Below are 51,091 nucleotides of genomic sequence, written 5' to 3' on the forward strand. Positions count from 1 at the left end.
TAAATCACCTCCCACCGGAGGCATATCGAAAACAGTTGGAAAACTCTAATTTAAAGTGTCTCAATTAATGGGGAGTGGACAATAGTGACAGTGCAGAGCCAGCTTTGGATGGGGAACAAAAAGGATATTGTTTTTATTATAGGCAATGTTCAGGTAAAAAAGAGCGAGATACTTACAGAGAGGCGGCGCGAGATAAACGTTTGAATTTATCTATTCCCAATGATTGTGAAGAGCGAAATTATGGTCAAGAATTGACTACGGCATGGGCAATGATGTTTGAAATATTACCTGAGCCCGCAAAAAATAAGATTATTAAATGGATTAATCAAAAAAATGGCCATCATATTATCGAAAACTTTGCTAACTATTTACGCCAAGGTTATATCTTTGCAAGCCCTGTCATGATAGAAATTTATTGTTGGTATACAGAATTTAATTTATCAACATATACTAAAAATAAGAATAGATCTTTAACTGATGTAAAAGAACGCTACTCTCAATTTACTCAATGGGTTAAAAAAAAATTACCTTATTCTTTAATGTATCGTTATTTTATTTCTGCGATAGAAACATTTGAAATATTGTGTGAAAAAATCGTAGGAAACGCATTGACTGATTTTGAATATAGTTGGCGTGAATTAACCAGTTTGAATAGTCCCGCATGGTACGCTAGTGGTGAAACAACAAATCGTGAACGTCTAATAACTGGATTTAATTCTCCCTTCTATCCTAATGTGTTAGCAGCAACTTCTGTTTTTAAAGAAGGTGTGAATTTACATCTCCAATGTCATCAAGTTCATCATTATGGAATTGCTTGGACTCCTGGCGATAATGAACAGCGTAATGGTCGTATTGATCGTTTATTTGGCAAAATAAATACATTATTACAAGAGAAGGATGATGCTGAAATGATAATAAATTATCCATATCTTGAAGGAACATTTGATGAAGATCAGCTAGCTTCTTTTATTTATCATAAATATAGTGCTGAAGACCAATTAGATAGTTGTGATACGGTATATTTTAATCAAGAGATTGATCCTACAAAAGAGTTCGATGACTGGCAATCAAAACTTCGTCAACCGAATAAAGAGAGTGAAACAGAAGATCCGTACCCTGCATTATTCGAATAATATAATTTTTTAAATAAATAGATTGCTAAAAATATTGCACCTATGTTTATATCTTATATTAGGTGCAATATTTATTATTAATTTTAACCCGTTTTATAGGAGGTTAGGATTTATTTTAAATTAATCATATCTATTTGGTGATAAGTTCAAAATTATCGCCGCTAAAACAGAGTGTGGCATCGCCGCGAATAACTCGGTGATGGGCTATATGGCGCTGGCTATTTAATGAAGCGTGTTGTTTCATCCTATAAGCCTCTAAATGCCATGCAATAAGTTGCTTAGCGAGCTTTTTATTCGCGTGCTGGCTACGTTCTGATTGCACTTTTACACTAATGCCTGTGGCAATATGTGTTGCTCTGACCGCAGATTCTGTTTTGTTAACATGCTGACCACCAGGACCATTTGAGCGCATGGTTTCAAACGTAATTTCTTTGTCATTAATTTCATCAGGCTGTTCAAAACAAGCAACACCAATAAACCAGTTTTTACGTTTATGTCGTGGTCGTAATGTGCTTGCACATTGCCATTGTACAGAGCCTGCCCACTGTTGGGCGATCGCTTGTGCATCAGTACCTTCAAGAGACACTAACGCTGATTTTAAGCCATGACGTGAAGGCTCTTTTTCAAGCACCGTGACGTTCACTTGCTGCTTTGCGGTTGATTTCAAAAAATAATTTAACGCTTTTTCAACCGCTAAACAGCACTCTTCAGGGCCTTGTGCGGAGGTGAATTGTAATAACATTACGCCATCTCTCCACTTGTTTTATAGGTGATCACCGGTTTTAAACGCGCGATAACTTCGATTAATCCAATACTCACCATACTTTCAATCACCGTTTCAATTGATTTATAAGATTGCGGTGCTTCTTCATAGATCAGCTGTTTATTAGCGCAAATAATACGGCTACCTAATGCTGTTCGTGAAAGTTGTAAAGGTGTAAAACGGTGTGATAATCGGCCTTTACACTCTGTACGCATCCATTTTCTGCCTGCACCATGAGGTAATGAATGAAGGCTTAATTCAGACACAATGGGTTTTACAATATAGCTATAATCACCGCGTGATCCCGGAATAACCACCCTATCGTGATGTGCGGGGGTTGCGCCTTTACGATGTAACCAACCTTGTTGACCATGTAATTCACAAGATTCTACAAGATTATGATTTACATCAGAAATAACTTCACCTTGAGTACGAATTTGGCACATCATTCTTTCACCAATAAGGCGACGATTAATCTTTGCATAATCAAGTGCATTATTGTGAGCTTGCAAATATTCATTTGCATCTTTGGTGTTAGCAATGAGTCCTTTGTGACCAAATTGTTCTGTGTGGGCACGTAAGATAGATTGTCCTAAACCTCTTGATCCACTGTGAACTAATAGCAATAACTGTTTTTTATTGATACCACTTGCAGCGAAAAGCGTTTCATTAAGCACTTGGTCAATTTGTTGGAATTCAGCAAAGTGATTCCCCCCACCAATAGAGCCTAAAGAGCCCGCAAAAGGGTGGTTTTGCATTTCAGTTGGTAGATGTGCTTCTAGCCATTCTGGAGGTGCGAAATCACTCATTTCACTCAACTGCTTCTCTGCTTTATCTAAGTTGAGTTTGCTGTTTTTAAATTCAGTTTGAAAGAGTGTCATGCCACAGCCAATATCATTTCCGACTAAGGCAGGGTAAAAACGATTAACAGAAAAAAAGGCTGCACCAATAGGATAACCGCGGCCTGGATGTAGGTCTGGCATACCTGCAACATAAGCCATATCAGGAAGTTGAGCCGTTGTTTCTAGTTGTTGGATTGCTTTGCTTTCAATCCAAGTATTATCCGATGCGATATAACAAACGCTATCAGATAAATAATGAACACACTTGTCCATATACCAATCCATATAATGTAAAGGATAAAAAATAAATTGATTGGCGGACAGCAAAAAGAAGGAAAAAAGGATTACTTCTGAGATTGTCCGCAAAGAGTATTCATATTTGTTGTTGTCATGGGATACCTCCTTGCAGTTAAGTGAAATGGATAAGAAATAATAAATCGCGGGCATAGTAACCACTTTTTTTTGCATTAGCAATCAAAAAGTGGTGTGACTTTCTTTATTTTTTTAATAAAAGAATAAATATAAATTATTTAATTTAAGGTTAACCTTTCTTTATTATTCATTTCAGTTAGCACTCTAATTTTTAATTAATAAATCACTTTCACAGAGCTTTTTCGGCAATAATCTTCATAATCATCTGTTAATTTTCTATCTGTGATAACAACATCAAATTGCGCTAAATCGCCCATATTGCCTGTCGCTGTTTCATCAAAATAGTGGTATTTCGTTAATAAGATTTTACGAATAGATTTATCCATCGCTTTTTTCTTCATGTACAGATCATCAATGTTATAACAGGTAACGCCAAAATCGAGATGAACACCTTCGGCAGAAATAAAGGCTTTTTTAGGATTAATGCTATCAAGATAAGAAGGTTGGGTAGGATTGTAGAATGAATCACTTTTAGGACGATATTCGCCTCCGCAGAGTAATACGGTGGCGTTTCTTTTCTGGCTTAATGCCAAAAATACGCGATGAGAATAACAAATCCCAGTGAAATGCAGGTTATCGGGAATAAGCTCAATCAGTGTGGGAATAAACTGTCCATTATCGAAAAAAAGAACATCGCCATCAGATACCATGCCAGCAGCAAGATTAGGGATATGAAGTTCTTCAGTTTGATCCGGCGTAATAATATCAGAGGATGTTGAGATTAATCCTGAATGGGGCTGGGCTAATGCAACAATGTAGCCGCCTAATAATGACATTGGGAACGGATTTTCAGCGTCAGAGCTGAGATCTCGCCTAATGGTCATTTCAGAAACTTCAAGGATCCTCGCGGCGTCTTTAAGATGTATGCGACCTGAGCGTTTTATACATTCACTGAGGCGGCGCAAACGTTCGTGCTGTTTGGTCTCTATCACCGAAGGATCCTTGTGTTATCGAATAGCGTACTCCAAGAAAATATACGCTAAATAATTAGTAGTTTGATTCAGGTGCATCTGAATCTGTTACGATAGCGACACTTGCGCTAGCGCCGATACGTGTTGCACCTGCTTTGATCATGTTTAATGCTGTTTGGCGATCGCGAACACCACCTGATGCTTTCACACCGACTTCATCACCCACTGTTTTACGCATTAAAGCAACATGATGTTCTGTTGCGCCCATTGTACTGTATCCTGTTGATGTTTTCACAAAATCAACGCGGATCTCACGACACATTTCACAAACTAAACGTACTTCGTCGTCAGTTAATAAGCAAGTTTCTAAAATAACTTTCAGAGTTGTATTACCACAGGCGGCTTTTACTGCTTCAATATCTTGTTTGACAAAGTCTAAACGACCGCTTTTTAACATACCGATATTGATAACCATATCGACTTCTTGTGCACCTTGACGAATAGCTTCAGCCGCTTCAAATGCTTTTGTTGCTGTTAAACCAGCGCCAAATGGGAAGTCGATAACACAACATACTTTTACATCACTTCCTTCAAGGCAAGTTCTTGCTAAAGGGATGTAAGAAGTGTTAATACAAACAGAGAAGAAACCATGTTCAGCCGCTTCAGCACACAATTTCTTGATTTGTGCTTCAGTTGTATCTGCTGCAAGAAGGGTATGATCGATATAATTAGCTAATGGACGCATAGTATATTCCTTAATAAGAAGATTGTTATTTATCACTCATGTTAGTTTGGCAACATATTAGTGCTGTTTTAGCGAGATAACAATCACAAATGATATTTAAATAACATTATACTGTTATACATCTATCAAAATGTCACTATTTTCACATTTATAAATTTCACATAAGAGTAAGAGGCGCTATGGATATCGCAGTGATTGGTTCAAATATGGTGGATTTGATCACCTATATAGATAGGATGCCAAAAGAGGGGGAAACTCTTGAGGCGCCGGCATTTAAGATTGGTTGTGGTGGTAAAGGGGCAAATCAAGCGGTTGCCGCGGCTAAATTAAACTCAAAAGTGATGATGTTAACAAAGGTGGGTGATGATATTTTCGCGGATAATACCATCATGAATTTAGAGTCTTATGGTATTAATACGCGCTATGTTGAAAAAGTGCCCGGTACAACAAGTGGTGTTGCACCTATTTTTGTGACTTCCAAATCATCAAATAGCATTTTAATTGTTAAAGGTGCTAATCAACATTTATCGCCAGAAGATATTGATAGAGCGGCAGATAGCCTGAAAAAATGCAAAATAATCGTACTGCAATTAGAAATTCCCCTTGAAACGGTCTATCACGCTATTGAGTTCGGTAACAAATACCATATTCCTGTGTTATTTAACCCCGCTCCTGCTTCAAAAGCATTAGATCTCGATATTGCCGCTCGTTGTGATTTTTTTGTTCCAAATGAAACAGAACTTGAAATTTTAACTAGCATGCCAATCACCACAATGGATGAAATTCGTGAAGCCGCTTGTTCTTTACTGCAAAAAGGCTTTAAGAATGTCATCGTGACATTAGGTGAAAAAGGCGCATTATGGATGAATGGCGAAATTGAAAAATATATTCCTGCTATTGAAGTTGATGCAATAGATACCAGTGGGGCGGGAGATGCCTTTATTGGTTGTTTCTCACATTATTATGTTCACACCCATAATATTGAGAAAGCGTTAAATAAAGCCGTGATGTTTTCTGGTTTAAGTGTTACAGGCAAAGGCACACAATCTTCTTATCCAAGCATTGAAGAGTTTGGGCAGTTTTTAGCGCAAGCAAAGTAGTACACTTCTGCACTATCACATCTTTGTATTCCACTTGCTTTCTTTATTTAAAGAGCAAGTGGAATTCTTTTAAAATCAATAAATTATTTTATTTTTCATAGTTATTGTTGGATTTCTTATAGAGAAAAAATTTAACTTAATGTGACTGATTTCACAGAATGGTGATAATCATTGTTGAAATGTAATTTCATTAGATGTAATTTTAATTGAAATTTAGTTTCATTAAGGTTGTTGTGATGAAAGAAGATGCATTAAGCGAATGTCTTAAAAATGAAAGCAATCAAGAAACAACACAGTTTTCTGAATTAAGTGCTTTAGAGTTGGTTACGCTTATCAATAGTGCGGATATGACTGTTGCCAATGCAGTTAAAAAAGAATTACCCGCCATCGCTAAAGCGGTAGAAAGAATTACTGAGCGTTTGCAAAAAGGTGGACGTATTTTTTATGTTGGTGCCGGAACAAGTGGTCGATTAGCGGTATTAGACAGTGCGGAATGCCCACCTACTTTTGGTGTGTCTCCGACATTAGTGCAGGCGATCATTGCAGGCGGTCATGATGCAATGCTAAAAGCGGTTGAAAATATTGAAGATAGCCAAGAGGCGGCAATTGAAGAGCTCCAACGTCGTCATGTCAGTGAAAAAGATGTCGTTATTGGCATTGCAGCAAGTGGTCGTACTCCTTTCACGGTCGCGGCTTTGCAATATGGCAAAAAGCTAAAAGCATTGACTGTATCTATCACGACGCGTGGTAAAAGTATGATGAGTGAAATTGCTGACTTATCTATTGCACCAGATGTGGGCGCAGAGGTGTTAACAGGCTCCACAAGAATGAAAAGTGGTACGGCTCAAAAAATGATTTTGGGGATGTTAAGCACGAGCGTAATGACTAAGCTAGGAAAAGTGCATAAAAACCTGATGGTGGATGTGATTGCGAGTAATGAGAAATTGCAACGTCGTGCTGAAGGTATTGTCAGCGAAGTGTGTGGAATATCACATGAAAGAGCCAGAACACTGTTACAAATGGTTAACTATCATCCTAGAAAAGCCATTTTAATGTATGAACTTCACCTTAGTGTGGAGAAAGTTGATCAAATTACACAGCAATACCCTTATCGTTCCCTACAACAGCAACTAGCCCTATTTAACTAATAACAATATGAATAAACACTCTGAACTTTAGCAGGCACACATATGGCTAATAAAATAGAACATCTCGACACGTTAGCAATAGAAATAGAAAAACACGCGGGTGGGTTTCAAAATGTGGCAACTCTAACGCATTGTATGACGCGTATTCGACTGATTTTAAAAGACAGTTCGCTATTTGATGCAGACGCTTTAAAACAAGTCGAAGGCGTTAAAGGTGTTGTATTTAATGGCGAACAGCATCAAGTGATTGTCGGAATGGGAACTGCGGCAAAAGTGTATTCCATTATGAATAAGCGTATGCAAAACAGTTCGGCAAGTAGTGAAGAGGAGCCTGCGTCAACACCAGTGAAAAAAGGCTTCTCAATTCGTCGTATGCTAAATACATTAGCGGCTATTTTTGTTCCGACCATTCCGGCTTTAATTGGTTGCGGTTTGATTATGGGGTTAATTAATATTATCCGTTTAGTCGCACCGAGCCTAGTTGAGCAATTCCCCGAGCTATTTAAATTATTCAAATTAATGGGGAGTACAGTATTTGCTTATCTCTCTATTATGATTGGGATAAATACCGCGAAAGAATTAGGCGCGTCAACGTCGATTGGTGCAGTAATGGCAGGGTTATTAGCCATGCCTGGGCTTGCTGATATCACCTTATTTGGTGAGAAATTACAACCAAACAGTGGTGGGATCTTTGCTGTATTAATGGTGGTCGTATTCTCTTCAAAATTAGAGTTATGGTTTCGTCGTATCGTTAAAGAAAGCCTCGATCTTATCTTAACGCCGTTTGTGACGATTTTAGTCTCTTCTCTTGTGGCGATTATGATATTCCAACCTATCGGCCATTATCTTAATCAGTTATTAGCACAAGGCGTATCATTATCACTTTTAAATCAAGGTGGTGGTGCGGTTGTAACGGGTGCGGCGTTAGGGGGAAGTTTCTTATTTTTACTCTTAACGGGATTGCATCAAGGGCTAATTCCTATTCATACCGAAATTTTAAATACTTTTGGTTTAAATTACCTGTTCCCTATTTTAGCCATGGGTGGAATGGGGCAAGTAGGCTCTTGTTTCTGGGTTTATCTGCGTACTAAAAATCAACGTTTAAAGAAAACATTAATGGGTGCATTGCCTGTCGGTATTTTCGGTGTCGGTGAGCCTTTATTATTTGGTGTTTCCCTTCCATTAGGAAAACCTTTTATTGCAGGATGTATTGGTGGTGCGGCAGGTGGTGCATTAATGGCATATTTCCAAGTTGGGATCATTATTCCATTTGGTACAGCTGGGTTATCATTAATTCCATTAGTCGGTGATGGGCAAATTATTAAGTTCCTGATCGCGGTATTAGGTGCATGGATTGTCGGTTTTATTGCCAGTATGCTAATGGGATTTACCGATCCAGAGAAATAAGTCAGAAATAAAAAGGATAACAGAATGTCGACACTGACCAAAAAGCTTGAAAGTTTGCTAATACAAGGCAAAGGTACAGAACAACGTATTGCTCATTATCTCTTAGAGAATAGTGAGAATATTGCCAGTATGAATGCGGCTGATCTGGCGCTTAAAGCGGGTGTAAGTAGTGCTTCTGTTATCCGTTTCTCTCGTCAAATGGGATATCGAGGTTATCCCGAATTTAAAATTGATTACCTTTCAGAAGAAAAGCAACAAAAAAGCAGTGGCGATATTCTCTATGGTGATCTCGCGAAAACAGACCCGACAGAATTAATTATTTCTAAAACAGGCCATCTGTTTACTAGCGCTATTTTGGATTCGTTAGCGTTGTTAGATCCTAATACCATTGATGTGTTAGCTGAAAAAATGGTATCAGCAAAACGCATTGTATTGTTTGGTATTGGTGCATCTGCCGTAGTGGCGAGCGATATTTTTCATAAATTAATTCGTGTAAATAAAAACACATTATTTAGTCCAGATCTTCATGCTCAATTGGCTTATTCTGCCAATTTATCGGTGGATGATTTGGCTATTGCCGTGACTGCACGAGGTAATACTGCTGATATTAATCGGATGTTGAAATCAGCAAAAAATGAAGGTTGTTTAACTGTGGCATTAACGCGTTTTGGACAAGATGAAGCCACTCGATTATCAGATCATACATTGCCTTATTTTTATGACGAACAACACTCTCAATTAGGGGTGATCACGCCACAAGTTTTACAAATGGTGGCTTTTGATGTGCTGTTTTTTAAATATATGACATTAGCGAGTGAGTCAGCAGAAAAAGCATTATTAAAAGGGCGAGAAGCTGTTATGCAAGGAAATCAATAATGTTACTTATCACCACATTAGCGGTAGGTGCGGCTATTGGTTTAATTATAAGTACGACAGGTGTGGGTGGCGGTGTTATTGTTTTGCCTGTATTGACCTATTTCTTTGGTATGAATGCGTTAATGGCGGTGGCAACAGCCAATTTATTATCTATGTTGATGAAGGTCACTTCGTCTTATATGCATTTTCGCCTTGGAAATATTCCCTTTAAAAGAGCAATGATTGTATTAGGAATAATGCTGCCAAGTACCTTTTTAGCTAGTGTTTTGGTTAATTATTTAGGTTCGTTAGCGCAGTACCAGCAACAAGTCGAATGGGGAATTAATGCGCTTGTTGTCAGTGCTATTGTTTTTTCTCTATTTCTCTTTGTACAGAGAATGTTTTTCTCATTACCTCCCCTTGTGGTTGAAAATACAGCGTTAGCGCCTTTAAATATAAAAGCGTTATTACTTCCTGCGATTGCAGCCGGAGTTGTTTTAGGGGCAACGGGGGTAGGCGGTGGTGTGGTTGTATTACCATTGTTGCTACGTTATGCGAACCTTTCTATTAAGCAAGCTATTGGTACTTCTATATTTACCACAACATTATTATCGGGATCTTCTGCACTGGCCTATATGCAAGATGGGCATACGGATATTCATTTGGCACTTTTGTTATTTTTAGGCTCGCTAATCTCTATTCCGTTGTCTAAGTGGTTGTTGATCAGAATGCCTGACAGGATGTTTCAGTATGCGACGTTGATTTTAATTATTTGTAGTGCTGTGATGATGCTGGCTAAATTATTTTAATGTTAAAAGATATCAGTAATGTTAACACTAAAAAATGGAATAAATAATAACTAAATAAATTCTTATTATTTTAGTCGCTATATTTTATATTATCTTATTAATTTGCTTGAATTAGTTTTTTAATATAAGCCTAATTATCCCTATAGTATATGCGTGTTAATGAAATGTTTTATTTGTTTTTATTTCTACTTGTATATGGTTTTATTCATAAATAGATAATTGAGATGATAATCACATTAATATTAATTCCTATATGTTTCACTGTAACCCTCATTTAATACCTATAAGTGAAGGTACTAATATTATGGAAAATAATAATAGGAAAACACCTCATATTAGACGTATTGCCCACATTATGATGTATAAACAACGTCAGTGCTTCCACTTCTCCGTTTTTAACGGATAAATTCCTCTATACCTTTTCAAAATATAAAGAATATTTCCTAATAGCTTAAGTTATTAGGTGGTGTTTATTTATTTTTAAAAATTAAACATTTTCGACTCTATTATTTATCAAGATAATTAGGAGATAAGATTATTATGTCTATTAATATTAAAGGTAGAAGCTTTTTAAAATTACTCGATTTTTCATCTGCTGAAATTCAATATTTATTAAAGCTTTCTAAACATTTTAAATCATTAAAAATGGCTGGTATTCCTCATCGCTCTTTGGAGGGTAAAAATATTGTTTTATTATTTGAAAAAACCTCAACACGTACACGCTGCGCCTTTGAAGTTGCGGGTTACGATTTAGGAATGGGTGTGACTTATCTTGATCCGGGCTCATCACAAATGGGGAAAAAAGAGTCTATTGAAGATACTGCGCGCGTGTTAGGGCGTTTCTATGATGGTATTGAATATCGAGGTTTTGATCAGTCATTAGTTGAAGAATTGGCGGCGAAATCAGGAGTACCAGTATGGAATGGCCTTACCGATAAATTCCATCCCACTCAGATGTTGGCGGATATGCTAACCGTTGAAGAAAACTTTGGTCATTTAAAAGGGCTCAAGCTGACTTTCTTTGGTGATGCTCGTAATAACGTTGCTAACTCTTTAATGGTGGTTTGTGCCAAATTAGGCTTACATTTTACGGCATGTGGCCCAGCATCTTTAATGCCAGAAGAGCAACTTGTGAAGGAGTGTCGCGCAATTGCGGCTGAAAATGAAGGTTCTATCACATTAACAGAAGATATCGAGAAAGGGGCAAAAGACGCTGATGTTCTCTATACCGATATTTGGGTTTCAATGGGTGAGCCAGATAGTGTTTGGGACGAACGCATTCGCTTACTGAAAGCTTATCAAGTCAATGGTTCTATGATGAAAATGGCAAATCCTCATGCAATTTTCTTACACTGTTTACCTTCATTCCATGACCGCTTAACAATCATTGGCGAAGATATTTATCAAAAATTTGGCTTGAGTGAAATGGAAGTGGCAGACGATGTTTTTGAGTCTCGCCAATCAAAAGTTTTCGATCAAGCTGAAAATCGTATGCACACTATTAAAGCCGTTATGTTCGCGACTTTAAGCTAAAGCAAGGAGTTAACAATGCCTAAGAAGGTATTTATTGCTTTAGGGGGAAATGCATTGGGCAGTACGCCGCTAGAGCAAAAGCAGATAGTACGAAAAACCGCAAAGCCCATTGTGGATTTGGTTGAGAAGGGCTATCAAGTCATTATTGGTCATGGAAATGGTCCACAAGTTGGGATGATCAATTTAGCTATGGATTATGCATCACAACAGAATATCGGCACGCCTTATATGCCATTTGCTGAATGTGGTGCCATGAGCCAAGGTTATATTGGTTATCATCTACAACAGGCTATTAATGACGAATTATGTGCGAGAAATCTGAATAAAAATCATGGTTGTGCAACCATTGTGACTCAAGTTGTTGTTGATAAAAACGATCCGGCTTTTTTATCACCGACAAAACCGATTGGCGCTTTTTATACTCAACAGCAAGCTGAGGCGATTCAAAAAGAGCACGGTTTTCACTTTATGGAAGATGCAGGGCGTGGATATCGCCGAGTGATCCCATCACCTAAACCGTTAGAAATTGTAGAGTCACCAATTATTAAACAATTGGTTGAACGTAATATTGTGGTGATTACTGTGGGTGGCGGTGGTATTCCCGTTATTCGAAAAGGGGATTTATTAGAAGGTATTGATGCTGTTATTGATAAAGATAACTCTAGCTCAAAATTAGCCGTAGAATTAAAAGCAGATATTTTATTAATATTAACAGCCGTTGATAAAGTCGCAATTAATTTTAATAAACCAGATCAAATGAATTTAGATAAATTAACACTCTCTCAAGCTCAGGAATATATTTCTCAAGGGCAATTTGCTAAAGGAAGTATGTTACCTAAAGTTGAGGCTTGCCTTAATTTTTTAAAAGAAAGTGATAAAGGTGTACAAGCGATTATTACTTCTTTAGAGAATGCATTATCTGCTTTAGAAGGAAAAACAGGGACAACAATTATTTCTGATTAATATCATACTTATCATCATTTTAAATTTAATTCTAATAATAGACTCTGCCAGATAGATATTATTTCTACTGGCAGAGTAGCCTCTTATTTAAGTCGAGGACGCTTATGAAACTTAAAAAGTTTGCGTTTCCGACCGCATTTACTATTTTATTTGCAATTACAGTAATTGTGGTTGGCTTAACGTGGATTATTCCGGCAGGCGAATATCAACGATTAAGTTATAACTCAGCGGAGCCATCATTAGTGGTTGCGAAAATAGATGGTTCTCATGAAGTATTACCTGCAACTCAAGCGACATTAAATGATTTAAATGTCTCTATTGAGATTAATAAATTCACAGATGGGACAATTAAAAAACCGATAGCAATACCTGGAACTTATGAACGCGTAGCACAGCAACCTAAAGGGATAATGGATATTACCGAAAGTATGGTGAAAGGGACGATAGAGGGGGCTGATGTTATTGTTTTCATTCTTGTCTTGGGGGGACTGATTGGGGTTGTTAATAAAACCGGTGCATTCAATGCAGGTTTAACAGCTCTGGCGAATCGAACCAAAGGTAAAGAGTTTCTAGTGGTGTTTGGTGTCACAATCATATTATCCATAGGTGGGACAAGCTGTGGGATTGAAGAAGAAGCCGTCGCCTTCTACCCCATATTAGTACCCATATTCTTAATCTTGGGTTATGACGCTATTGTGTGTGTCGGCGCTATTTTCCTTGCCTCTTCAATGGGGGCAGGGTTCTCAACTGTAAATCCTTTCTCCGTTGTTATCGCATCAAATGCTTCAGGGATCAGCTTTATTGAAGGGATCGGCTTTCGTACTATTGGGTTGGTGATTGGTACGATAGGTGTTTTGGTTTATTTATATTGGTATTGCAAGAAGATCAAAAAAGATCCAACTTTCTCTTATAACTATGAAAATGCCGAAAGTTTTAAACAGCGCTTTTTAAGTCATTACGATCCTAATGAGATATTAGAATTTTCGTGGCGTCGTAAGGTGATCCTCTGCTTATTTGTTGCTGCTTTTCCTATTATGGTTTGGGGTGTTATGGAGATGGGCTGGTGGTTTCCACAAATGGCCGCTCTTTTCCTTGCTATCGCCATCATCATAATTTTCCTCTCTGGATTAAAAGAGAAAACAGCCATTGATGGATTTATTCACGGGGCATCTGAGTTAGTCGGCGTTTCATTAATTATTGGTTTAGCGCGAGGGGTTAACCTTGTGATGGAGCAAGGTAAAATTGCTGATACCATTCTTGAGTTTATGTCTCATATGGTTGCAGGAATGCCACCGAGCCTATTCTTATTAGCACAACTCGTCGTCTTTATCTGTTTAGGTTTTATTGTTCCCTCTTCTTCAGGGCTTGCGGTTTTAGCGATGCCAATTATGGCGCCATTAGCTGATGCAGTCGGTGTTCCTCGTTATATGGTGGTTTCAGCATATAACTGGGGACAATATATTATGTTGTTCTTAGCGCCTACCGGACTGGTGTTAGCGACATTACAAATGCTAGATATCTCCTATAACAAATGGCTTAAATTTATCATGCCAATGGTGATATTTATGTTTGTACTTTCGGCAACATTATTATTGGTTCAAGTTGCTTTTTTATAAAATTGAGTCGATGTGTTTACGTTGGGAAACGAACTTTTGGTTATTCTGTAATGTGGAGTTAATCTAGATTTTTATGCTGCAATCAGGGGTGTTTTTTGATTTTCACTAGAAGTGATCTAGCTCTCGTTTTTAGTGGTGATAAAAAATAAACCGAAAATAAAGGTTGTTAATTTGTAGAAGTTATGTTTTTTTAAATACAGATAACACGTAAACACATCATTAAATTAATTGATAGGTAACCCATGATCATCACCAATCTACTACAAAGTCTACGACTAACAGCGCACATCGTGGCTGTGGTTGTCGTGCGTGTGGTGGTCGTCGGCAAAGCGCCGTAACGGGTCCGAATCAACACAGTTTCGAAACCCCGCCGGCGAACTAACCGGGCGGGGTTTTTCTTTTCTACCGCCCATAAAGTCCGGCTTAGAACAAAGGACAGAGAAAAATGGGTGATCAACAAGAAAACGGCACAACAAGTAGAACCTTTACTGGTGCGCAATTAATCGTTTATTTACTGGAACGGCAAGGCATTACGACAGTTGCAGGGATCCCTGGTGGTGCAGCGCTTCCGTTATATGATGCTTTAAGCCAAAGTAAATCTATTCGACATATCTTAACTCGCCATGAACAAGGTGCTGGTTTTATCGCTCAAGGTATTGCCCGTGCAAATGGTAAACCTGCTGTTTGTATCGCTTCAAGTGGACCGGGTGCAACAAACTTGGTGACAGCGATTGCCGATGCTAAATTAGATTCCATTCCTTTGGTGTGTATTACTGGTCAGGTGTCTTCAGCGATGATTGGCACCGATGCTTTCCAAGAGGTTGATACTTATGGCATGTCTATTCCTATCACGAAACATAATTATTTAGTACGTGATATTGCTGATTTACCCGAAATCATTTGTGATGCATTTCGTTTAGCGATGTCAGGAAGACCTGGCCCTGTTTGGGTTGACGTACCAAAAGATATTCAGCAAGCCACTATTACATTAGACGCGTTACCGCCTATTCCACAAAAAGATCCTGTTCCCGCCTTTAATACTGATTTAGTGATACAAGCGGCACAAATGATCAACCAAGCTAAAAATCCGGTTTTATATTTAGGTGGGGGGATCATTAGCGCTGAAGCCTGTAAAGAAGCGATTGAATTAGCAGAGAAAAATAATCTACCCACAACAATGACCTTAATGGGATTAGGATTAATGCCACCTTCACATCCTTTGTATTTGGGAATGCTGGGGATGCATGCGACTCGTAGTACCAATTTTATTTTAGAAGAAGCAGATCTGTTGATTGTATTAGGTGCGCGCTTTGACGATCGTGCAATTGGCAAAGCAGAGAAGTTTTGTCCTAATGCTAAAATTATTCATGTGGATATCGATCGCGCTGAAATTAGCAAGATCAAACGCCCTGATATCGCGATCCACGCTGATGCAAAATCAGTGTTATCACTGTTATTGCCATTGATTAATACAAACAAACGTAATGAATGGATAGAGCGTGTTACAACACTGAAACAAGAATATCCATTGGAGATGAAAAACGCTGAAAATATGCTGAGTGGCTACGGTATTGTATTGGCAGCCGCAAACTGTGTTGATGATGATGCCATTATTACGACGGATGTAGGACAACATCAGATGTGGGTAGCACAAGCGTATCCGTTAAATCGACCTCGACAATGGTTAACTTCAGGTGGATTAGGCACGATGGGCTTTGGTTTACCCGCAGCGATTGGTGCCGCATTAGCAGAGCCGCATAAGAAAATCCTCTGCTTCTCGGGGGATGGCAGCATTATGATGAATATTCAAGAATTTGCTACGGCGGCTGAGCACCAATTAGATATCAAAATTATTTTGATAAATAATCAGGCATTGGGGTTAGTTCACCAACAACAAACGCTGTTTTTTGAAGAGCGTATTTATGCTGCTGCTTACCCTTATCAAACAGATTTTATTCGTATTGCACAAGGCTTTGGTTTAGATACCTGTGATTTAAATCAGGAAGCGGATCCTGCAAGTGCCTTAAAAGCAGCAATTGAAAAACCAGGTCCATGTTTAATTCATGTCATGATTGATATTCATGAAAAAGTATTTCCAATGGTACCGCCAGGGGCGGCAAATATTGAGATGATAGGAGCTTAATTTATGTCACAACAATCACAACCTATCGCACTGGAATTAATTGTTCGTAACCATCCCGGTGTTATGACCCACATTTGTGGGCTATTTGCTCGCCGTGCATTTAACGTCGATGGTATTTTGTGTTTACCGATGAAAAATAGCGATAAAAGCCGTATTTGGCTATTAGTGCAAAAAGATGATCGCCTAATGCAGATGGTGAGTCAGGTCGAAAAGCTTGAAGACGTAAAAGAAGTGAGATTTAGCGACGATTTACGTGTTTTTGAACAAATGGAAAGTTATTTAAATTAATTAATACAAATTGACTCTCTCTTTAAGAATTAAGAGAGAGTCAATCTAGCGCTTAAGGGCGATGATGGTAATGCTGTTGATTTGGGCTAGACATAATCACAGACGCACGTAAATGTCCTTCCACACAAATATAAGAGTGGGGCGCATTACCATGAAAAGCGTAAAAATCACCTGTTTCTAATAAAACCGTTTCATCATTATCAAAACGCATCATTAATTTACCAGAATAGACCATGATGTGTTCTTGAGTACCATCAGCGTGAGCTGGGCTATTAATAATTGCGCCATGCTTCATTTCGATATGCCAAATTTCAGTAATATTGCCGATGCCAATTCGAAATTTAAACTCTTGGGCATAATCACCAACGATAGGTTTATGTCGTTCTAAACGAGGGTACTCCTCACGAGTAAAACTAAATAAATCGCCCAAAGGAAAGCCAAGCGCTATTGCGATAGCCTCTAAGGTATCGATTCTAGGATTAGAATCACCCGATTCTAATTTTGACAATGCAGCCTTGGATATTCCCGATTTTCTTGATAACTCATTAAGTGACAAGTTTCGAGACTGTCTTAATTGTTTGACTTTATTACCAAGGTATTCATTCGTTTTTTTAGGAGGTTGTGGGTTCATTGCCAATTCAAAATATCGTTAGTTTAAAAGTGTTATTCCGATTAGATAATAACACTAATTAACCGTATTCGGAAAAATGAGATCCTGTTTCTGCTGTATTTTGTGAATAGCCTTACGGTAGCTGTTCGATTTTTAATAATTACGCTAATATCTTTCCTTAAATGATAATTATTCAAGGTTTATTATGATGGACTTGCTCAGTTGGTCTGATCTTTTTATTTGCCTGCTTACCTTATTCTTTGCTTATGTTGTTTTCGGTATGGCTGGGTTTGGCTCTGCGTTAATTGCAGGCCCTGTATTAGCACTTTATTTACCTCTTTCAATGATAGTGCCTTTATTGGCATTAATCGATTTAAGTGCCGCCATCGTGAATGTTTTAAGAGATGGAAAACAGGCTGATTTTAAAGAGATCCGCTATCTTATTCCGCTTATCATTATTGGTAGTCTTGTCGGTGCGACGATTTTATTAACTACACGACCTGATTTGCTTTCTCTTCTTTTAGGTCTCTTTGCCGCTGGTTATGCAATTTATGCCCTATTTTGGAAAAAACAAGAAAGCCAATTTTCTCAACGCTTGGTTTACCCTTTTGGGTTAATTGGTGGTGTGTTTAGTGCATTGTTTGGCAGTGGTGGTTTTTTATATGCGATCTATTTATCAGGTAGAATTGCAGATAAAAACAAGTTTCGCATTACACAAACGACATTGATTGGCTTTAGCACACTAACACGAGTGGTGATTTTCTTATTCGCTGGTATTTATTGGCAATTGGATATTCTTAAGTTAGCCGCTATTTTCTTGCCGGCTATGTTTGCTGGTGTATGGTTAGGGCGCAATTTAACATTACGGATGTCAAAAGCTCGATTTATGAGTGTGATTTATACCATTGTACTGGCATCAGGTACTGTGCTTATCTATCGTTATTTTTCTTAAGCGTTGTAGGATAAATAACGATGAAGTGAGAATATTGCGAAAGGCAAAGATCTTCGTCAGTCAAACGGAGATCTTTCTCTGGTTAATGTTACTTTTTAAGCATGTTTATCTATTTCTTATCCCCTATAATACAACAATATTTTATTTAACCACCTTCCTTTTATTACTGAGGTTTCTGTTATTCGCAGAAACAAAATAACATGTCACATCAAAATTATCGCCAATCTGAAGTTTTTGCGATAACAACTATCACGGTAAGTATTGGCGTTATCGGGATTGTTATCGGATTAACTATTCCTATGGTGGCACTGCGCCTTAATTTAGTGGGTATTAGTGAATCTATCATTGGGCTTATTTCCGCTGCACCTGCTATTGGAATGTTAATTATTTCGCCCTTTGCTCGGCGTATTGTGCAATGGATTGGTAAACGCTTTGCCATGCTATTAGCCACTATTGTTTCTGCAATAAGTTTACTACCCTTAATGGGAAGTTTACCTCTAGAGTTGCTATTTCCTTTACGATTAATTACGGGTATTGCCAGTGGTGTGATGATTTGTTTAGGAGAAACGTGGATTAATGAGCTTTCACCCGATAATAAACGTGGGCGAATTTTAGCGGTATATACTACGGTATTTACTATTAGCCAGTTATTAGGGCCTTCAATTATTGCGCTTTATGGGGTTGCAGATAAGACACCTATTTTAATTAGTGTCTTTATTCATATTATCTCTATTGTCCTGTTTTTAATGATGGATCAGAAAACAGGAGATAAACTACCGAAAGATACGCAAGAGCCTAATTTTTCTATTATCCGCTTTGTTAAAGTTGCCCCCGCAATCTGTGGTGGTATTGTTTTCTTTGCTTTTTTTGATGGTGCCGTGCTTTCTATGTTCCCTATTTATGGCCTAAGTATGGGACACACTGAAGCGATTGCCGCAATGATGATAAGCGCTATTTTAGCGGGTGATGCCATTATGCAAATGCCATTTGGCTGGCTTGCTGATCATATGAACAGAACGCGGTTATATCGAATTTGTGGTGTAGTGACTTTACTTGCAAGCTTATTATTACCGCTCACGATGTCTCACGCATTTTTGATTTGGCCTTTATTGCTGGTACTGGGGGCAACAGCCGGTGCGATATACACTATTGCATTGGTACAAATAGGGCAATATTTCTCAGGCAATGATTTGATGGTCGCTAATGCATCAGCTGCGATGTTATGGGGAATGGGTAATTTAGCAGGGCCTTTGTTGGCTGGCGCGATGTCAGAAATTTCTTCATCTTCACTGCCATTCTTATTGGTTGCTATGACAGGTTTATTCTTAGTTTCAACAATGGAACGTTGGAACCTAGGCGTTGAAGCACTCAATAGTAGATCTTCTTAATATTATCATGTCGTGTAACCTAAATTTAATAAAAACAATTAATTAAGTTATTTTTCTACTATGAGATAAACATGATATAGGATGATTATACAAAAGTAGAATAAAGAGGAAAGTCGGTAGCTACTTTCCTCTTTTTCTTTTTTTCTAACTTTAAATTATCTTTTTATGACATTTTTATTAAAAATGTATTTTTTCGCTTGATTCTTACCCTAAAAGCACCAGATAATCGTTTGCGTCAAATTCTCTCACTCAATCCACACGAAAAGCCAAACGTTTGCTTTTGACTCCCTCTTAAATTTTTTATCAATAAGAGGTCATTCCAATTGATACGTAATCGTTTTCGTTTTTTGGAGAGTGAACCGTTTTTATGTCAGAGGAATGTAATGTCTGCTAATCAATCAGCAAGCACAGGTAAACTGGATAGCTATTTTAAACTTACAGCACGCGGCACAACTGTTCGCAAAGAAATGATCGCGGGTTTGACGACATTTCTGGCGATGGTGTATTCCGTGATTGTTGTTCCTAGCATGTTAGGACAAGCCGGTTTTCCACATACAGCGGTTTTTATTGCCACCTGTTTAGTCGCGGGATTGGGCTCTCTTCTAATGGGATTGTGGGCAAATCTTCCGATGGCAATTGGTTGTGCTATTTCATTAACCGCATTTACCGCTTTTAGCTTGGTCTTAGGACAAAATATCTCTGTGCCCGTTGCATTAGGTGCGGTGTTTTTAATGGGGTGTTTATTTACCGTTTTCTCATTAACAGGCATTCGCACTTGGATCTTAAAAAATATTCCAATCGGTATCGCACATGGTGCAGGAATAGGGATAGGACTTTTTCTACTTTTAATCGCAGCAAACAGTGTTGGACTAGTGGTTAAAAACCCGTTTGATGGTTTACCCGTCGCAATGGGGAAATTTACATCATTCTCTGTTCTGATGTCACTTGCAGGATTAGCCGCTATTTTCGGATTAGAAAAACGTAAAGTACCGGGTGGCGTGCTATTAGTGATTGTGGCTATTTCGATTATTGGTCTTATTTTTGATCCTAATGTGAAATATCAAGGCATCTTTAAAATGCCTCAATTAGGTGAAGATGGACTTTCTTTATTGTTTGCGATGGATATTAAAGGTGCCTTGCAGCCTTTAGTATTACCAAGTGTTCTTGCATTAGTGATGACGGCTATTTTTGATGCGACAGGGACTATTCGAGCTGTTGCAGGTCAAGCAAACTTATTAGATAAACGCGGGCAAATTATTAATGGCGGAAAAGCGCTGACTTCTGACTCTGTCAGTAGTATTTTTGCAGGTGTTATTGGTGCAGCACCTGCTGCGGTTTATGTTGAATCAGCCGCAGGAACAGCTGCTGGTGGTAAAACAGGATTAACTGCAACAGTGGTTGGTATTTTATTTTTACTGATCCTTTTCTTATCGCCTCTTTCTTATTTAGTGCCTGCTTACGCAACTGCACCTGCACTGATGTATGTTGGGTTATTGATGTTAGGTAATGTCACTAAGCTAGATTTCAGTGATTTTGTTGATGCGATGTCTGGTATGGTGTGTGCCGTATTTATCGTTCTAACCTGTAATATTGTAACGGGCATTATGTTAGGTTTTGGGTGTTTAGTCATTGGACGCATTTTTGCTGGTGAGTGGCGTAAACTCAATATTGGCACCGTATTAATTACTATTGCTCTAGTGGCATTTTATGCGGGTGAGTGGGCAATTTAATTTAAATAATCGGTTTTAAAGACAAAAGGCGGAATATATTTTTATTCCGTCTTTTTGCTATTTATTTATCTACTTTTATTCGCTATTGTCGAAATTAAGCCTAGTTGTTAAATTTTTGGTAGAATATATGCAAGAAATAAAAGTACGCCATGGTGAACCTGACGACGCATCAGCAATTCAACAGTTATATACACACCCTGATTTATATATTTGCACTTGCCAATTTCCTTACCCTTCAGTCACGATGTGGAAAAAACGATTACTTGAATTTGCAGAGCAAAATATTCCTCATTTTGTTGCCACAATAGATAACCAAGTTGCTGGGCACTTAGCGTTGATAATCGACTCACATCCTCGTCGTCGCCATATTGTCAGCTTTGGTATTGGTGTTGGTGCTGAATATTCAGGAAAAGGTGTCGGTAAATTACTGATTAATACAGCAATTGATTATGCTTTCAATTGGTTAGCCGCCACCCGATTAGAATTAGAAGTGTATTCAGACAACGAAAGGGGCTTGCATCTGTATAAGAAATTAGGTTTTGAGGTTGAAGGTGTACGTCGTAAAGCTGCTTTTAGAGAGGGTAAATATTGTGATGTTGTCATGATGTCGATGTTAAGAACAATTGAATAATCATTAGCATTACAAGCTAGCTCTCAAATTTAATTGCTATTGTCATTTATTTCTTATTTTTTATTTGATGACTTAACGTTTTACGTTTTTATACGGTCTATTACATTGCTTAGACTGAAAAAGAGAAATAAAAACGTATGCTTTCTATAATTAATGCCGTTAATAAATAGAGAGCAATAAATTGCGTACAATGTGCGGTGTTAGATACGATTAGTCTTAATTTTTAAATATTCTCACAGAGTCTGTGTGGGATCTGTTTAAAATAAGCATAGATTCATAGATAAAGAAAGATATGATGCGTGAATTTTACATAATATGTTTCTTTATTCTTCGGTTGGTTTCCCTTTTATAAGGGAAAGATGGCAGGTTTTCAGGATAAAAATAGGCATGTAAGGGTAACATGGAAATTTTCTTTACTATTTTAATTTTAATACTGGTGGTTTCAGTTTCGGGAGTTATCACAAAATTAATTCCCTTTCGTGTTCCGTTACCATTAATACAGATTGTGATAGGGGCTTTATTGGCATGGCCTCAGTTTGGTTTACATGTCACTTTTGATCCTGAATTATTCCTCGTTCTATTGATCCCACCTTTGCTTTTTGTTGATGGTTGGAAAACACCGACACGAGAATTTATCCAAAATGGGCGTGAGATTTTTATTCTTGTGCTTGTTTTAGTTATGGTGACAGTTGTTGGTATCGGTTATCTGATTTACTGGATGATGCCAAGTATCCCTCTTATTTCGGCATTTGCATTGGCGGCCGTACTTTCGCCAACGGATGCGGTCGCACTCTCTTCTATTGTCGGTAAAGGACGAATACCTAAGCGAATAATGGGCATCTTAGAAGGTGAAGCATTAATGAATGATGCTTCGGGTCTGGTTGCCTTGAAATTTGCAGTTGCGGTGGCAATGGGAACAATGGTGTTTACTGTTGGCGGTGCAACCCTTGAATTTTTTAAAGTCGCTGTTGGGGGATTACTGGCTGGTATCGGTGTCACCTTAGTTTACAGTAAATCTTTACGATTAATGAGTCGTTGGAGCGGAGACGATCCGGCTACACAAATCGTCTTTATGTTATTGCTACCTTTTGCCTCTTATCTTATTGCAGAACATATTGGTTTTTCAGGTATTTTAGCGGCTGTTGCTGCCGGTATGACTATCAGTAAATCAGGCGTGATTAGAAATGCACCTCTTGCGATGCGCTTACGTGCTGATAGCGTATGGTCAATGCTTGAATTTGTCTTTAACGGCCTTGTCTTTATCATGCTTGGCTTACAGCTTCCTATTATCTGGACAAGCTCTGTTATTCAAGCCGATCTTGACCCAGAAGTTGAAGTTTGGATGCTGTTCGCTGCCGTTTTCGTTATCTATTTTGCATTGCTGATCCTGCGATTTACATGGTTATGGCTAATGAAGAAAATCAGCCTGATCTTTATGAAAAAACATCCCCTTGATTTCGCTAATTACACAACGCGTGAGTTGTGGTTATCGTCATTTGCAGGTGTTCGTGGTGCGATTACGTTAGCAGGTGCGCTTTCTATTCCACTCTTTTTAACCGATGGCAGTACTTTCCCTGGGCGTTATCAAATTATCTTTATTGCTGCGGGTGTTATTTTACTGTCGATTTTAGTCGGTATTATCTCGCTTCCTTTCTTGTTAAAAGGCGTGAAAGCAACTGACAAAGAAGCAGATAAAAATGAAGTTCGCTATGCACGTAAAGTGATGGCTGAAGTGGCAATGGTTAGCCTGAATAAAATGGAAGAGCGCTTAGCGGCAAGTACTGAAGAGCAGTTGGATGCAGAAGAAATTAATGAAGTTGCTTCTCGTGTAACGGGTTATTTAAGACGCCGTACTGCGGATCAAGATGAAATGATCCATAACGCGTTAGAAGAAGATCTCGAAAGACGTTTTCGTTTAACAGCATTACGTGCTGAACGTGGGGAGCTTTACCATTTAAGAGCAACGCGAAAAATCAGTAATGAAACACTCCAACTATTGCTACATGAGTTGGATTTAATGGAAGCGTTATTAGTAGAGAAAGATAGCTAATTATGTGGTTGCTTGTTATTACAACATTGTTATGGGCTGCTTCTTTTAGCCTGATCGGCGAGTATCTCGCGGGTCAGGTTGATAGCTGGCTCTCTGTTCTGATCCGCGTTTCTTTGGCGGCGTTGGTCTTTTTACCTTTCTTACGTTGGAAGGGGATCCGCTTTAAGGTGATCCTGCTTTATATGCTAGTGGGGGCTTGCCAACTCGGTATTATGTATCTGTTTGTCTTCCACGCTTATAACTATTTGACCGTTGCAGAATTTTTACTTTTTACCGTATTAACACCGCTTTATGTCACGCTAATTTATGATTTATTAGAACGTCAGAAATTACGTTGGGGCTATGCATTCAGCTCATTATTAGCGGTATTAGGTGCGGCAATTATTCGTTATGACCATTTAAGTGATGATTTTTGGTATGGATTGTTATTAGTGCAACTGGCTAATATTTTCTTTGCTATTGGTCAGGTGGGTTATAAACGACTAATGGAAGTACATCCGATTCCACAACATCATGCATTTTCTTGGTTTTATCTTGGTGCTGTTGCCGTTTCACTGGTGGGGGCATTGTGTTTTGCCGATTGGCAGAAAATGCCAACAACATCACTACAATGGGGTGTTTTACTCTGGTTAGGCATTGGCGCTTCTGGAATAGGGTATTTCATGTGGAACTATGGTGCCACACAAGTTGATGCTGGAACCTTAGCGATTATGAATAACATGATGGTTCCAGCAGGATTATTAGTGAATTTTTCTATCTGGCAGCAACATCCAAATTGGCCAAGTTTTATCATAGGCGCGAGCCTGATTGTTGCATCACTTTGGATCCATCGACGCTGGATACGCCGACCTGTTTTACAAAAGGAAGATTGTTAACAGCGTGCTGGCCTGATAAGCGAATAAACTCTCGAATTGCCGGTTGATGTTGCTCGCCACTACGGTTAGCGGCATATAACCGGCTCCATAATCCCTCGCCTAATGTTTTTGTAACAACTAATCCTTGTTTTTCAAAATTCTCAACAGCCCAATGAGGTAATGCAGCGATTCCCATGCCGGCAGCAACCATTTGAATTAACAACAACGTATTATCGACATGTTTAAAATGTGGCGTGATCCCCGCTGGTTGTAAAAAATGGCGCCACACATCAAAACGTTCTCTTTGTACGGGATAAATAAATAAGGTTTCTGCAATTAAGTCTTGTGGCTGAATATGTAAGCGATTAGCAAGAGGGTGATCGGGCGATAAAACTAATTTCACTTCATAGTCAAATAATGGCGTGTAGTGTAAACGAGGATCGTCCAAAATATCGGATGTTAACACGACATCTAATTCTCGTTGTAATAATGCTGGCTGTGGATCAAAGGTAACACCCGAATGAAAATCAACAGTGACTTCAGGCCATGTTTGACGATATTGCTGTAATGCAGGGGTTAACCATTGAATACAACTATGGCATTCAATCGCGATATTCAAATTCACACTACCGGGCTCATTACACGCTTCAATGGCTCTACGAACGATAGGCAATACTTCTTCTGCTAATTTAACGAGCACTTCCCCCTGTGAAGTAAAGCGCAGTGGCTGGCTTTTACGTACAAAAATTCGATAACCAAGGCGATGTTCTAATTCACTAAATTGATGTGAAAGAGCCGATTGTGTTTGATGCAATTGATTTGCTGCGTTAGCAAGAGAGCCTGTGTGCTTCAAGGCTAAGATCGTTTTTAAATGTTTTATTTCTATCATGATAAACCTTCAAGTTGTTGATGAAAAATTTGCGCTTGTGATTTATACACTACCTGTAGATTATGGATGTGTAAACATCTAGACGGCTAAAAATAGGATTTTAATTATGACAATTCGCAATCACACACTCGGTTTCCCTCGTATTGGCTTAGATAGAGAGCTAAAAAAGGCACAAGAAAACTATTGGGCAGGTAAGATTTCACAGGAAGAATTGGTTGCAGTGGGTAAAGAGCTTCGTGCTCGCCATTGGCAACAACAAGCGGATGCAGGTGTTGAATTATTACCGGTTGGTGATTTTGCTTGGTATGACCAAGTGTTAGGGACAAGTCTACTGTTAGGTAATGTGCCACCGCGTCACCGTAATGAAGATGGCTCACTCGACCTTGATACTCTATTCAGAGTTGCTCGTGGTAGAGCGCTAACAGGTAAACCTGCGGCTGCATCTGAAATGACGAAATGGTTTAATACTAACTATCACTATATCGTGCCTGAATTTCAGCAAGGTCAGTCATTTACCTTTGCATGGAAAGAGTTACTAGAAGAAGTCGATGAAGCATTAGCGTTAGGTCATAAAATAAAACCTGTTTTACTCGGCCCAGTGACTTATTTGTGGCTAGGTAAAGTAAAAGGCCCTGAATTTGATAGATTAACGCTTTTAAAAGACATTTTACCTATCTATCAACAAGTTATTTCTGCATTAAAAGAGAAAGGTATTGAATGGGTGCAAATTGATGAGCCTGCTTTGGTACTGGATTTACCTGTTGAATGGCAAAATGCGTATCAAACAGCTTATCAAGCATTAACAGGACACGTTAAATTACTGCTGACGACCTATTTTGATGGTATTTCTCATCATCTTGATATTATTAAAAATTTACCTGTTAATGGGCTTCATGTTGATATTTCAGCAGGGCAAGATGATTTGCAGCACTTACACCAAGCATTACCTAAAGATTGGGTGCTGTCATTAGGTGCGATTAATGGTCGAAATGTGTGGAAAGCAGATTTAAGTACACGTTATCAGCAAGTAATTTCATTAAAAGGGACACGTCCATTGTGGATTGGTACTTCATGTTCATTACTGCATAGTCCAATTGATTTAAATGCAGAAACGAAACTTGATGATGAAGTCAAAAGCTGGTTTGCTTTTGCTGTTCAGAAATGTGAAGAAGTCGCTTTGTTAGCTAAGGCATTGAATGCGCCAGAAGGCGAGTATGATGAACAACTGGCACAATACAGTACGCCAATTCGTCAACGTCAGCACTCAACTCGTGTACATAATGCAACAGTTGAAGCGCGTTTACAGGCAATTGAAGCGCAAGACAGCGAAAGAAATTCACCTTATACCCAACGCGCAGAAGTACAACGTACTCGGTTTAATTTGCCATTATGGCCAACCACCACGATTGGCTCATTCCCACAAACAACAGAAATTCGTACTGTCCGTTTAGATTTTAAGAAAGGGCGTATCGATACGGCAGCTTATCGCACAAATATCAGCGAACATATTAAGCAAGCAATATCGGAACAAGAAAACCTTGGCCTTGATGTATTAGTTCATGGCGAAGCAGAGCGTAACGACATGGTGGAGTATTTTGGTGAACACTTTGATGGTTATGTGTTTACGCAAAATGGCTGGGTGCAAAGCTATGGTTCACGTTGTGTAAAACCACCGGTGATTATTGGTGATATTAGTCGACCAGCGCCCATTACTGTGGATTGGGCAACTTACGCGCAGTCGCTAACGGAAAAGCCAGTCAAAGGTATGTTAACAGGCCCTGTGACAATTTTATGTTGGTCGTTCCCTCGTGAAGATGTGACGCGTGAAACCATTGCAAAACAGATCGCACTAGCTTTGCGTGATGAGGTTGATGATTTACAAAAAGCGGGTATTGGTATTATTCAAATTGATGAACCCGCATTACGTGAAGGTTTGCCACTGCGTCGCGATGAATGGCAAGCGTATCTTGATTGGGCCGTTGATGCCTTTAAATTAAGTGCCGCCATTGCTGATGATGAAACACAAATCCACACGCATATGTGTTATTGCGAATTTAATGACATCATGGATTCAATTGCAGCACTAGATGCAGATGTAATTACAATCGAAACCTCACGTTCAGATATGGAATTGCTAGAAGCCTTTGAGCACTTTGATTATCCAAATGAAATTGGACCAGGTGTTTATGACATTCACTCACCTAATGTGCCAAATGTAGAATGGATCGTCGGTTTATTAAGAAAAGCACAATCTCGAATTCCCGCAGAGCGTTTATGGGTTAATCCAGATTGTGGATTAAAAACACGGGGTTGGCCTGAAACGCGAGCAGCATTAGCAAATATGGTTGAGGCTGCTAAATATTTACGTCAGAACGCGTAATAAAATAATTAATTGTTTATTAGCCTGTTATTTTTGAACTGTCACTTTAGATAAGTCGCATAGTCAAAATAGCAGGCTAACTTTATATAAAATTTAAAAAAGGTATTCATTAAAACCTAGAGTAAATCTTATTATTGATATTCAGTAGAGTTGCTATACTGCAAAATTCTCTAATTTTATGGATATAATTATTGTGCAAACTAGCATTAAACTTTCGGATAAAGTATTAGATGCTTTTCCAACTCGACCTTTGAAATTAGTTCCGCTAAGAGGCGACGGTGGATTATTTCGCACCTTATTCTTAGTTATTTTCATGTTAGCAATGACAGTATTTAGTGCTTATCAAATTCCTAATATTCTTTATGATTATAAAATCAGTGAGAATGCAGTACCTGTTGATGCTACGGTAAATGGCTCTTGTCGTTCTCAACTCGTTGTTCTGACTAACTGTAGTGTTGATTTACATTATAAAGGCAATGAAGTTTCGCGTAATTTTACTTTTTTAGATTTAGGCCCCAAAGATGTGTTAGTTGAACCCGTTGCTGATGCAAATGATCTCAGTAAAATGACCGTTGATGTGGCGATAGATAATATTTGGCTTCGTTTAATTAGCACTATTGTTTTTGTCGGCTTATTCGGTTTTAGTGTGATCTTTTTTATTTATCGTCAGATATTAACGAGTAAAGTGAGAAAAGCATTATTATCAGTGGGAACTCAACCTCTTAAGTTAATTGCCATTCCTGCAAAAATGGTTGTGAGTAATAAGCAATTTATTGCGACTTATCATCTTAATTTAGAGGGTAAAGATATTCGTATTGCTTATTCAGGTAATAAGAAAACACCGCCTATTGTGATTGAGCAAAATGGAAATACCTACGTATTAGCCGTTTATTCACCACAACAAAATATCCCTTATGCTTTGGATGTACCTTTAGAGCGTATTCAAGCAACACCTGAAGAGAAACAACGTTTTCATGAAGCGTTGATTGAAGAAGGTTTGCTGTAATCAATTTTGATTATTAAGCGGGTGATGCGTTTTCCCTTATGGGATGTAAGGGAAAATGCATTAAAACAGTCTGTTTATTTAGCCACCGAAAATCTTCGCTTTTAAAATATCCATCCCCGCACTAACTAAATCTAAGTCTTTAGGTACAACACCATCCGGCGTGACTTTATCAATTAATTTAGGTAAATATTGTGCTGCCATTTCAGACGCTTCTGTTGCACTTAAATTAACTTTTGACGCAAGTTCGTTAATAACAGGTGATGAAAAAACCGCGACGATTTGTTCAGCACTGATTGGTAAATTTGTATTTGTACTTATCCAAGATTGAATAAGCTCACTTAAACCCGCGGTATCAAATTGCTTTACTAAGCCTTCAATGCCACCTTGAGACCCAATCCAATCAAGGACAGTTTTATATTGATTGATTTTTTCGCCACCTAGTAGGCTTGCAATTTGGTTAAATAAGCTCATGTTTACTCCGGTGACGATGTGTTTGTCACATTTGATGTTTATTTTAAGGGCGGGTAGTTTACTCGCTATGTTCGTTGTACTTCAAGCTACTCGTCATACTTCAAGCCACAGCGTTGTTGACTGCGTTCATTCGCACTAGTCACATACTGATGTATGCTCCTAGCGACTCATTCACTTGTCGCCTAGCTGTGACTTGAATTATTTAGAGTACTTACTCGTTGAATTTTAAGCCGTAACGTTGTTGACTGCGTACATTCGCACTAGTCACATACTGATGTATGCGCCTAGCGACTCATTTACTTGTCGCCTAGCTGTGACTTGAATTATTTAGAGTACTTACTCGTTGAATTTTAAGCCGTAACGTTGTTGACTGCGTACATTCGCACTAGTCACATACTGATGTATGCGCCTAGCGACTCATTTACTTGTCGCCTAGCTGTGACTTGAATTATTTAGAGTACTTACTCGTTGAATTTTAAGCCGTAGCGTTGTTGACTGCGTACATTCGCACTAGTCACATACTGATGTATGCGCCTAGCGACTCATTTACTTGTCGCCTAGCTGTGACTTGAATTATTTAGAGTACTTACTCGTTGAATTTTAAGCCGTAGCGTTGTTGACTGCGTACATTCGCACTAGTCACATACTGATGTATGCGCCTAGCGACTCATTTACTTGTCGCCTAGCGGTGATTTGAGTTATTTAGAGTGTATATATTGGGGGATTTATATTCGATAATGTATTTATCGCATCTATACTGATGAGAGAAGTGTTTATTTTAGTTAATGATTGATACTGGCGAATACTGATAATGTGTTCGTGGATAATGTCTTTTATACGTCTTTTTTGTGATGATAATCACAATTTTATGAAATTGTTACTTTGTTTGATGTCCTGTAAGTGACGTTTATCACTAAAAAGGTCTGGAAAACTGATACAGTAACTTTTAATTTAATGATCATTGGTTTTGTCCCATTGAGGAGTCCGATATGTCTGATGTATTTCACTTAGGTTTAACCAAAAATGACCTACAGGGTGCCACTTTAGCAATTGTTCCAGGTGATCCTAAGCGTGTTGAAAAAATTGCAAAATTAATGGATAACCCAGTTCATCTGGCTTCTTTACGTGAATACACGTCATGGCGTGGCGAGATTGATGGCAAAGCTGTTATTGTTTGCTCAACAGGTATCGGTGGCCCATCTACCTCTATTGCGGTTGAAGAATTAGCACAGTTAGGTATCCGTACTTTCTTGCGTATTGGTACAACGGGTGCAATTCAAGAGCATATCAATGTAGGTGATATTCTTGTGACTACTGCTGCGGTTCGTTTAGATGGCGCAAGCTTACATTTCGCACCAATGGAATTCCCAGCTGTTTCTGATTTTGAATGTATGAACGCACTGTACAAAGCCGCTAAAGACAATGGCTCAACTGTACACGTAGGTGTTACTGCATCTTCAGATACATTCTATCCAGGACAAGAACGTTACGACACCTATACAGGTCGCGTTGTTCGCCGTTTCAAAGGCTCTATGAAAGAGTGGCAAGAAATGGGCGTCATGAACTATGAAATGGAATCTGCAACATTACTGACAATGTGTGCAAGCCAAGGTTTACGTGCCGGTATGGTTGCGGGTGTTATCGTAAACCGTACTCAACAAGAAATTCCAGATGCAGAATTACTGAAGAAAACTGAAAATAATGCGCTAGGTATCGTTATCGAAGCTGCTCGTATTTTAATGAAATAAGTTTTTTTTAATCAAATAGGAAAGCCCTTAATACCTTGGTATTAAGGGCTTTTTTTGTATGGTAATTCATCACGTTAATGTGTCAACAGACGCTGATTTCTGTTAAGGTCTTTGAGGTCTTAACAATACAACAATGAGAAGAGGCATTATGACTGATATCTTACAAACACATCCTTCGGTGTTGCCTTTAGTCGGCGGAATTAATTTTCGTGATTTAGGGGGTAAAAAATTGAGTAACGGTGGTGTTATTAGACCCGGAATGCTCTTTCGCTCTGGCTCACTGGACAGATTAACCAATACAGATCAATCTCTGCTCATTGATAAAAATCTTTTTCAAATCATTGATTATCGTGATAGTGGAGAGATTGTTGATAAACCAGATCGTGTATGGGAAGGTGCGCAATATTATCACGCCCCTGCAAACCCGCTATCCAAAGAAGTCTCTGCAAACCTCGAAAAGCTGACACCGGAAATACTTGAGCAGTTTGATGCTAAAGCTTTTATGTTTCAGTTATATCAATTATTACCTATTAATAACCCTGCCTATAAACAATTAGCTATGTTGTTAAAGCAACCCGAAAAAGGGGGGGTTGTGCAACATTGTGCGGTAGGTAAAGACAGAACCGGTGTTGGCTCCGCTTTAGTACTATTTGCTCTTGGTGCGTCTTTAGATGTGGTGATGGAAGATTACCTTCTTACCAATGAAACATTAGCGCCTTATCGTGCTTATCTTTTAGAAGAACATGCCAAAACAATGAGTGATAACATTGTTGATAAATTTGCCTATGTTTATTCAGTACAAGAAGAGTTTCTGCAAACGGCATTGGCCAGTATTAATCAGCATTACGGTAATGTGGATACTTGGCTAGAGAAAGATATCGGTTTAGATGCTTCTAGCCGAGATACCTTACAAAATTATTTTCTCGAATAATAAAGTGATTTATATTCGGTTAATCAAAATATTTTATTTAACTTAGGTTAACCGAATTTAAGGCCTCTATTTTGACCGTACAAGACATTATTCATACCATCACTCTCTTTGTAAAAGAGCACGAAATTTGGGCTATTCCAATTGTGTTTTTGCTTGCTTTTGGTGAATCACTCGCGTTTATTTCTTTGCTTATTCCTGCCACGGTTATTTTATTGGGATTAGGTGCCTTAATTGGTGAAAGTGGCTTATTTTTCTGGCCTATATGGCTTGCTGCCGCGTTAGGCGCTTTCTTTGGTGATTGGGTATCGTACTGGGTAGGATTTCACTATAAAGAGGGCGTGAGAAACTTGTGGCCCATTTCACGTTCACCACAAACATTGGTTAGAGGTCATCAATTTTTTAATCGTTGGGGAATCTGGGGTGTGTTTATTGGGCGATTTTTTGGACCTTTTCGTGCAATTGTTCCATTAGTTGCGGGTATTTGTGCGATGCCACAACGTTATTTTCAAATTGCTAATTTAACATCAGCCATGATTTGGGCATTCGGTATTTTGGCGCCCGGTGCTTTTGGTTTGCAATGGCTTGCGAAATGGATGGGATAATTGCGTGTTTTATCGCAAATCAAGTCACGATGTAAATTGTTGCTAGACAATATTACCTATGCGTTTTAACGTAGCCCGCTGGAAAGTAAAAAGGTCACTTTAGTGGATATTCAGTTGTTATATGGGATCATTGGTTTATTAGGTGGTGTACTTGTTGGCGGCGTGCTGGTTTGGTGGTCTATCCAACAACGTTTATCCGACAAAGAAGCCATGCTACGTGAAAATCATACACAGCTTGCTATCGCCCAAGAAAAAGCGGTGATTATCCCCTCATTGCAACAACATATAGAACAGCTAGAACAAGAATTACGTGCTCAGAGAGAAATTATTACTTCTCAAGAAGCAGAATTAAGAGAAGTGACAACGCGTTGGGAAGAAAGCCGAATATCCGCAGAAGAAAAGCAGCGATTATTAATGAATAGTGAGCAACGGCTTGCAACACAGTTTGAGAATTTAGCTAATCGTATTTTCGAACAGAGTGGGCGTAAAGCAGAGGAGCTAAATCGCCAAGGATTAACACATTTACTTTCACCATTTCGTGAACAGCTCGAAAGCTTTCGGCGACAAGTTCAAGAGGGTTTTGGGCAAGAAGCCAGAGAGCGACATACTTTGGTTCATGAAATTCGCCAGCTCCAACAATTGAATGTAAAAATGGCACAAGAAGCCGTTAACTTAACGCATGCCTTAAAAGGGGATAATAAAGTTCAAGGTAACTGGGGCGAAACGGTATTAGCACGTATATTAGAGTCTTCAGGATTACGTGAAGGCCATGAGTTTGAAACACAGGTAAGTATTCGACATGAAAATGGCAGTCGCTATCAACCTGATGTGATTGTGCATCTACCTCATGGTAGAGATGTTATTATCGACGCTAAAATGTCGCTGGTGGCATATGAAAAGTATTTTAGTAGTAATAATGATAATGAACGTAAACAAGCGCTTTATGCGCATGTGAACTCAATTAAAGCGCATATTAAAGGATTGAGTGTAAAAGATTATCATAAACTACCGGGTGTAACGTCTTTAGACTATGTTTTAATGTTTATACCTATTGAGCCCGCTTATCTTGTTGCAATTGGTCATTCTCCAGACTTGCTAGAAGAAGCATTGAAAAACAATATTATGTTAGTTGGGCCATCTACTTTACTTGTTGCTTTACGTACAATAGCTGCATTGTGGCGTTATGAATATCAGAGCCAAAACGCACAAGAAATTGCAGACAGAGCGGCTAAAATGTATGACAAATTAAGACTTTTCGTTGATGATATGCAAGGGCTAGGAAACAGTATTCAAAAAGCGCAGTCTGGCTATCTATTAGCGATGAAAAAACTCTCTGAAGGTCGTGGAAATCTTATTAGTCAAGCGGAAAGCTTTAAATCCTTAGGGGTTGAGATAAAAAAAACGATTGATAATGATCTCATTGAAAAATCAGCATCTGATTGATTTGATAAAATAAAGAGATAAAAATTTCTGGAAACGACCAGTACTGAATTTACTAAATTTTGATTAATTGGCGGGCAAATAATATGACTCAACAAACTAAGGAAACAACAGATTTTGGTTTCCAAACCGTTGACAAAGATGATAAACAAACCATGGTTGCAAGGGTTTTTCACTCTGTCGCGTCTAAGTATGATTTAATGAATGACTTGATGTCTTTCGGTATTCACCGCATTTGGAAGCGTTATACCATAGAAGCAAGTGGTGTAAGACGTAACCAACGTGTTCTTGATCTTGCCGGTGGTACGGGTGATTTAACAGCTAAATTCTCTCGTCTTGTGGGCGAAAATGGGGAAGTTGTTTTAGCGGATATCAATGACTCAATGTTGAAAATGGGGCGTGAAAAGCTACGCGATCACGGTATTGTGGGTAATGTTAACTATGTACAAGCGAATGCGGAAGAGTTACCGTTCCCTGATAACCATTTTGATTGCATCACTATCTCCTTTGGCTTACGTAATGTGACCGATAAAGCAAAAGCGCTACGTTCAATGTTCCGTGTATTAAAGCCAGGCGGACGTCTGCTGGTGCTGGAATTCTCTAAACCCGTTCTTGATCCTTTAAGCAAGATTTATGATGCTTACTCTTTCCATATCCTACCGAAAATTGGTCAAGTGATTGTGAATGATGCTGAAAGTTACCGTTATTTAACGGAGTCAATTCGCATGCATCCAGACCAAGAAACACTAAAAGGTATGATGGAAGAAGCGGGATTTGATCAAGTTACCTATACCAATATGACTGGAGGTATAGTTGCCTTACACAAAGGATTTAAATTCTGAGATGGAAAAAGCCACTTTTTCTCATGATATTGCTTCTCAAGTACTGTATCCGCTACTAACAGCATCAATGGAAACAGCACTTAATCACGTTTTATATCAGGAAAATGTGCTTAAACCTGCCCGCAATCGCCTTGCGGGCAAAGTGTTGGCGCTTTCTATCAATGAGTTTCCTCGTTCCATCTACTTAGTCTTTAGCGAACAACAAGTTGATGTATTAAGTCAGTGGGATGATGAAACTGATTGCTTGATAAAAACAAAACTATTAACTCTGATTAAGCTTCGTGACCGTCAAAAAATGTCAGAACTTATCAACCGTGGCGATATCACTATTGATGGTGATATGCAGGTTGTTCAAAATTGGTCTGCATTATTAGATATGGCGCAGTGGGATCCCGCGCAATATTTAGCACCTTATATTGGTGATATTGCGGCACAAAGCCTGACTGTTGTTGCAGGAAAGGGCGTTCAGTTATTTTCTTCACTCTTGAGTCACCAAAAAGATTATTTACGTGATGCGTTAATTGAAGAGTGGAAAACCGCACCTAGTGCATTAGAAACAGTCCATTTTTATGATGAAATAGAAGAAGTTGCACAGCAAACAGCCGAACTGGAAAAACGGTTAGGCACATTGGAGAAAAAATAATGCTCCTTAGTGAGTTAAAGCGCCTCTATCATATTATTCAGGTATTTTTATCTTATGGGCTTGATGAGTTAATTCCTAAACACCGAATTACTTTACCTGCAAGATTAGGATGCCGAGCACTATTTTGGATCAAAAATAAACATCCAGAAAAACCATTAGGTGAACGCTTACGACTCGCATTGCAAACATTAGGCCCTGTTTGGATTAAATTAGGCCAAATGTTATCAACTCGACGTGATCTTTTCCCTCCTCAAATCGCTGATCAGCTTGCTTTATTGCAAGACAAAGTTGCTCCTTTTGATGGTAAGAAAGCACGACAATATATTGAAAACTCATTTGGTGGCCCTATCGACCAATGGTTTGATGATTTTGATGAAACGCCACTGGCTTCCGCTTCTATTGCGCAGGTTCACACTGCAAAATTAAAAGAAAACGGTAAAGAAGTGGTACTAAAGGTGATTCGTCCCGATATCCAACCCGTGATCAAAGCGGATATCCGTTTGATGTATCGCTTGGCAAATCTATTACCATTTTTACCTGATGGTCGCCGTTTACGACCCAAAGAGGTGATCCGCGAATACGAAAAAACATTACTTGATGAGCTAAATTTACTGCGTGAAGCTGCAAATGCTATTCAGCTACGTCGTAATTTTGAAAATAGCTCTATGTTGTATATTCCTGAAGTGTATTCAGATTACTGCCATGAAAACGTGATGGTCATGGAGCGTATTTATGGTATTCCCGTTTCTGACATTGAAGCGTTGAATGCACAAAAGACGAATATGAAGCTTCTTGCAGAGCGTGGTGTTAAAGTCTTTTTTACTCAAGTATTTAGAGACAGTTTTTTCCATGCTGACATGCATCCAGGTAATGTGTTTATTAGCTATGATCACCCTGAAAATCCATATTATATCGGTATTGATTGCGGTATCGTTGGCTCATTAAATAAAGAAGATAAACGCTATTTAGCTGAAAACTTCTTAGCTTTCTTTAACCGTGATTATCGAAAAGTTGCAGAATTACATGTTGATTCAGGCTGGGTGCCAGCAGATACCAATGTGGAAGATTTTGAATTTGCGATCCGTACTGTGTGTGAACCGATTTTTGAAAAGCCACTTTCTGAGATCTCATTTGGACATGTGTTACTTAATCTTTTCAATACAGCACGTCGTTTCAATATGGAAGTACAACCGCAGCTAGTGTTACTTCAAAAAACATTACTTTATGTGGAAGGGCTTGGGCGCCAGTTATATCCACAATTGGATTTATGGAAAACGGCAAAACCTTTCTTAGAAGATTGGTTACATAGTCAAATAGGTATCACCGCATTGGTGAATGGTATAAAGAGCAAAGCGCCTTACTGGATTGAAAAAATGCCAGAGATACCAGAACTGGTTTATGATAGTCTGAAGCAACATAAAAATATGAAGTTAACGCTAGACAAATTGACGGAACAAATAAGTTCGCAAAGAGTCAAACAGAGACAGTCTCTATTTTTATTGGGTATAGGTACAACACTGTTTTTATGCGGTAGCCTGTTTTTTGTTTCTGGTTTTAAAACATTATTCAGTGTTTTTATCAGTTTAGGTCTTCTTGCATGGATTTTGGGTTGGTTTAGATCGGGTAATGCACAATAAAAACACATCAAAGTTTGTCTTTGAGCAAGTTAAAAGATGAATTCGAGATTCCCGAAAATTGAATTCGTTGTATATAATGGGCACTGTTATTAAGTATAACCCCGAAAATAGTTGAGGAACATAAAATGGGCGGTATTAGCATTTGGCAATTACTCATCATCGCTGTCATCGTTGTCTTATTATTTGGTACAAATAAACTGCGCACATTGGGCTCAGATTTAGGTGCATCAGTAAAAGGCTTTAAAAAAGCGATTGGTGACGAAGCTGCAGATAAAGACACCAACAACGCTGAAAAAACAAATAATGACGCAGATTTTGATACTAAAAATTTAGCGCAGAAGACTTCAACAGAAGAGAAGTCTACAACTGAGAGCAAAAACAAAGAGCAGGTGTAAACCGTGTTTGACATTGGTTTTAGTCAGCTGCTATTGGTCATGGTGATTGGTCTTGTTTTTCTGGGGCCAGAACGTTTGCCCGTAGCAGTAAAAACAATTGCTGGCTGGGTAAGGGCGTTACGCTCTTTGGCTGCGAATGTGCAAAATGAACTGACGCAAGAACTAAAACTTCAAGAACTCCAAGAGAGCTTGAAAAAAGTTGAAGAGAAAGCGAATTTGCAAACGTTATCGCCAGAGCTAAAAGCGTCTATGGATGAGTTAAAAGAGGCTGCACAGTCTTTAAAACAAACTTATCAAGCACCTACAACGCCAGACTCCACGAAAGAGCAGTCTGTAAAAACCGACTCTACGGAACCTTCACCTTCTGATTTAGCCGCACTTGCTGAAGCTGATGAAGTTAATGATGATGCTAATCGCCATAAACCTGTGGCAGAAAGTGTTACAAAGACAGAAGTTCCAGTTACTCAACCAGTAACAATAGAGAAAAAAACAACTGATCAGGTCAATGGTGAGCATTAAAACATGGCAGTAAATGATACCCAACCGCTGATCAGCCATTTAATAGAACTTCGTAAGCGTTTGATGTATAGCTTAGTCTCAGTTCTAGTGGTTTTTTTAGCGCTGGTTTATTTTTCTAACGATATCTATCAATTAGTCTCGGCTCCATTACTTGATAAGTTGCCAAAAGGGTCAAATATGAGTGCGACAGATGTTGCCTCTACCTTTTTGACTCCGATTAAATTGACAATCATGGTATCCGTTTTTGCTTCTGTGCCTGTTATTCTTTATCAGGTATGGGCTTTTATCGCACCAGCATTGTATAAACACGAACGTCGCTTAATGCTGCCATTACTTGTTTCAAGTACAGTATTATTCTATCTCGGTATGGCGTTTGCTTATTTTGTTGTGTTCCCTCTCGCGTTTGGCTTTTTTGTTAATACAACCCCTGAAGGGGTTAACTTTATTCCAGATATCAGTAAATATCTAAGTTTCGTCATGACGTTATTTATGGCGTTTGGTGCGGCTTTTGAAGTACCGATTGCGATTATTTTACTGTGCTGGAGTGGTGTAACAACACCAGATGCTTTAAAGAAAAAACGTCCTTATATTCTTGTGGGTGCCTTTGTCGTTGGTATGGTATTGACACCACCAGATGTTTTCTCTCAAACCTTACTCGCAATACCGATGTACTTGTTGTTTGAAATCGGAGTCATGGTATCGCGCTTTTATGTAGGTAAGGGAAGAAGAACAGATGAAGAAGCTGAGGAAGCAGAGGCAGAAGCTGAAGCAGAACAGCAAAAATAATTTTAGAAACGATTTTCTAAAATCATATGATATTAGCCCAGCAATTGCTGGGTTAATTTTTTCTAGAGCGACTCTTTTTTGAATTCTTTATTTCCCACTGATTTTTTTACTTCGCTATTTAATATCTTTAAAAGCAAAATTGAACGTGTTTCACCATCAGGCTCTTGATATATGGCTTTGATCCCTTGAAAAATACCCTCTGTAATTAATACGCTATCGCCACTATGAGGTACATTTTCTTCACTATAAGTGAGAGAAGAAAGTTGAGGTATTTGCAGTGTATCAATCACATCTTGAGGAACAGTGACAGGATATTGCCCAAAACGAACAAACGAGTTGACTCCACGCGTTGAGTTAATGGTTGTGGTATGGATCACTTCAGGATCAAACTCGATAAAAAGGTAATTAGGGAAAAGCGGTTCTGTTACGGTTGTGCGCTTTCCTCTTAATACTTTTTCTATGGTTACCATAGGTGTAAAACAGCCCACTTGCTGACGTTCTAAATGTTCGATAGCACGAGGAATTTGTCCTCGTTTACAATACAGCAAATGCCAGTTTTTCATAATAGAGACAATAGGTTAGTTGAATTTAATTAAGCGATGATAGCAAATTTATCATTAAGGTAACAGTTATCTATCGGGGATTAAATGAAAAATAGAGTAACGTAGTTTTATACTGAAAAAAGAACAGAAAAGCTGTGTTCATACGCAATAAAAGGGCTTGTTTTTGTTACTTTTACTTGGATCTCGGATAGAGGTAACAAGTTGACAAAAAAATGATGGTAAAAACAAGAAAAAGCTTTCAAGATAATTATCTTAGAGTTTTGTTCATAATTATAAAGAGGTTCTGTAATGGAAGTTTTTTTATTAAGTAACGGAAAAATTGCCGGGGATCCACGTTGGTTAAGTTATGCAAAAGATAATATCGATAGCATGATTAAAAAACGCGGTATTCGTTCTGCTGTATTAATTGCTTATGCTGTTATTCGTTCCGATCATGATCAACGCGCTCGTGATTTATCAGAAGTGTTAGGCATTGAAGTTACTTGTATTGAACATTTTGATTCAGAAGTTGATGCAATCAATAATGCAGAATGTATTTTAGTTAGTGGTGGTAATACTTGGTTATTAAACCAAATGCTGCATGAGAAAGGATTGGTAGTTCCAATTCAACGCGCAGTACGTGAGCGTAATATTCCATATATTGGTTGGAGTGCAGGTTGTAACGTTGCAACACCAACAATTCGTACCACTAATGATATGCCAGTACGCTCCTCTGTTATTATGCCTTCATTAGGCCTATTCCCTGTTCAAATTAACCCACATTATATTGATGCTTCTATCAGTGGTCATATGGGTGAAACTCGCGATGAGCGTATTGCCGAGTTTTGTGCAATTAACCCTGAAGAGATTGTTGTGGCTATCCGTGAAGGTAGTTACTTATATATTCAAGGCGAAGAATTACATTATTACAGCGCTAAAAATGAAGGTTTTAAAATCTTCCAGCATGGAAAAACATTCCCTGAACAGTTTGACACTAAATTACTTTCAGAGTGGGTTCCATTCCGCTGTTTATAAGTATAGTGAACGCTACTAAATAAAAAGCATTGCATTTTAGTGAGTTATGCGTTTAGCTTATAGCGTCTCAAAGAGGGCATTGGCCCTCTTTTCTTTCACTCACTGGCTCGTAAGATTATGATGAAATACCGCGATTTAAGAGATTTCCTTTCATTATTAGAAGAAAAAGGTGAATTAAAACGTATCACCTATGAAATAGATCCCTACCTTGAAATGACCGAAATAGCGGACAGAACTTTACGTGCCGGTGGGCCTGCGCTGTTGTTTGAAAACCCGAAAGGGTATGATATGCCAGTGCTTTGTAACTTATTTGGTACACCCGAGCGTGTCGCAATGGGAATGGGGCAAGATGATGTTAAAGCCTTACACGAAGTTGGAAAGTTATTAGCTTTTCTAAAAGAGCCTGATCCTCCAAAAGGTTTTCGTGATCTCTTTGATAAGTTACCTAAATTTAAGCAAGTTTTAAATATGCCAACAAAACGCTTGAGTAAAGCCCCTTGTCAGGAGGTGGTTTTAACAGGTGATGATGTTGATTTAACAAAAATCCCTGTTATGCATTGTTGGCCTGAAGATGCGGCACCTTTGATTACTTGGGGATTAACGGTGACTCGTGGCCCATTAAAAGAGCGTCAAAATCTGGGTATTTATCGCCAGCAAGTGCTGGGTAAAAATAAAGTGATTATGCGCTGGTTATCGCATCGTGGTGGGGCGTTAGATTTTCAAGAGTGGTGCCAAAAACATCCCGGTGAACGATTCCCTGTTTCTGTAGCATTAGGGGCAGATCCTGCCACTATTTTAGGTGCTGTAACACCTGTACCAGATACATTATCTGAATATGCATTTGCTGGCTTATTACGGGGTAATAAATCAGAAGTGGTAAAATGTCTTTCAAATGATCTTGAAGTGCCTGCAAGTGCTGAAATTATCCTTGAAGGTTACATTGAACCGGGCGAATTGGCTCCAGAAGGGCCATATGGTGATCACACAGGATATTATAATGAGATTGACTCTTTCCCTGTGTTTACCATTACGCATTTAACGCGCCGTAAAGATGCAATTTATCATTCAACATATACAGGGCGTCCACCTGATGAACCCGCAGTATTAGGTGTTGCGTTGAATGAAGTGCTTGTTCCGATATTACAAAAACAATTTCCTGAAATTGTAGATTTTTATTTACCTCCTGAAGGATGTTCTTACCGTTTAGCCGTTGTGACAATGAAGAAACAATATGCAGGTCATGCAAAACGCGTAATGATGGGAGTTTGGTCTTATTTACGGCAATTTATGTACACCAAATTTGTGATTGTTTGCGATGATGATGTCAATGCAAGAGATTGGAAAGATGTGATTTGGGCAATCACGACCAGAATGGATCCTGCGAGAGATACCATTATGATGGAAAATACGCCTATTGATTATCTCGACTTCGCTTCACCTGTTTCAGGATTAGGATCAAAAATGGGTCTTGATGCAACTAATAAATGGCCAGGTGAGACAGATAGAGAATGGGGTAGACCTATTGTGATGTCTGATGAAGTTAAGCAACGAGTCGATACTATTTGGGAACAGCTCGATATTCTTAAATAATAACAGAGGAACAACATGGCAATACTGAATTGTAAAGTCTCACTTGTTGAGCCGATGACAGATACGGTTTATCGGGTAAGGCTATTACCTGATGGCGAATTTGATTTTCAGGCTGGGCAATACCTTTTAGCAGTTATGGATGAACGTGATAAACGTCCTTTTTCTATTGCATCTATACCTGAAAACAAAGACTTTATTGAACTTCATATTGGTGCGTCTGAACTCAATCTTTATGCGATGGCAGTGCTTGATGTGATATTAGAAAAGCAACAGCTTACCATTGATATTCCTCATGGGAATGCATGGTTTAAAAAAGAGAGTCAACGTCCTCTATTATTAATTGCTGGCGGTACAGGATTTTCTTATACCCACTCAATTTTGTTGGCTGCATTAGCTGAAAATCCACAGCGATCTATTACGATTTATTGGGGGGGAAGAGAAAGTGTTCACCTCTATGATCTTAATGAATTACAAGAATTATCAGAGTTGCATCCATCTTTAATGATTGTTCCTGTGGTCGAGCAACCTGATGAGACTTGGCGAGGCCGAAAAGGTACGGTATTAACGGCAATAAGCGAAGATTTTGGTGATTTATCTGAATATGATATTTACATCGCTGGGCGCTTTGAGATGGCAAAAATCGCCAGAGATCGTTTTTGTAATGAGCGCAATGCAGATAAAACCCGCTTATTTAGCGATGCTTTTGAATTTATCTGACAAAACGAGAGTACCCCGTTATTTGTTATTATTTTCGTTTTTAAAACCATAAAAAAACCCGCCCCTGACGGCGGGAAAATGGTTTCTAACCATGCAATCGAAAAGAATACGTTCCTAACGATCAGAACGTGGATATACAAAATGCCGTATTAAACACGTTCTATAATCGTTGCAATACCTTGCCCTAATCCAATACACATTGTGGCTAAGCCAAACTGCGCATCTTTACGCTCCATAATATTTAATAATGAAGTGGTTATTCGAGAGCCTGAACAACCTAAAGGATGTCCTAAGGCAATCGCTCCGCCATTTAAATTAATCTTGTCATCGATACTATCGAGTAAATTCATTTTCTTCATGCAAGCTAATGACTGTGCAGCAAAAGCTTCATTTAGCTCAAAAATATCAATATCACCTAATGTTAATCCTGCTCTTTTTAACGCGATTTCTGTTGCAGGAACAGGGCCATAACCCATAATTGCCGGATCACATCCAGTCACAGCCATAGCTCGAATAATGGCACGAGGCTTTAAATTGTGTTCTTTGGCATAACGTTCACTGGTGATAAACATGGCGGATGCACCATCAGAAACTGCGGATGAATTGCCTGCTGTTACAGAGCCTGCCGCGGGATCAAATACGGGTTTAAGCTGTGCTAACTCTTCAAGGCTCGGGTTATAACGAATAACTTCATCATTTTTTACATTGATAAAATTACCCGTTGCATCATGACCATTAATCGCAATTATCTCATTATCAAAATAGCCTTGTTGCGTTGCAAGAGCAGCTAAATGATGAGAACGGTAAGCGAATTTATCTTGTTCTTCGCGTGAAATTTGGAATGATTTTGCGAGCATTTCTGCTGTTAATCCCATTGAAAATGAGGCTTTAGCAACAGAAAGGTTAAGTGATGGATTAAAATCTGCATTATAAGTCATCGGTACGTGACCCATATGTTCAACACCGCCGATTAATGCTACTTGGCTATCACCCAGCATAATTTGGCGTGCGCCATCATGTAATGCTTGCATTGATGAACCACATAACCGGTTAACGGTCACTGCTGGAACCTTGTGTGGAAGTTCAGCCAATAACGCTGCATTACGAGCAATATTAAAACCTTGCTCTAAAGTTTGTTGTACACAACCCCAAATCACATCACCAATATCATTGGGATTAATATTCGGATTACGTGTTAGTAGTGTTTGCATCAATTGTGCAGAGAGATTTTCCGCTCTAACATGGCGAAATGCACCACCTTTCGAGCGTCCCATTGGAGTACGAATACCATCAATTATGACAACCTTTTCCATTTCATATCTCCTTAAGCGAGTTCTCTGATGTTAACATCTACTTTTGCGGGCTTTGGATAGTAGGTTTCGTTGCGTTGCGCTTTCTGTTTTAAGCTTTCAGGGATTTGGTAAAGAGGCCCTAATGATGCGTATTGTTGTGCATCTGCAACAAATTGCGCTAATCCGATGGTATCAAGGTAACGGAATACACCACCTCGGAAAGGAGGGAAGCCTAAACCATAAACTAACGCAATATCAGCTTCTGCTGGTGAGGCAATAATACCTTCATCTAAACAACGGATAACTTCATTGATCATTGGGATCATCATGCGAGCAATAATTGCATCTTGGCTAAACTCTTGTGTTTTGCCAGCATGTTGTTGAAGAAGCGTTTGAATTTGATCATCAACAGATTTCTGTTTTTTACCCCGTTTATCAACAGAGTAATTATAGAAACCATGATTATTTTTCTGACCATATCGCTGTTGCTCATATAAAAGAGCAATCGCATCTCGCTCAATCGTACCCATTCTGTCAGGGAAACCGTGAGCCATGACGGCTTGAGCATGATTTGCCGTATCAATACCCACAACATCAAGTAGGTATGCNGCAATCGCATCTCGCTCAATCGTACCCATTCTGTCAGGGAAACCGTGAGCCATGACGGCTTGAGCATGATTTGCCGTATCAATACCCACAACATCAAGTAGGTATGCCGGTCCCATAGGCCAGCCAAATGCCTTCTCCATCACTTTATCAACAGCAATAAAATCAGCACCATCTCTTAGTAATAGAGAGAATCCCGCAAAATAAGGAAAGAGGACTCGGTTTACAAAGAAGCCGGGACAATCATTAACGATAATCGGTGTTTTTCCCATTTTACTGGCGTAACTGACGATACGATTAATTGTCTCTTCACTGGTTTTTTCGCCTTTAATGATTTCAACCAGTGGCATTCGATGAACTGGGTTAAAGAAGTGCATCCCACAGAAATTCTCAGGGCGCTTTAAGGATTTTGCAAGTAATGAAATAGGGATGGTTGAAGTGTTAGAAGCCAGAATCGCGTTATCTGCTAATAGTGCTTCTGTTTCTGCAAGTACAGTTGCTTTTACTTTTGGATTTTCAACAACGGCTTCAACAATAACATCCGCATCACTGACAGAAGCGTAATTCAATGTCGGTTGAATAGAAGCGAGCGTTTTCGCCATATCTACGGCATTCATTCGACCTTTTTCGTGGCGTTTTTGTAACAGGCTTAATGCTTCATTCATACCCAGCTCAAGGGATTTTGGGTTAATATCCTTCATGACAACAGGAATACCTTTTAAGGCAGATTGGTAGGAGATCCCACCTCCCATGATCCCAGCACCTAATACAGCAGCCTGTTTAGGTAACTCGGCATGGCGTTTTTTCGTGATATTTTTGACATACTGATCATTAAGGAAAATACCGACTAAGGCTTTTGCAACATCAGTGCGTGTGAGCTTAACAAAGTTTTCAGTTTCGAGAGCCAGCGCTTCATCTCTATTTAGAAAGGCTGCTTTTTCAATCGTTTTTACTGCGGTGATAGGTGCTGGATAGTGAGGGCCGGCTACTTTCATCACCATACCTTTAGCCACACTGAAAGACATTTTATGTTCAAGCTCTGTCAGTCTTAATGGTACTGTTTTTGGATGACGTGCCGCTTTCCAATCAATTTTGCCTTCAATTGCTTGTTCGATTAGCGAAATAGCACTTTCTTTTAAATTTTCTAGAGGAACAATTGCTTGGATTAATCCATTTTGAAGTGCTGTTTGAGCATCAACATCTTTACCGGCAGTAATAATTTCTAATGCGTTATCGACACCTATTAAACGAGGAAGACGTACTGAACCACCAAAGCCCGGCATGATCCCAAGTTTTGTTTCTGGTAAACCGATACGTAAATCAGGAGAAGCAATACGAAAATCAGTAGCAAGTACGCACTCGCATCCACCGCCAAGTGCATAGCCGTTGATGGCAGAAACGGTAGGAACAGGTAAGTCTTCTAGTCGACTAAAAATCTGATTAGAGAAATGTAGCCACTGAGTCAATTCTTCTTCAGGGGCATCAAAAAGGGATAAAAACTCGGTAATATCAGCACCGACAATAAAAGCCGGTTTTTCGGAACGCAAAATAACACCGTTTAGGCCCGGTGTTGCTTCTAATACTGTTAAAGCTTCACTTAGCATTGCAACCGTTTTGGTATCTAATTTATTAATAGAACCTTTGGCGTTAAAAGTGAGTTCAACAATGCCTTGTTTCACCCAATCGGCTTGAATATTTTCGCTTTGATAGAGCATTTGTATTCTCCCTAAATATATAGACTGGTATGACCAGATAATAAGAGTGTGAATACTATGTTAAATAAATGCAAATATTTGATTAAAAAACTGCAAGGGTGATCACAGTGAAATTATTCAACTTATTGAATTCTATGTTGTTGCTCAGTTTGATAAAAAGAGGAGAGATAAATCAGCAATAATCTATTTTTGTTATGGGGTTAGCCACTCAAAGAGTTGGCGTGTTAAGCTGAATCATTAACAATGAATAAGATAAGGTAATTAATAATGGAAAAATTGCTCTCTCTGTACCAAGAACATATCAAAACTCTACAAAATCGTACTCGTGATGCTTTATCCAGACACCATCTTGATTCTGTATTAATTCATTCTGGTGAACCTATCCGTGTTTTCCTTGATGACAGTGATTACCCTTTTAAAGTGAATGCGCATTTTAAAGCATGGGTGCCTGTAACAGATGTACCACATTGTTGGTTATTAGCGGATGGCGTTAATAAACCTAAATTGTGGTTCTATTCCCCAGTTGATTATTGGCACAGTGTTGAAGCTTTACCAAGTAGCTATTGGACTCATGAAGTTGAGTTAATTCATCTTAAAAATGTTGATGATATTCAAAAAGAGTTAGCACCTTATATTAATAAAAATACCGCTTATATTGGCCCTAATAAACAACGAGCAGAATCATTAGGTGTGAGTATTGATAATATCAACAATCAATCTCTTCTTAATTATTATCATTATTACCGTGCCTATAAAACAGGTTATGAATTAGCTTGTATGCGTGAAGCGCAAAAGATGGCCGTCAATGGACATATTGCCGCTCGGGAAGCTTTCCAAGCTGGATTAAGTGAGTTTGATATTAATATGGCGTATTTAATGGCTACAGGTCATCGTGATACCGATGTTCCTTACGGCAATATTGTCGCCTTAAATGAACACGCTGCTGTTTTGCATTACACAAAATTAGATCATGAATCTCCAGAGGAATATCGTAGTTTCCTTATTGATGCGGGTGCAGAGTATAATGGTTACGCAGCAGATATCACTCGTACTTATAGCGCAAAAGAAAATCATGAATTTACTTCATTAGTTAAAGATATGAATGATGCACAACAAGCGCTGATTGCAACGATGAAAGCGGGTGTGCGTTATACTGAATACCACGTTCAAATGCATCAACGCATTGCAGGACTGCTTAATAAGTACGGCATTGTTAAAGGCGTGAGTGAAGAAGAGATGGTGAATGCGGGATTAACGACACCTTTTTTACCTCATGGTTTAGGGCATGCTTTAGGACTGCAAGTTCATGATGCGGCTGGATTTATGCAAGATGATAAAGGAACCCATTTAGCGGCTCCTGCAATGTATCCATTCTTACGTTGCACACGTATTGTTGAACCGGGTATGGTATTAACAATTGAACCTGGATTTTACTTTATCGACTCTCTGTTAGAGCCTTGGAAAGAAGGAAAATACAGTACTCATTTCAATTGGAAGCTTATTGAGCATTTCAAACCATTTGGTGGTATTCGTATTGAAGATAATATTATTATCCACGATAACAAAATTGAAAATATGACCAGAGACTTACACCTAGCCTGATGAAAGCGTATTTGATCCCCGCTGAAACTGTAGAATTCAGTGAAGAAATAAAGAAGAGTCGTTTTATTACATTTATTGCTCATACTGAAGGTATTGATGCAGCAAAAGCTTATATTCAGTCTATCAAAGAGCAATTTCCTGATGCCCGACACCACTGTTGGGCTTTTGTTGCAGGAAGACCTGATGACTCACAACAGTTAGGTTTTTCTGATGATGGTGAGCCAACAGGTACAGCGGGAAAACCTATTCTAGCACCTCTTTTAGGGAGTGGAATGGGAGAAGTTACCGCAGTGGTTGTTCGGTATTTCGGTGGGATCAAATTAGGAACCGGTGGGTTAGTTAGAGCTTATGGCAGTGGCGTTCAACAAGCATTAAAGCTTCTGCCAACAAAAACGAAAGTGCCACAATTGTGTTTTAGTGTAGCGTGTGAATATTCACTTGTTTCATTACTTGAACAAGTTGTTGAACAATATCATGGGCAAGTACTTTCAAGTGAATATACTGATAAGGTCACTTTTATACTTTCATTGCCTGCCGTGCATAGCGGTGAAGTTGAAGTTAAACTACGTGATATAAGTCGTGGCAGTATGCAATTAATCCCGTTAGATAAAAATGAATAATCTTTGCTATCAAGGAAATCGCTAAATGCATTTTCGTTCAATAACCCGTATTGTCGGACTGCTTGTTATCTTATTTTCTGTCACGATGATCATTCCCGGTATTGTCGCATTAATATATCGAGATGGTGCAGGGCGTGCATTTAGCCAAACATTTGTTGTCGCATTGATCATTGGGTTAATGCTGTGGATCCCCAATCGACATAAAAAAAGTGAGCTTAAGCCTAAAGAAGGCTTTCTTATTGTTGTCTTATTTTGGACGGTACTGGGTAGTGTCGGGGCATTGCCATTTATTTTTTCTGAACAACCTCATCTTTCTATTACTGATGCCTTTTTTGAATCTTTCTCTGGACTGACTACAACAGGTGCTACGACGCTTGTAGGGCTAGATTCATTACCTAAAGCTATTTTGTTTTATCGCCAAATGCTCCAATGGTTAGGTGGGATGGGGATCATCGTATTAGCTGTCGCTATTCTTCCACTTTTAGGCGTTGGGGGAATGCAGTTATATCGCGCAGAAATGCCGGGTCCATTGAAAGATAACAAAATGCGACCTCGAATTGCGGAAACAGCAAAAGCACTTTGGCTTATTTATGTCTTATTAACGATCATTTGTGCCTTAGCATTATGGATTGCAGGCATGGATGTGTTTGATGCGATTTCTCATAGCTTTTCAACTATTGCAATTGGTGGATTTTCTACTCACGATGCCAGTATTGGTTATTTTAATAGTCCAACCATTAACATCATTATTGGTGTATTTCTTCTGATCTCTGGTTGTAACTTTGGTTTGCACTTTGCTGTGCTAACGGGAAGAAGCTTAAATATCTACTGGCGTGATCCTGAATTTCGTATGTTTATTTCAATTCAATTGGGATTAGTCATTATCTGTAGCGGTATTCTATGGCTTTATTCTGTATACGACACAGGATGGATAACCATAAACCAAGCTTTTTTCCAAGTTGTCTCTATGGCGACAACAGCAGGCTTTGCCACGGATAGCTTTGCACAGTGGCCTGCATTTTTACCTCTTCTATTATTATGCTCGGCGTTTATTGGTGGTTGTGCAGGATCAACGGGTGGGGGATTGAAAGTCATTCGTATCTTGCTTTTATTCCTACAAGGGAATCGTGAATTAAAACGTCTTGTTCACCCTAATGCTGTTTATACCATCAAACTTGGTCACCGAGCATTACCCGAACGTATTATTGAAGCTGTGTGGGGATTTTTTTCCGCTTATGCATTGGTATTTATTATTAGCTTAATGTTGTTGATAGCGACAGGCGTTGATGAATTTTCTGCATTTTCTGCTATTGCCACCACATTAAATAATCTTGGCCCTGGATTGGGTATTGTTGCTGATAACTTCACGACAATGAATCCAGCTGCAAAATGGATATTAGTCGTGACAATGTTATTTGGGCGACTCGAAGTTTTCACATTATTAGTTTTATTTACCCCAACGTTTTGGCGTGATTAATTTAATACAAGGAGTGATGTATGAGCGCGCTATTGTTGTATTGCAGTACTGATGGTCAAACTAAAAAGATAATGACACAAATCGCGAATGAATTAAGACAGCACGGTCATGAATGTGATGTGAGAGATTTAACCTCTGTTCAACAGAGTTTAAATTTATCTGCTTATAATAAAGTCTTAGTCGGTGCTTCTATTCGCTATGGTTACTTTAATAAAGCTCTCGATAAATTTATTACTCGTCATCTTGCACAATTGAATAGTATGCCGTCTGCATTCTTTGGCGTTAATCTTACTGCAAGAAAAGCAGAAAAGAATACACCTGAGACGAATGCTTATATGCGTAAGTTTTTAGATAAGACTCCATGGAAGCCAACGTTAACGGGTGTCTTTGCTGGCGCACTTTTTTATCCTCGTTATAAATGGATTGATAGAGTCATGATCCAGTTAATTATGAAGATGACTAAAGGTGAAACGGATCCGACAAAAGAAATTGAATATACAGATTGGAATAAAGTAAGCGAGTTTGTGACGCATTTTGCCAAAATTGAGTGATATTCAACCTTTGTTGTGGGGTTTTTATACGCCTTGCTGGCGTTTTGAACGAACAGAAAATTATTTTAAAAAAACACTTGCGCTAATCCGAGATCTCCCTATAATGCGCATCCACTGACCGGCGATGAGCAAACAACAAGCCACGCAGGACG

Annotated in this window: 47 protein-coding genes; 37 read left to right on the forward strand and 10 right to left on the reverse strand. The window is 38.8% G+C overall.

The window, feature by feature from the left end; translation table 11 throughout:
• Positions 1-74 precede the first annotated feature (74 nt).
• Positions 75-1,133 carry a helicase C-terminal domain-containing protein gene (locus tag B6258_RS10240; protein ID WP_099075175.1) on the forward strand — a complete coding sequence of 353 codons (1,059 nt, stop codon included), beginning with the start codon at positions 75-77 and terminating at the stop codon, positions 1,131-1,133.
• Between the two features lie 130 nt (positions 1,134-1,263).
• Here the strand turns inward: B6258_RS10240 and prfH are convergent, their stop codons facing one another.
• The 4 genes from prfH to deoC all read right to left on the reverse strand — a co-directional run bounded on the left by prfH (position 1,264) and on the right by deoC (position 4,826).
• The gene (gene prfH / locus B6258_RS10245) at positions 1,264-1,875 is read right to left on the reverse strand and encodes a peptide chain release factor H (protein ID WP_099075176.1); all 612 of its coding nucleotides are present in this window, start codon (positions 1,873-1,875) and stop codon (positions 1,264-1,266) included.
• Positions 1,875-3,011, reverse strand: coding sequence for an RNA ligase RtcB family protein (locus tag B6258_RS10250; RefSeq protein WP_099075177.1), 1,137 nt, complete (start codon positions 3,009-3,011; stop codon positions 1,875-1,877). The genes prfH and B6258_RS10250 overlap by 1 nt, the downstream gene beginning before the upstream one ends.
• A gap of 314 nt (positions 3,012-3,325) precedes the next feature.
• Positions 3,326-4,102, reverse strand: a complete 777-nt coding sequence (locus tag B6258_RS10255; RefSeq protein ID WP_099075178.1) for a DeoR family transcriptional regulator — start codon at positions 4,100-4,102, stop codon at positions 3,326-3,328.
• A gap of 55 nt (positions 4,103-4,157) precedes the next feature.
• Positions 4,158-4,826 carry a deoxyribose-phosphate aldolase gene (gene deoC, locus B6258_RS10260; protein WP_099075179.1) on the reverse strand — a complete coding sequence of 223 codons (669 nt, stop codon included), beginning with the start codon at positions 4,824-4,826 and terminating at the stop codon, positions 4,158-4,160.
• Positions 4,827-5,005: 179 nt separating this feature from the next.
• Here deoC and rbsK point away from each other — a divergent pair, with 179 nt between their 5' ends.
• The 11 genes from rbsK to ilvN all read left to right on the forward strand — a co-directional run bounded on the left by rbsK (position 5,006) and on the right by ilvN (position 16,688).
• Complete coding sequence (gene rbsK, locus B6258_RS10265) at positions 5,006-5,926, forward strand: ribokinase (RefSeq protein ID WP_099075180.1); 921 nt, start codon at positions 5,006-5,008, stop codon at positions 5,924-5,926.
• A gap of 236 nt (positions 5,927-6,162) precedes the next feature.
• On the forward strand, positions 6,163-7,074 hold the full coding sequence (gene murQ, locus B6258_RS10270) for an N-acetylmuramic acid 6-phosphate etherase (protein ID WP_099075181.1): 912 nt from the start codon (positions 6,163-6,165) through the stop codon (positions 7,072-7,074).
• A gap of 42 nt (positions 7,075-7,116) precedes the next feature.
• On the forward strand, positions 7,117-8,481 hold the full coding sequence (locus B6258_RS10275; RefSeq protein WP_099075182.1) for a PTS transporter subunit EIIC: 1,365 nt from the start codon (positions 7,117-7,119) through the stop codon (positions 8,479-8,481).
• A gap of 24 nt (positions 8,482-8,505) precedes the next feature.
• Positions 8,506-9,357 (forward strand): MurR/RpiR family transcriptional regulator, encoded by an 852-nt coding sequence (locus B6258_RS10280; protein ID WP_099075183.1) that lies wholly within the window; start codon positions 8,506-8,508, stop codon positions 9,355-9,357.
• Complete coding sequence (locus tag B6258_RS10285; protein WP_099075184.1) at positions 9,357-10,145, forward strand: sulfite exporter TauE/SafE family protein; 789 nt, start codon at positions 9,357-9,359, stop codon at positions 10,143-10,145. Before B6258_RS10280 ends, B6258_RS10285 begins: the two co-directional genes overlap by 1 nt.
• Positions 10,146-10,449: 304 nt before the next feature.
• Positions 10,450-10,551: a leader peptide SpeFL gene (speFL, locus tag B6258_RS18555; protein ID WP_109372621.1), complete on the forward strand. Its 102-nt coding sequence runs from the start codon at positions 10,450-10,452 to the stop codon at positions 10,549-10,551.
• Positions 10,552-10,685: 134 nt separating this feature from the next.
• Positions 10,686-11,678, forward strand: a complete 993-nt coding sequence (gene argF, locus B6258_RS10290; RefSeq protein WP_099075185.1) for an ornithine carbamoyltransferase — start codon at positions 10,686-10,688, stop codon at positions 11,676-11,678.
• 15 nt (positions 11,679-11,693) lie between these two features.
• Positions 11,694-12,641 (forward strand): carbamate kinase, encoded by a 948-nt coding sequence (arcC, locus tag B6258_RS10295; RefSeq protein ID WP_099075186.1) that lies wholly within the window; start codon positions 11,694-11,696, stop codon positions 12,639-12,641.
• Between the two features lie 104 nt (positions 12,642-12,745).
• Entirely contained in the window at positions 12,746-14,257 is a 1,512-nt protein-coding gene (locus B6258_RS10300; RefSeq protein WP_099075187.1) for a YfcC family protein, read from the forward strand.
• 445 nt (positions 14,258-14,702) lie between these two features.
• A complete protein-coding gene (gene ilvB, locus B6258_RS10310; RefSeq protein WP_099075189.1) occupies positions 14,703-16,400 on the forward strand; it encodes an acetolactate synthase large subunit in 1,698 nt (565 codons plus the stop codon).
• A gap of 3 nt (positions 16,401-16,403) precedes the next feature.
• Positions 16,404-16,688, forward strand: a complete 285-nt coding sequence (gene ilvN / locus B6258_RS10315) for an acetolactate synthase small subunit (RefSeq protein WP_069368073.1) — start codon at positions 16,404-16,406, stop codon at positions 16,686-16,688.
• A 52-nt stretch (positions 16,689-16,740) separates the two neighbouring features.
• Here ilvN and B6258_RS10320 read toward each other — a convergent pair whose 3' ends face one another.
• Positions 16,741-17,319: a helix-turn-helix domain-containing protein gene (locus B6258_RS10320; protein ID WP_069368071.1), complete on the reverse strand. Its 579-nt coding sequence runs from the start codon at positions 17,317-17,319 to the stop codon at positions 16,741-16,743.
• 184 nt (positions 17,320-17,503) lie between these two features.
• Here B6258_RS10320 and B6258_RS10325 point away from each other — a divergent pair, with 184 nt between their 5' ends.
• From B6258_RS10325 to B6258_RS10350, 6 genes are all read left to right on the forward strand, one after another.
• Positions 17,504-18,250 carry a sulfite exporter TauE/SafE family protein gene (locus tag B6258_RS10325; protein WP_099075190.1) on the forward strand — a complete coding sequence of 249 codons (747 nt, stop codon included), beginning with the start codon at positions 17,504-17,506 and terminating at the stop codon, positions 18,248-18,250.
• 200 nt (positions 18,251-18,450) lie between these two features.
• A complete protein-coding gene (locus tag B6258_RS10330; RefSeq protein ID WP_099075191.1) occupies positions 18,451-19,638 on the forward strand; it encodes an MFS transporter in 1,188 nt (395 codons plus the stop codon).
• 383 nt (positions 19,639-20,021) lie between these two features.
• Positions 20,022-21,368, forward strand: coding sequence for an NCS2 family permease (locus B6258_RS10335; protein WP_099075192.1), 1,347 nt, complete (start codon positions 20,022-20,024; stop codon positions 21,366-21,368).
• A 127-nt stretch (positions 21,369-21,495) separates the two neighbouring features.
• Positions 21,496-21,999 (forward strand): GNAT family N-acetyltransferase, encoded by a 504-nt coding sequence (locus B6258_RS10340; protein WP_099075193.1) that lies wholly within the window; start codon positions 21,496-21,498, stop codon positions 21,997-21,999.
• A gap of 400 nt (positions 22,000-22,399) precedes the next feature.
• Positions 22,400-24,049 carry a Na+/H+ antiporter gene (locus B6258_RS10345; protein WP_099075194.1) on the forward strand — a complete coding sequence of 550 codons (1,650 nt, stop codon included), beginning with the start codon at positions 22,400-22,402 and terminating at the stop codon, positions 24,047-24,049.
• A 2-nt stretch (positions 24,050-24,051) separates the two neighbouring features.
• Positions 24,052-24,924: a carboxylate/amino acid/amine transporter gene (locus B6258_RS10350; RefSeq protein ID WP_099075195.1), complete on the forward strand. Its 873-nt coding sequence runs from the start codon at positions 24,052-24,054 to the stop codon at positions 24,922-24,924.
• On the opposite strand, the gene metR is transcribed toward B6258_RS10350, so the two are convergent.
• Positions 24,839-25,792, reverse strand: a complete 954-nt coding sequence (metR, locus tag B6258_RS10355) for an HTH-type transcriptional regulator MetR (RefSeq protein WP_075672279.1) — start codon at positions 25,790-25,792, stop codon at positions 24,839-24,841. The two genes, B6258_RS10350 and metR, sit on opposite strands and share 86 nt — an antisense overlap.
• Before the next feature lie 106 nt (positions 25,793-25,898).
• Between metR and metE the strand changes: the two genes are divergently transcribed.
• Positions 25,899-28,172: a 5-methyltetrahydropteroyltriglutamate--homocysteine S-methyltransferase gene (metE, locus tag B6258_RS10360; RefSeq protein ID WP_099075196.1), complete on the forward strand. Its 2,274-nt coding sequence runs from the start codon at positions 25,899-25,901 to the stop codon at positions 28,170-28,172.
• Positions 28,173-28,350: 178 nt separating this feature from the next.
• Positions 28,351-29,178, forward strand: a complete 828-nt coding sequence (locus tag B6258_RS10365; protein WP_099075197.1) for a hypothetical protein — start codon at positions 28,351-28,353, stop codon at positions 29,176-29,178.
• 78 nt (positions 29,179-29,256) lie between these two features.
• Here B6258_RS10365 and B6258_RS10370 read toward each other — a convergent pair whose 3' ends face one another.
• Positions 29,257-29,649: a YidB family protein gene (locus B6258_RS10370; protein WP_099075198.1), complete on the reverse strand. Its 393-nt coding sequence runs from the start codon at positions 29,647-29,649 to the stop codon at positions 29,257-29,259.
• A 989-nt stretch (positions 29,650-30,638) separates the two neighbouring features.
• Here B6258_RS10370 and udp point away from each other — a divergent pair.
• The 10 genes from udp to tatC all read left to right on the forward strand — a co-directional run bounded on the left by udp (position 30,639) and on the right by tatC (position 39,192).
• Positions 30,639-31,397: a uridine phosphorylase gene (gene udp / locus B6258_RS10375; RefSeq protein WP_023583501.1), complete on the forward strand. Its 759-nt coding sequence runs from the start codon at positions 30,639-30,641 to the stop codon at positions 31,395-31,397.
• A 148-nt stretch (positions 31,398-31,545) separates the two neighbouring features.
• The gene (locus tag B6258_RS10380; protein WP_099075199.1) at positions 31,546-32,328 is read left to right on the forward strand and encodes a tyrosine-protein phosphatase; all 783 of its coding nucleotides are present in this window, start codon (positions 31,546-31,548) and stop codon (positions 32,326-32,328) included.
• Positions 32,329-32,399: 71 nt separating this feature from the next.
• Positions 32,400-32,930 (forward strand): DedA family protein, encoded by a 531-nt coding sequence (locus B6258_RS10385; RefSeq protein WP_099075200.1) that lies wholly within the window; start codon positions 32,400-32,402, stop codon positions 32,928-32,930.
• 102 nt (positions 32,931-33,032) lie between these two features.
• Complete coding sequence (gene rmuC, locus B6258_RS10390; RefSeq protein WP_099075201.1) at positions 33,033-34,373, forward strand: DNA recombination protein RmuC; 1,341 nt, start codon at positions 33,033-33,035, stop codon at positions 34,371-34,373.
• Between the two features lie 83 nt (positions 34,374-34,456).
• On the forward strand, positions 34,457-35,212 hold the full coding sequence (gene ubiE / locus B6258_RS10395; RefSeq protein WP_099075202.1) for a bifunctional demethylmenaquinone methyltransferase/2-methoxy-6-polyprenyl-1,4-benzoquinol methylase UbiE: 756 nt from the start codon (positions 34,457-34,459) through the stop codon (positions 35,210-35,212).
• A gap of 1 nt (position 35,213) precedes the next feature.
• A complete protein-coding gene (locus B6258_RS10400) occupies positions 35,214-35,855 on the forward strand; it encodes a ubiquinone biosynthesis accessory factor UbiJ (protein ID WP_099075203.1) in 642 nt (213 codons plus the stop codon).
• The gene (gene ubiB, locus B6258_RS10405) at positions 35,855-37,492 is read left to right on the forward strand and encodes a ubiquinone biosynthesis regulatory protein kinase UbiB (RefSeq protein WP_023583497.1); all 1,638 of its coding nucleotides are present in this window, start codon (positions 35,855-35,857) and stop codon (positions 37,490-37,492) included. Before B6258_RS10400 ends, ubiB begins: the two co-directional genes overlap by 1 nt.
• Positions 37,493-37,617: 125 nt before the next feature.
• Positions 37,618-37,887, forward strand: coding sequence for a twin-arginine translocase TatA/TatE family subunit (tatA, locus tag B6258_RS10410; protein WP_006535549.1), 270 nt, complete (start codon positions 37,618-37,620; stop codon positions 37,885-37,887).
• Between the two features lie 3 nt (positions 37,888-37,890).
• Positions 37,891-38,406 (forward strand): Sec-independent protein translocase protein TatB, encoded by a 516-nt coding sequence (gene tatB / locus B6258_RS10415; RefSeq protein ID WP_088493902.1) that lies wholly within the window; start codon positions 37,891-37,893, stop codon positions 38,404-38,406.
• Positions 38,407-38,409: 3 nt separating this feature from the next.
• On the forward strand, positions 38,410-39,192 hold the full coding sequence (gene tatC / locus B6258_RS10420; protein ID WP_099075204.1) for a Sec-independent protein translocase subunit TatC: 783 nt from the start codon (positions 38,410-38,412) through the stop codon (positions 39,190-39,192).
• Between the two features lie 62 nt (positions 39,193-39,254).
• Here the strand turns inward: tatC and rfaH are convergent, their stop codons facing one another.
• Positions 39,255-39,755, reverse strand: coding sequence for a transcription/translation regulatory transformer protein RfaH (rfaH, locus tag B6258_RS10425; RefSeq protein WP_099075205.1), 501 nt, complete (start codon positions 39,753-39,755; stop codon positions 39,255-39,257).
• 288 nt (positions 39,756-40,043) lie between these two features.
• Between rfaH and pepE the strand changes: the two genes are divergently transcribed.
• From pepE to fre, 3 genes are all read left to right on the forward strand, one after another.
• Entirely contained in the window at positions 40,044-40,769 is a 726-nt protein-coding gene (gene pepE, locus B6258_RS10430; protein WP_023583493.1) for a dipeptidase PepE, read from the forward strand.
• Positions 40,770-40,889: 120 nt separating this feature from the next.
• Positions 40,890-42,359: a 4-hydroxy-3-polyprenylbenzoate decarboxylase gene (gene ubiD / locus B6258_RS10435; protein WP_036914642.1), complete on the forward strand. Its 1,470-nt coding sequence runs from the start codon at positions 40,890-40,892 to the stop codon at positions 42,357-42,359.
• 15 nt (positions 42,360-42,374) lie between these two features.
• Complete coding sequence (gene fre, locus B6258_RS10440; protein WP_099075206.1) at positions 42,375-43,076, forward strand: NAD(P)H-flavin reductase; 702 nt, start codon at positions 42,375-42,377, stop codon at positions 43,074-43,076.
• A 149-nt stretch (positions 43,077-43,225) separates the two neighbouring features.
• On the opposite strand, the gene fadA is transcribed toward fre, so the two are convergent.
• Together fadA and fadB are read right to left on the reverse strand one after the other, a co-directional pair.
• Positions 43,226-44,389: an acetyl-CoA C-acyltransferase FadA gene (gene fadA, locus B6258_RS10445; RefSeq protein ID WP_099075207.1), complete on the reverse strand. Its 1,164-nt coding sequence runs from the start codon at positions 44,387-44,389 to the stop codon at positions 43,226-43,228.
• 11 nt (positions 44,390-44,400) lie between these two features.
• On the reverse strand, positions 44,401-46,689 hold the full coding sequence (gene fadB, locus B6258_RS10450; protein ID WP_099075208.1) for a fatty acid oxidation complex subunit alpha FadB: 2,289 nt from the start codon (positions 46,687-46,689) through the stop codon (positions 44,401-44,403).
• Between the two features lie 267 nt (positions 46,690-46,956).
• Between fadB and pepQ the strand changes: the two genes are divergently transcribed.
• From pepQ to hemG, 4 genes are read left to right on the forward strand one after another with little or no spacing between them, the layout of a single operon-like run.
• The gene (gene pepQ / locus B6258_RS10455; RefSeq protein ID WP_099075209.1) at positions 46,957-48,291 is read left to right on the forward strand and encodes a Xaa-Pro dipeptidase; all 1,335 of its coding nucleotides are present in this window, start codon (positions 46,957-46,959) and stop codon (positions 48,289-48,291) included.
• Positions 48,291-48,911 (forward strand): IMPACT family protein, encoded by a 621-nt coding sequence (locus B6258_RS10460; protein WP_099075210.1) that lies wholly within the window; start codon positions 48,291-48,293, stop codon positions 48,909-48,911. Before pepQ ends, B6258_RS10460 begins: the two co-directional genes overlap by 1 nt.
• Positions 48,912-48,936: 25 nt before the next feature.
• A complete protein-coding gene (gene trkH, locus B6258_RS10465) occupies positions 48,937-50,388 on the forward strand; it encodes a Trk system potassium transporter TrkH (RefSeq protein ID WP_099075211.1) in 1,452 nt (483 codons plus the stop codon).
• A 20-nt stretch (positions 50,389-50,408) separates the two neighbouring features.
• Complete coding sequence (gene hemG / locus B6258_RS10470; protein WP_099075212.1) at positions 50,409-50,939, forward strand: menaquinone-dependent protoporphyrinogen IX dehydrogenase; 531 nt, start codon at positions 50,409-50,411, stop codon at positions 50,937-50,939.
• Positions 50,940-51,091: the final 152 nt, after the last annotated feature.

It is taken from the genome of Proteus alimentorum (genome assembly GCF_002607735.1).
Lineage (GTDB): Bacteria > Pseudomonadota > Gammaproteobacteria > Enterobacterales > Enterobacteriaceae > Proteus > Proteus alimentorum.

Coding starts and splice junctions, on each gene's coding strand:
- rfaH (WP_099075205.1), bottom strand. CDS start 39,755: ATGAAAAACTGGCATTTGCTGTATTGTAAACGAGGACAAATTCCTCGT.
- fadA (WP_099075207.1), bottom strand. CDS start 44,389: ATGGAAAAGGTTGTCATAATTGATGGTATTCGTACTCCAATGGGACGC.
- B6258_RS10320 (WP_069368071.1), bottom strand. CDS start 17,319: ATGAACCCACAACCTCCTAAAAAAACGAATGAATACCTTGGTAATAAA.
- prfH (WP_099075176.1), bottom strand. CDS start 1,875: ATGTTATTACAATTCACCTCCGCACAAGGCCCTGAAGAGTGCTGTTTA.
- B6258_RS10250 (WP_099075177.1), bottom strand. CDS start 3,011: ATGGACAAGTGTGTTCATTATTTATCTGATAGCGTTTGTTATATCGCA.
- murQ (WP_099075181.1), top strand. CDS start 6,163: ATGAAAGAAGATGCATTAAGCGAATGTCTTAAAAATGAAAGCAATCAA.
- tatA (WP_006535549.1), top strand. CDS start 37,618: ATGGGCGGTATTAGCATTTGGCAATTACTCATCATCGCTGTCATCGTT.
- B6258_RS10285 (WP_099075184.1), top strand. CDS start 9,357: ATGTTACTTATCACCACATTAGCGGTAGGTGCGGCTATTGGTTTAATT.
- B6258_RS10460 (WP_099075210.1), top strand. CDS start 48,291: ATGAAAGCGTATTTGATCCCCGCTGAAACTGTAGAATTCAGTGAAGAA.
- tatC (WP_099075204.1), top strand. CDS start 38,410: ATGGCAGTAAATGATACCCAACCGCTGATCAGCCATTTAATAGAACTT.
- ubiB (WP_023583497.1), top strand. CDS start 35,855: ATGCTCCTTAGTGAGTTAAAGCGCCTCTATCATATTATTCAGGTATTT.
- B6258_RS10280 (WP_099075183.1), top strand. CDS start 8,506: ATGTCGACACTGACCAAAAAGCTTGAAAGTTTGCTAATACAAGGCAAA.
- B6258_RS10340 (WP_099075193.1), top strand. CDS start 21,496: ATGCAAGAAATAAAAGTACGCCATGGTGAACCTGACGACGCATCAGCA.
- B6258_RS10300 (WP_099075187.1), top strand. CDS start 12,746: ATGAAACTTAAAAAGTTTGCGTTTCCGACCGCATTTACTATTTTATTT.
- B6258_RS10325 (WP_099075190.1), top strand. CDS start 17,504: ATGATGGACTTGCTCAGTTGGTCTGATCTTTTTATTTGCCTGCTTACC.
- rbsK (WP_099075180.1), top strand. CDS start 5,006: ATGGATATCGCAGTGATTGGTTCAAATATGGTGGATTTGATCACCTAT.
- ilvN (WP_069368073.1), top strand. CDS start 16,404: ATGTCACAACAATCACAACCTATCGCACTGGAATTAATTGTTCGTAAC.
- deoC (WP_099075179.1), bottom strand. CDS start 4,826: ATGCGTCCATTAGCTAATTATATCGATCATACCCTTCTTGCAGCAGAT.
- ilvB (WP_099075189.1), top strand. CDS start 14,703: ATGGGTGATCAACAAGAAAACGGCACAACAAGTAGAACCTTTACTGGT.
- argF (WP_099075185.1), top strand. CDS start 10,686: ATGTCTATTAATATTAAAGGTAGAAGCTTTTTAAAATTACTCGATTTT.
- B6258_RS10335 (WP_099075192.1), top strand. CDS start 20,022: ATGTCTGCTAATCAATCAGCAAGCACAGGTAAACTGGATAGCTATTTT.
- ubiE (WP_099075202.1), top strand. CDS start 34,457: ATGACTCAACAAACTAAGGAAACAACAGATTTTGGTTTCCAAACCGTT.
- B6258_RS10330 (WP_099075191.1), top strand. CDS start 18,451: ATGTCACATCAAAATTATCGCCAATCTGAAGTTTTTGCGATAACAACT.
- B6258_RS10345 (WP_099075194.1), top strand. CDS start 22,400: ATGGAAATTTTCTTTACTATTTTAATTTTAATACTGGTGGTTTCAGTT.
- B6258_RS10350 (WP_099075195.1), top strand. CDS start 24,052: ATGTGGTTGCTTGTTATTACAACATTGTTATGGGCTGCTTCTTTTAGC.
- trkH (WP_099075211.1), top strand. CDS start 48,937: ATGCATTTTCGTTCAATAACCCGTATTGTCGGACTGCTTGTTATCTTA.
- speFL (WP_109372621.1), top strand. CDS start 10,450: ATGGAAAATAATAATAGGAAAACACCTCATATTAGACGTATTGCCCAC.
- metE (WP_099075196.1), top strand. CDS start 25,899: ATGACAATTCGCAATCACACACTCGGTTTCCCTCGTATTGGCTTAGAT.
- B6258_RS10365 (WP_099075197.1), top strand. CDS start 28,351: ATGGATATAATTATTGTGCAAACTAGCATTAAACTTTCGGATAAAGTA.
- pepQ (WP_099075209.1), top strand. CDS start 46,957: ATGGAAAAATTGCTCTCTCTGTACCAAGAACATATCAAAACTCTACAA.
- arcC (WP_099075186.1), top strand. CDS start 11,694: ATGCCTAAGAAGGTATTTATTGCTTTAGGGGGAAATGCATTGGGCAGT.
- B6258_RS10275 (WP_099075182.1), top strand. CDS start 7,117: ATGGCTAATAAAATAGAACATCTCGACACGTTAGCAATAGAAATAGAA.
- B6258_RS10400 (WP_099075203.1), top strand. CDS start 35,214: ATGGAAAAAGCCACTTTTTCTCATGATATTGCTTCTCAAGTACTGTAT.
- B6258_RS10370 (WP_099075198.1), bottom strand. CDS start 29,649: ATGAGCTTATTTAACCAAATTGCAAGCCTACTAGGTGGCGAAAAAATC.
- udp (WP_023583501.1), top strand. CDS start 30,639: ATGTCTGATGTATTTCACTTAGGTTTAACCAAAAATGACCTACAGGGT.
- ubiD (WP_036914642.1), top strand. CDS start 40,890: ATGAAATACCGCGATTTAAGAGATTTCCTTTCATTATTAGAAGAAAAA.
- hemG (WP_099075212.1), top strand. CDS start 50,409: ATGAGCGCGCTATTGTTGTATTGCAGTACTGATGGTCAAACTAAAAAG.
- metR (WP_075672279.1), bottom strand. CDS start 25,792: ATGATAGAAATAAAACATTTAAAAACGATCTTAGCCTTGAAGCACACA.
- fre (WP_099075206.1), top strand. CDS start 42,375: ATGGCAATACTGAATTGTAAAGTCTCACTTGTTGAGCCGATGACAGAT.
- pepE (WP_023583493.1), top strand. CDS start 40,044: ATGGAAGTTTTTTTATTAAGTAACGGAAAAATTGCCGGGGATCCACGT.
- B6258_RS10380 (WP_099075199.1), top strand. CDS start 31,546: ATGACTGATATCTTACAAACACATCCTTCGGTGTTGCCTTTAGTCGGC.